The following is a 57,007-nucleotide window of genomic DNA, read 5'->3' as shown; positions in this document are numbered from 1 at the left end:
TCTCGCATATCGAGGCGGTGCACAACGCTGCCCACGATACCCGCCACAGCGCCGCGTTTCCGTGCCACTGAGACCTGCCTACATGATCAAGCGTATTGCGCAAACCGCAGGTTTCACCGGCCTGTTGGCCGCGCTGCTGCTGACCCTGCTGCAAAGCTTTTGGGTCGCCCCGCTGATTCTTCAGGCGGAAACCTTTGAAAAAGCCCCGGCGGCAACCGAAGTGGTGCATGAGCACGCTGCCGGCGCTGCTGCCCACACCCACGATGCCGAAGCCTGGGAGCCTGAAGATGGCTGGCAGCGCGTGCTGTCGACCACCGGTGGCAACTTGGTGGTGGCGGTTGGTTTTGCACTGATGCTGGCCGGCCTCTACACATTGCGCGCCCCCACCCGCACGGCGCAGGGCCTGCTGTGGGGCCTGGCCGGTTACGCAACCTTCGTGCTGGCGCCGACGATGGGCCTGCCACCCGAGTTGCCGGGCACCGCCGCCGCTGATCTGGCACTGCGCCAGACGTGGTGGATCGGCACTGCGGCCTCCACCGCTGCCGGGATTGCGCTGATCGTGTTCGGGCGCAACTGGCTGCTGAAAGTGCTGGGCGCTGCCATCCTCGCGGTACCGCACGTCATTGGCGCGCCGCAACCGGAAGTGCACGCAATGCTCGTGCCGCAAGCCCTGGAAACGCAGTTCAAAATCGCTTCGCAACTGACCAACGTGGCGTTCTGGCTGGCCCTGGGCCTGATCAGCACCTGGCTGTTCCGCCGCAAACGCGACGATCAATACTCGGCATGACCTACGTGGTCGGCCTGGGTTGCCAGCGGGGTTGTGAAGTTCACACCCTGCTGGCGCTGTTTGATACCGCCCTCGCTGAGGCAGGGATTGATCCCCAATGCATCACCGCGCTGGCCAGTATCGACCGCAAACACGACGAGCCAGGCTTACTGGCTCTGGCACGGCACTTGAACCTGCCGCTGGAGTGCTTCAACGCCGAGCAACTGGCGATTTATGAACACCGGCTAAGCCACAAGTCCGACGTCGCGTTCGCCCACACGGGGTGTTACGGCATCGCAGAAAGTGCCGCCCTGGCCCTTGTTGAACAGCTCGGCGGCGCGCCTGCCCAGTTGCTCATCACCCGCAAAAAAACCGCCCAAGCCACCTTTGCGTTGGCCTGCGCCGGTTAAAACCCCGATAATCGCCCTCCCCGATCATGAGCAATCTTCATGCTCGCCCGTTTTTTGACAGGAATTCTCCATGACCGTCTACTTCATCGGCGCCGGCCCCGGCGACCCGGAATTGATTACCGTCAAAGGCCAGCGGCTGATCCGTAGTTGCCCGGTGATCATTTATGCCGGTTCGCTGGTGCCTGCGGCGGTATTGGAAGGTCATCAGGCAGAACACGTGGTCAACAGCGCCGAACTGCACCTTGAACAGATCATCGACTTGATCAAGACCGCACACGCCAAAGGCCAGGACGTGGCGCGCGTGCACTCCGGGGATCCGAGCCTTTACGGAGCGATCGGCGAGCAGATCCGCCTTTTGCGGGAATTGGGCATTCCATTCCAGATCATTCCTGGCGTCACCGCCGTAGCGGCCTGCGCAGCGTTACTGGAGACGGAACTGACCCTGCCAGACATCGCCCAAAGCGTGATCCTGACCCGTTATGCCGATAAAACCAGCATGCCCGCCGGTGAGGGTTTCGACAGCCTGGCGCAGCACGGTACGACCATGGCCATTCATCTGGGGGTGAATCATCTGGAGAAAATCGTCGCCGAACTGCTGCCGCACTATGGCGCGGATTGCCCGATCGCCGTGGTGCATCGCGCGACTTGGCCGGATCAGGATTGGGTAGTGGGCACCCTTAGTGATATCGCCGAGAAAGTCGCGTCCAAAGGTTTTCGGCGTACGGCGTTGATTGTGGTGGGCCGGGTGCTGGCGAGTGACAGTTTCAGTGAGTCGTCGCTGTATCGGGCGGGGCATGCGCACCTTTATCGACCTTGATTTTTCACTTCACAAAAACCCTATAAGCCACTGATAAATATCAATAAATACAGATAAATTTGGGAGAGGCTTGCTCCCGATAGCGGTGGGTCAGCTTCTAATATGGCAACTGAGCTACCGCTATCGGGAGCAAGCCCCCTCCCACAGTTAATCTTAGTTGTTAGGTTTATTGCGTAAGATTCTGAATTTAAAGCAAAAAAACGGCGCTCACGGGGCGCCGTTTTTCTGTTCGCAGTGAACGCCTTACTCAGTAGTAGGCGTTTTCTTTCTGCGTGTGGTCCGTCACGTCACGGACGCCCTTGAGCTCCGGAACGCGCTCCAGCAGGGTGCGCTCGATGCCTTCACGCAGGGTCACGTCCGCCTGGCCGCAGCCCTGGCAGCCGCCGCCGAACTTCAGCACGGCGATACCGTCATCGACCACGTCGATTAGGCTGACCTGGCCGCCGTGGCTGGCCAGCCCTGGGTTGATCTCGGTTTGCAGGTAGTAGTTGATGCGCTCGTTGACCGGGCTGTCGGCGTTGACGCTCGGCACCTTGGCGTTCGGCGCCTTGATGGTCAACTGGCCGCCCATACGGTCGGTGGCATAGTCCACCACCGCGTCGTCCAGGAAGGCTTCGCTGAAGTGGTCGATGTACGCGGTGAAGCTTTTGAGCCCCAGGGCGGTGTCTTCAGGTTTCTCTTCACCGGGTTTGCAGTAAGCAATACAGGTCTCGGCGTACTGGGTGCCGGGCTGGGTGATAAAGACGCGGATGCCGATGCCTGGGGTGTTCTGCTTGGACAGCAGGTCAGCCAGATAATCGTGGGCGGCGTCGGTAATGGTTATGGCAGTCATGGAAACTCCTCACAGGCTTGCCCGGAGTTTACGCCAAATTATTACGGAGGTACAAAGTCCTAGTGTTTTTGTCGGGTTAGGCTTTGGTTTCGGGGTGGTGGTGTGGATGTGGGGTGTATATCCGTTATTTAGGTGGCGGCTACAATTGGTTCCGACCTGACGGCGGGTCACTTTTGAAAAGAGCCAGAATGCCGGCCCCGCCAAAAGTAACCAAAAGGCTCTTGCCCCACCACTCGGTGCCTCGCCTAGGCGCGGCATGGCCGTAATCCGAGATTGATTTTGGGGGGCGTTTTCAGATCAAAAGCTAGAGCGCGACGGCTTTAGAGCCGACTGGATTTTTGTCTGGTGTACTCGGGTAAAAATGTGGGAGGGGGCTTGCTCCCGATGGCAGTGGGTCAGTTACAGATCTTTTCGCTGACACACCGCCATCGGGAGCAAGCCCCCTCCCACATTTTGATCTCCATGTATCAGATAGGTATCAGCCTGCTTTTGCTCTGCTTTTGCCCTGCTTTTGCTCTGCTTTTGCCCTGCTTTTGCTCTGCTTTTGCCCTGCTTTTGCCCTGCTTTTGCTGTGCTTTTGATTTGGCCCTTACATCCTTTTCGCTGACGAAGTCAGCGGTCTTTTGATCTGCGCTTTTGATTGTGATCTTGGGCGCCCCGTCAAACACGCTGGCCGAACGCAGGCTTGAATCCGTGGGTAACCCGGCAGGACGCCGGGTTAGCCGCGCTGGGCCATGGATGGCCCATCGCGGCGGCCCACGGATTCAAGCCGGAGTGAGGGCACACCGAGCCTAGGCGAGGTGCCGAGTGTTGGGGCGAAGCGTTTTTGGTTACTTTTTGCGCTCTTCAAAAAGTGACCCGCTGTAAGAGCGGAACCCATAGCCGCCGTGACCTAAATAACGGATATGCCCGCCCCCCCCCCCAATCACTCACAAATTCTCATACCGATTCATATCCAGGACCCCCGCCTCAACCGGCGTAGTTTCCCGAACATACTCAGACAAGTCGTGGAAATACTGCCAAAACAGCGGATGACTACGCCTCACCCCCCAACGATCCACAATCTTCTCAAACTGCGCGACATCCTTGACCTGCTCCATCTGCGCCACAAAAACAGGCACTTCCTGCGCCGGAATATTGAACATGAAGTTCGGATAACTACTGAGCACCCCAGGGTAAACAGTCACCGTATCCAGCCCCGGCTGATAGCGGTACGCCTCACCCAGCAAAAACGCCACATTACTGTGAGCCCTATTACGCAGCAGGCTGTAAACCACACGCGTCCCACGGGCAGTCTCAACACGCAACATCGTCGCCTCAGGCAACTGATCTATCACCTTAAGACCAGCCGCCGGACGCAAGGTCAGCCGGCTAAGCGCCTGCTCAGCATCCTGCAAGGCAGGCTCAATACCGTCACGCGAACAATAAGCACCAGAACAGCGATTGATCGGGTCCGGGCTCGCATTCAGATCGCCGTAACGGGCAATCAACTGGTTGGCAAAGTCCCGCTTGGGATCCTGTTCATTGAGGTGCAAGCCTGTAGGCTTATCGTCATCAATGGCTTCGTAATCCAGCCACAGCTTGATCTTGCCGCTGTTCTGGTACCAGTCGTCCATAAAGTCTTCACGAGAGTCCGCCGGCATCAGGCGCAGGAAGTTCTGCTCGGCACCGTTACGGATCAAGTCGAAGTAAAGGCGAGTCTGGGCCTGGTGCGAGACATTGCCAAACACATCGAAATTCACCGCCAACTGGTAATAGGTCCGTTCCAGCAACGGATAGTCGAACAGCCACATCGTCTGAGGCACTTCGCCGATCAGGCCTTTGTTGACCGATGCACTGTCAAAGTGGCGGAAGATACTCAGCAAGGCGTTGTCATTGCCCGCCCACAGGCTCGACCAACTGGGTGGCGGCAAATCGGCATAACTGTCCCGGCGCAGCGCTTCGTACTGGTTGCGCTTGTCGCGATAGGCCAGCCACAGGCTCAACACGCTGCCTACATCATCGTTCTGCCCCGGCATGGCGAGCAACGGCGTGGCCTGTCCGCGATAACGTGCATCGGTGATGTACAGGTCGTGGTCCGGGTCCTGGAACAGGGCCCAGAAGTTGTCGCGGATCACATCCGTGGCGATCTGCCCACGGCACACCGGCCCACGAATAAAGGTGCGTACAAAGTACTCGGCGTTATCCAGCATGAACTGGTAGCGCGCCTTGGCGGGGATTGCCTCGAAGGTGTCGAACGGATTGGCGCGACGTCCAGGACCGTAACCCGGCAAGGCGCTGACCTGCCAATCGCCGGTGTAAAACAGCGCTTTGATCCGCGCCATTTTGGCAGCGCTGAACGGATAGGTAATGTGAGTCTTGTGCACGATCACGCCCTGCACCGGCCACAGGCGGTAGTACACCCGCGTGCCCGGATCGTCATTGGGGCGACGGGTGCTGATCAGGTCGATGGGCTGCCCACTCGGCGTGCGCGAGCGCACCCACTGGAAGAAATGCCCCGGCTCGCCGTTCTCGAAATAGATATGGGCTAGGAACAAGTGCTCGAACAACCAGCGGGCCACCAGGCTTTCTCGGGCGCCGGGCTGGTTGAGCAGGTTTTCCCACTGCTGCACCTGCAAGGCTTCCTTGGCACTCGGTGCCAGGCCCTGCTCATCGATCGGCGCGCCGGACGCCAGCCAGCGCTGCAGCGTCTGGTATTGCTGGTCGGTCAGGCCGGTGACCGCCAATGGCATGCCTTCCTTAGGATGACTGCCTGCGTAGGCATTGAATTCGCCGGGGGTGGCGCACATGTTTTCGCGGTTCAGGCCCAGCACAATGTCGTCCGGCAGCTTGGCGTTGGGCTGCAGCGGCGCGTTATGCCCCAGTTCCAGCATGCGTGCCATCAACGCGGCCTGGCTGCCCTGGGCGTCCAGCACCGAATAGAAGCCCTTCTGCTGCCAGGCTTGCTTGCCGAATGCGTCATAGAACAAACGCGTAGTCGGCGCAGCCTGGCTGCGCTCGCCGTCGTACACAGGCACTTTGCTCGCGCCTCGGGCGGCGCCCTCGGCACTGCCCAGGTTGAGCTGGCAGGCGGAGTCATAGCAGGCATGGCAGGCCACGCACTTCTCGGTGAAAATCGGTTGGATGTCGCGGGTGTAGGAGATCGCCGGGGCGGGACCTTCTGCCTGGGCAGTACTGGCAATCAATGCCAGGACGGCGCTGACGATAAGACGAAGTGACATGTATCCGGTCCCGATTCAATGCGTGCGCTGAAAAATTGCCGGTGATTCTACCGGGCCATCGCACCTCACAACGTGAGCGATATTCATGCAAAAGCCGGACATGCCGCAAATCCGCACAGGTTTGCTATGATCCACGCCCTCCGTAATGCCTGACCAGAGTAGTCCCATGTCCGATCGTAGCGCTCGTCTGCAAGCCCTCCACCACGCCCTCAAGGAACGCATCCTGATCCTCGACGGCGGCATGGGCACGATGATCCAGAGCTATAAACTGGAAGAGCACGACTACCGTGGCAAACGCTTTGCCGACTGGCCGAGCGACGTCAAGGGTAACAACGACCTGTTGGTGATTACCCGCCCGGACGTGATTGGCGGCATCGAGAAGGCCTACCTGGATGCCGGCGCCGACATCCTCGAAACCAACACATTCAACGCCACGCGCATTTCCATGGCCGATTACGGCATGGAAGAGCTGGCCTATGAACTGAACGTCGAAGGCGCACGCCTGGCGCGCAAGATCGCGGACGCCAAGACCGCCGAGAACCCGGACAAGCCACGCTTCGTTGCCGGCGTCCTGGGCCCGACCAGCCGTACCTGCTCGCTGTCGCCCGACGTGAACAACCCCGGCTACCGCAACGTGACCTTCGATGAACTGGTGGAAAACTACACCGAGGCCACCAAAGGCCTGATCGAAGGCGGTGCGGACCTGATCCTGATCGAAACCATCTTTGACACCCTCAACGCCAAGGCCGCGATCTTCGCCGTGCAGGGTGTGTTCGAAGAGCTCGGCATCGAATTGCCGATCATGATCTCCGGCACCATCACCGACGCCTCCGGCCGTACCCTCTCGGGCCAGACCACCGAAGCATTCTGGAACTCGGTCGCCCACGCCAAGCCGATTTCCGTGGGCCTGAACTGCGCCCTGGGTGCCAGCGAGCTGCGCCCGTACCTGGAAGAGTTGTCCAACAAGGCCAACACCCATGTGTCGGCACACCCGAACGCCGGCCTGCCCAACGAATTCGGCGAGTACGACGAGCTGCCTTCGGAAACCGCCAAAGTCATCGAAGAGTTTGCCCAGAGCGGCTTCCTCAATATCGTCGGCGGCTGCTGCGGCACTACGCCTGGTCATATTGAAGCCATCGCCAAGGCCGTGGCCGGTTATGCGCCGCGCCCGATCCCGGATATTCCCAAGGCCTGCCGCTTGTCGGGCCTGGAGCCATTCACCATTGATCGCAGCTCGCTGTTCGTCAACGTCGGCGAACGCACCAACATCACCGGCTCCGCACGCTTTGCCCGCTTGATCCGCGAAGACAACTACACCGAAGCCCTGGAAGTCGCCCTGCAGCAGGTGGAAGCCGGCGCCCAGGTGATCGACATCAACATGGACGAAGGCATGCTGGATTCGAAGAAGGCCATGGTGACCTTCCTCAACCTGATCGCCGGCGAGCCGGACATCTCCCGCGTACCGATCATGATCGACTCCTCCAAGTGGGAAGTGATCGAAGCCGGCCTCAAGTGCATCCAGGGCAAGGGCATCGTCAACTCCATCAGCATGAAGGAAGGCGTCGAGCAGTTCATTCACCACGCCAAGCTGTGCAAGCGCTACGGCGCCGCCGTGGTGGTGATGGCTTTCGACGAAGCGGGCCAGGCCGACACCGAAGCGCGCAAGAAAGAAATCTGCAAACGCTCCTACGACATCCTGGTGAATGAGGTCGGCTTCCCGCCGGAAGACATCATCTTCGACCCGAACATTTTTGCGGTCGCCACCGGTATCGAAGAGCACAACAACTATGCCGTCGATTTCATCAACGCCTGTGCCTACATCCGCGACGAGCTGCCGTATGCGCTGACCTCCGGCGGCGTGTCCAACGTGTCGTTCTCGTTCCGTGGCAACAACCCGGTGCGCGAAGCGATCCACTCGGTGTTCCTGCTGTATGCGATCCGCAACGGCCTGACCATGGGTATCGTCAACGCCGGCCAGTTGGAGATCTACGACCAGATCCCGGCCGAGCTGCGCGAAGCCGTTGAAGATGTAGTCCTCAACCGCACCCCGGAAGGCACCGACGCCCTCCTCGCCATCGCCGACAAATACAAGGGCGACGGCAGCGTAAAAGAGGCCGAGACCGAGGAATGGCGCGGTTGGCCGGTGAACAAGCGCCTGGAACACGCGCTGGTCAAGGGCATCACCACCCACATTGTTGAAGACACCGAGGAATCCCGGCAGTCGTTCGCGCGCCCGATCGAAGTGATCGAAGGCCCGCTGATGTCCGGCATGAACATCGTCGGCGACCTGTTCGGTGCGGGCAAAATGTTCCTACCCCAGGTGGTGAAATCCGCCCGTGTGATGAAGCAGGCCGTGGCTCACTTGATCCCGTTCATCGAGCTGGAAAAAGGTGACAAGCCGGAAGCCAAGGGCAAGATCCTGATGGCCACGGTGAAGGGCGACGTGCATGACATCGGCAAGAACATCGTCGGCGTAGTGCTCGGTTGCAACGGTTATGACATCGTCGACCTGGGTGTGATGGTGCCGGCGGAGAAGATCCTGCAGGTGGCCAAGGAGCAGAAGTGCGACATTATCGGGCTGTCCGGCCTGATCACGCCGTCCCTGGACGAGATGGTGCATGTGGCCCGCGAGATGCAGCGTCAGGACTTCCACCTGCCCCTGATGATCGGCGGCGCGACCACCTCCAAGGCGCACACGGCGGTGAAGATCGAGCCTAAGTACAGCAACGACGCGGTGATCTACGTCACCGACGCCTCACGCGCGGTGGGCGTGGCCACGCAGTTGCTGTCCAAGGAGTTGAAAGCCGGCTTCGTCGAGAAGACCCGCCTGGAATACATCGATGTGCGTGAGCGCACCTCCAACCGCAGTGCGCGCACCGAACGCCTGAGCTACCCGGCGGCCATCGCCAAGAAGCCGCAGTTCGACTGGAGCAACTACACACCGGTGGTGCCGACGTTTACCGGTGCCAAGGTGCTGGACAATATCGACCTCAACGTCCTGGCCGAGTACATCGACTGGACTCCGTTCTTTATCTCCTGGGACCTGGCCGGCAAATTCCCACGCATCCTCACCGATGAAGTGGTGGGCGAAGCCGCCACCGCGCTGTACGCGGATGCCCAGGAAATGCTCAAGAAGCTGATTGATGAAAAGCTGATCAGCGCACGTGCGGTGTTTGGTTTCTGGCCGACCAACCAGGTGCAGGACGATGACCTTGAAGTGTACGGCGACGACGGCCAGCCAATTGCCAAACTGCACCACCTGCGCCAACAGATCATCAAGACCGACGGCAAGCCGAACTTCTCCCTGGCCGACTTCGTCGCGCCTAAAGACAGCGGCGTGACCGACTACATCGGTGGCTTTATCACCACCGCCGGCATCGGCGCCGAAGAAGTGGCCAAGGCCTACCAGGATGCCGGCGACGATTACAACTCGATCATGGTCAAGGCCCTGGCCGACCGTCTGGCCGAAGCCTGCGCCGAGTGGCTGCACCAGCAAGTGCGTAAAGAGCACTGGGGCTACGCCAAGGACGAGCAACTGGACAACGAGGCGCTGATCAAAGAGCAATACAGCGGTATCCGCCCTGCTCCCGGCTACCCGGCGTGCCCGGATCACACCGAGAAAGCCCAGTTGTTCCAACTGCTCGACCCCGAGGCCCGCGAAATGCACGCCGGGCGCAGCGGTGTGTTCCTTACCGAACACTACGCGATGTTCCCGGCGGCGGCGGTCAGCGGCTGGTACTTCGCCCACCCGCAAGCGCAGTACTTTGCCGTGGGCAAGGTCGACAAGGATCAGGTCGCCAGTTACACCGCCCGCAAGGGCCAGGACCTGGCCGTGACCGAGCGCTGGCTGGCGCCGAACCTGGGTTACGACAACTAAGCCCTGACGGAGGAACGTGCCCACGCTCAACGCGGGCATGCAGCCCGTGACACTGCGCGTCGCCTCCCCGAACCCGCCTCGGGCAATCGTCTATGCTATCCCTCACACACCTTGTGTCGAGGGACCTATGGACGATCCAGCCAACTACAAGCCCCCTACCTTCTGGCAGATGCTCCACAGTGTGGTGGCCGCTGCGTTTGGCGTGCAGAGCGGCAAGAATCGAGCCCGCGACTTCACCCATGGCAAGCCCAGCCACTTTGTGATCCTGGGCATCCTGTTTACGGCGGTGTTTGCCTTGACCTTGTTTGGAATCGTCAAGCTGGTGCTGCACCTGGCCGGCGTCTAGCGCAGCAACAGACGTAGGCTGAATGGGTAGCGATAGGACTCGGGCTTGCCCTGGGCCGACAGCACGCGAAAATTCACCGACGGTGTCGGCCCCAACAAACGCCGCGCCTGGCCGGCATCGATCAATTGGAACAACGTCAACTGCCGGTCGCGCCCGCCGTATGCGCCAATGTCCAGGCCCTTGGCATCATCATGAACCAACACCATGGCCCAGCCGCCGACAGTGAAATGCCCGGCGACCAGGGACGACAAGCGTCCGTCCAGTCGAGCCTGCAAAATCTCCGGCGAGCTGTTGATCGCGCTGAACAGCACGTCCTTACCCGGTAACCGCCCGCTGGCCTGCAGCGCCTGCATGGCGCCCAGCGCCATCTGATCGTTGGCCGACCACACCAGCGCCGTCTGCGGGTAGCGCTTGAACAGTTGCGTCGCTTGCTCGAAGGCGCGCTCGCAGCTCCATTCACCGTAGACCAACTGACGCAGGCGCACCTCGGGATGTTCGGCCAGCGCCCGACGCATGCCCCGCTCACGCAATTGCGCGCCCGGCGTGGTCTTGACGCCGGAAAAGGCCAACAGGTCGAGGGATTGACCGGGCGCAACCGGTCCGTGCTGGCGCAGCAAGTCGCGGAGCATCAGGTAGCCAGCCTCTTCATCGTCAGCGACCAGGCTGCCGATCAAACGGATGCCACTGCGGGTTCCCAGCAAATGCATCTGGTCGGGGGTCAGCGCGCTGTTCACCAACAGCAGCTTGACGCCACTGCCCTCGGCCATGCGCAGGATCTGCGGTGCAACGTATTGCTCATTCACCAGCACCAGGTAATCAGGTCGCTGGTTACCTTGCAGCACCTCACGCGCCTGAAGCAGCGTATTGTCGGGATTACGCTCGCCATAACGCACACGCAATTCCAGGCCGAGGTCCTTGGCGGCGGCCTGCATGAATTGCGTGTAGCTGACCCAGAAGGTTTCCGTCGACACGCCCGGATTGAGAAAGACCACCGACGTTGCATGAGCCATCACTCCATACGTCGATCCCAGCAACCAGACACACGTAATCAACACCTTCAACATAGATGCCTGAGCCTCGAAAATAGGCCGCCATGATAGTAGCAATGCCCAACCCAATCGAGGTTCGATCAACCACCTTTATTGGTGGCTTACCCAAAACACGGCAGTTCCCACCACCAGAATGATCAAGAACAGAATGGCCCACGCATCCACGGTACTGTCGGGTTTACGGGCTTTTGTCGGATTGCTCATCGCATCGCCTCTTGTCGGTTTTATAGGTGATTGCACTAAGACTCGCTCACAGTAAAGTTGATGATTGCCCGCATGACAAATGTGGATATCGCGATAACTGTTCTCATTAGTCATTTTGGTTATTTGCATATACTCAAACATCACTTTTGCGCATAAACGCAAACTGGTATCGTGCGCCGGCTCCGTTGGGAGTGCGCGGCCGTGCGCGCAGATTTGCCGAGAACAGGACCTATATGTACGTATACGACGAATACGATCAGCGCATCATCGAGGACCGCGTTAAGCAGTTCCGTGATCAGACCCGACGCTACTTAGCAGGTGAACTGAGCGAAGAAGAGTTCCGCCCTCTGCGCCTGCAAAATGGCCTTTATGTTCAGCGCTTTGCGCCGATGCTGCGGGTGGCCGTGCCCTATGGCCAACTGACTTCGCGCCAGATGCGCATGATGGCCAAGATTGCCCGCGACTTCGACAAAGGCTATGCCCACATCAGTACCCGCCAGAACGTACAGTTCAACTGGCCGGCGCTGGAAGATGTGCCGGACATCCTCGCCGAGCTGGCCACCGTGCAGATGCACGCCATTCAGACCAGCGGTAACTGCCTGCGCAACGTGACCACCGACCAATTCGCCGGTGTTGCCGCCGATGAGTTGATTGACCCACGCCCATGGTGCGAAATCGTCCGTCAATGGACTACCTTCCACCCCGAGTTCGCCTACCTGCCGCGCAAGTTCAAGATCGCCGTCAACGGCTCGACCTCGGACCGCGCCGCCATCGAAGTCCACGACATCGGCCTGGAGCCGGTCTACAACGCCGCTGGCGAGCTGGGCTTCCGTGTGCTGGTGGGTGGCGGCCTGGGCCGTACCCCGGTAGTTGGCGCGTTTATCAACGAGTTCCTGCCGTGGCAAGACTTGTTGAGCTACCTCGACGCCATCCTGCGTGTCTACAACCGCTATGGCCGTCGTGACAACAAGTACAAGGCCCGGATCAAGATCCTGGTCAAGGCGCTGACCCCTGAGGTATTCGCCCAGAAAGTCGATGCCGAGATGGAACACCTGCGCGGCGGCCAGACCACCCTGACCGAAGCCGAAGTGCACCGCGTCGCCAAGCACTTCGTCGACCCCGAGTACAAGGCCCTGAGCAATCAGGACGCCGAACTCGCCGCACTCGACCAGCAGCACCCGGGCTTCGCCCGCTGGCGTACGCGCAACACCCTGGCGCACAAAAAGCCGGGCTATGTGGCCGTAACCCTGTCGCTCAAGCCTACCGGTGTTGCCCCAGGTGATATCACCGACAAGCAGCTGGACGCCGTTGCCGACCTGGCCGACCGTTACAGCTTCGGTCAACTGCGCACCTCCCACGAGCAGAACATCATTCTCGCGGATGTGGAGCAGAGCCAACTGTTCACCCTGTGGGGCGAACTGCGCGAAGGCGGTTTCGCCACGCCGAACATTGGCCTGCTGACCGACATCATCTGCTGCCCAGGCGGCGATTTCTGCTCCCTGGCCAACGCCAAGTCGATCCCGATTGCCGAATCGATCCAGCGCCGTTTCGACGACCTGGACTACCTGTTCGACATCGGCGAGCTGGACCTGAACATTTCCGGTTGCATGAACGCCTGTGGTCACCACCACGTCGGCCACATCGGTATCCTGGGCGTGGACAAGAAAGGCGAAGAATTCTACCAAGTGTCCCTGGGTGGCAGCGCCAGCCGCGATGCGAGCCTGGGCAAGATCCTCGGCCCGTCCTTCGCCCAGGAAGCCATGCCCGAGGTGATCGGCAAACTGATCGATGTGTACATCGAACAGCGCACCGAAGATGAGCGTTTCATCGACACCTACCAGCGCATCGGCATTGACCTGTTCAAGGAGCGCGTCTATGCAGCGAATCATTAAGAACAACGAAGTCCTCGACGAAACCTGGCACCTGCTGCCCAAGGACGCGAGCTTCGACGGCATTTCCAACTGCGACGACCTGATCGTGCCGCTGGCCCTGTGGCGCGAGCATGGCCACGCGCTCAAGGCCCGCGACGGCGGCCTCGGTGTGTGGCTGGACGCCGATGAAGAAGCCGAGGAGATCGGTCCTGACGTGGAACACTTCCAGGTCATCGCCCTGAATTTCCCGGCCTTCACCGACGGTCGCAACTACTCCAACGCACGCTTGCTGCGTGACCGTTATGGTTACAAAGGTGAGCTGCGGGCGATCGGCGATGTGCTGCGCGACCAGTTGTTCTATCTGCGTCGTTGCGGGTTCGATGCCTTCGCGCTGCGCGCAGACAAAGACCCGTACGAAGCATTGGAAAGCCTCAAGGACTTCTCGGTGACGTACCAGGCTGCAACCGATGAGCCGTTGCCGCTGTTTCGCCGGCGTTAAGTCTGCGGACATGAAAAAGCCCTGGCATGCCAGGGCTTTTTTTATGGTTGAAGTTTTATCGACGCCAGCACCTGCTTCTGCCCCATGGAGCATGGCACGCCTTCCGGCTGCGCCCGCACGGCCTCGATCACGCCCAGCAACTGCGCTTTGCTGTGGGCCAATTGCGCTTGCATCACTTCGATCTGTGCCACTTTGCGCTCCAGGGCCTCGATCAACTCGTCGCGCTTGTGCTCTCCAGGCGCAGGCATCAGCGCCTTGAGTTCCTGCAAGGTAAACCCGGCCTGCTGCGCACTCTGAATCAATTGCAGGGTCTGCAAGGCCTCAGGTGCATAACGCCGGTATCCGTTGGACTGGCGTCCGACCTGACTGATCAACCCTTCGCTCTCGTAAAAACGAATGCGTGAAGCGGCCAGACCGCTCTGTTTTGCCAGCTCACCAATATTCATCACAACGCCTGCTTGACATTAAAGTTAACTTTAAGCTTAGCCTGAGCCCTCCCCCGCTCAGGAGTCAACTCATGTCACCTTTTGAAGCCCTGCAACTGCCCAACGGCCAAATCATCGCCAATCGCATCGCCAAGGCTGCGATGGAAGAGAACATGGCCGATATCAACCAAGCGCCGTCCCGCGAATTGAAGCAGTTGTACAAGGCCTGGGCAGATGGCGAACCCGGCCTGCTGCTGACCGGCAATGTGATGATCGACCGCCACGCCATGACCGGCCCCGGCGGCGTGGCCCTGGAAAACGAGGAGCACCTGGACAGCTTTCGCGAATGGGCCGATGTAGCCCGTAACAAGGGCGTGCACTTCTGGATGCAGCTCAGCCATCCAGGGCGCCAGACCATGGCCAATCTCGGGCAACAAGCCTTTGCACCGTCGGCCATTGCGCTGGACCTGGGCAGCTTTTCCAAGATGTTCGCCACACCAAAAGCGATGACCGAAGACGATATTCAGGACGTGATCCGGCGCTTCGCAACCAGCGCACGCCTGGCCGAGAAAGCTGGCTTTACCGGGGTGCAGATCCACGGCGCCCACGGCTATTTGCTGAGTCAATTTCTCTCGCCCTTGAGCAACCACCGCAGCGACCGTTGGGGCGGCTCGCTGGAAAATCGCGCGCGCCTGCTGCTGGAAGTGATTCACGCCGTGCGCGCCAGTGTCAGCCCGTCGTTTTGCGTGGCGGTCAAACTCAACTCGGCGGATTTCCAGCGTGGCGGCTTCGATGAAACCGATGCGCGCGCGGTGGTCAAAATGCTCAACCCGTTGCCCATCGACTTGTTGGAATTGTCCGGTGGCAGCTACGAGTCGCCCGCCATGCAAGGCGAAGCGCGGGATGGTCGCACCCTGGCCCGTGAGGCGTATTTCCTAGAATTTGCCGCAGAAATGGCCAGCGTCGCCACCATGCCCGTGATGGTCACCGGTGGCATTCGCCGACTGCCTATCGTGAAGCAGGTACTGGACAGCGGCATCGCCATGGCCGGTATCGCCACCGCCCTGACCCTGGAACCACAATTGATCAAGCATTGGCGCGAAGGACGCGACCTCAACCCGCAACTCAAACCGATCGATTGGAAGCGCAAGCCTCTGGCCTCACTCGCTACTCTCGCCGTGGTGCGCGGCCAGATGCGCCGCCTCAGCCGTGGTCGTTTGCCCAACCCCAAGGTTATCCCCTGGCTGGCCCTGGCGTGTGACCAATGGTTTATCGCTCGGCGCACTCGGCAGTACCGTGCGGCCATGACGCAATCTTCACATTAAAGACGGAGCATTCGCCGTGATCGAGCTGTCCCCTATTGATCAGCAGTTTTTTAACCTCACTGACGATTGGAGTGCTTCATGGCGAAAATCAACCTGGCCCAGCAACTGGCGACCACCCTTGAACAGGCGGGCATCAAGCGCATTTGGGGCCTGACCGGCGACAGCCTCAACGGCCTCACCGACGCCTTACGCACCATGGACAGCATTGAGTGGATGCATGTGCGCCACGAAGAAGTCGCCGCGTTTGCCGCCGGTGCCGAAGCAGCAGCCACCGGCGAGTTGACGGTGTGCGCAGGCAGCTGCGGGCCGGGCAATCTGCACTTGATCAATGGTCTGTTCGACTGCCATCGCAACCATGTGCCAGTGCTGGCGATTGCCGCGCAGATTCCGTCTTCGGAAATTGGCTTGAACTACTTCCAGGAGACCCATCCCCAGGAACTGTTCAAGGAATGCAGCCACTTCATCGAGCTAGTCACCAACCCCGCGCAGATGCCCCAAGTGCTGCACCGCGCCATGCGCTCGGCGATCCTCAATCGCGGCGTAGCAGTGGTGGTGATTCCGGGGGATGTGTCGCTGCTGGAAGTCGAAGACACCCTCAAGCCGTGGCCGGCCCTGCACGCGCCACGCACACTGCCTGCGGAGGCCGATCTGCTGCACTTGAGCGAGATCCTCAAGGACAGTGAAAAAGTCACGCTGCTGTGTGGCAGCGGCTGTGCGGGCGCCCATGCGCAAGTGGTGGCCCTGGCCGATACGCTGGGTGCGCCGGTGGTGCACGCCCTGCGCGGCAAAGAACATGTGGAATGGGATAACCCGTTTGATGTGGGCATGACTGGCCTGATCGGCTTCAGCTCCGGTTACCACGCCATGCTCGACTGCGACACGCTGATCATGCTCGGCACGGACTTTCCATATCGCCAGTTCTACCCTGCGGACGCAAAAATCATCCAGGTCGACCGCAACCCACAGGCATTGGGTCGTCGCGCTACCTTGGACTTGGGCATCGCCGCAGATGTGGGCGAAACCATCGACGCCCTCCTGCCGCGCTTGACCCGCAAGACGGATCGCAGCTTCCTTGAGACTTCATTGAAGCATTACGTGAAAGCCCGCCAGGGGCTCGATGACCTTGCGCAACCTTCAAAAGCCAACCGGCCGATCCATCCGCAATACGTCGCGCGATTGCTCAGTGAGCTGGCCGACGATGATGCGATCTTTACCGCCGATGTCGGTTCGCCCACGGTCTGGGCGGCGCGCTACCTGAAGATGAACGGTAAACGCCGCCTGATCGGCTCGTTCAACCACGGCTCCATGGCCAACGCCATGCCCCAGGCCATTGGCGCGCAGGCAGCATTCCCGGGGCGGCAAGTGATTTCGATGTCCGGCGATGGCGGGTTCGCCATGTTGATGGGGGATTTCATCTCGCTGGCGCAGCTGAAGCTGCCGGTGAAAGTCATCGTGTTTGATAACTCGTCACTGGGGTTCGTCGCCATGGAGATGAAGGCGGCGGGTTATCTGGACGCGGGCACCGAACTGAAAAACCCGGATTTCGCGGCGATGTCCAATGCCATGGGTATCCTCGGCATTCGTGTGGAGCAGTCCGAAGACCTGGAGCCGGCCCTGCGCCGCGCCCTGGCCCACGATGGCCCGGTGCTGGTGGACGTGGTGACTGCCACCCAGGAACTGGTGATGCCGCCGAGCATCAAGCTGGAGCAGGCCAAGGGGTTTAGCTTGTACATGCTCAAGGCGGTGATGAGTGGGCGTGGCGATGAGGTAATCGAGCTGGCGCGAACCAACTGGCTGCGCTGATCTAAACATGTGGGAGGGGGCAACCCCCTTCCCACGCTTTACGCTATTGCCAACTCAAGCCGTTTGTTTTTCTACCCACTGGCCGTAGGCATCGATAAACGCCTGCAAAAACGGCTTGGTCTTTTCCGACACTTTGCCCGACTCATCAAACACACTGCCCGCCCCACCCAGGTAGGCTTCGGGCTGCTGCATGCACCACACATCCAGGAACACCAGGGACTGACGCAGATGGTGGTTGGCGCCAAAGCCTCCGATAGCGCCAGGCGACACACTGATGATCGCACCCGGCTTGCCGCTCCAGGCGCTTTGCCCATAAGGACGGGAACCCACATCAATCGCGTTCTTCAACGGGGCCGGCACCGAGCGGTTGTATTCCGGGGTCACGAACAGCACCGCGTCGGATGAACTCACCTGTTTGCGGAAAGTACTGTAGGCTGCCGGCGGTGAATCAGCGTCGATGTCTTCGTTGTAGAGCGGCAAATCGCCAATTTCGACGATGTTCAACTTCAGATTGGCTGGGGCCAGTTCGGCCAATGCCAACGCGACCTTGCGGTTGATCGACTGTTTTCTCAAGCTGCCAACCAGGACGGCAATCGTGTAGACCTTGCTCATTGAGGTTTTCCCGATGTCTGACTAAAGGAGCTTGTAGTTATAGAGGCTTCACGACAGGTTCACCAGAAGGTTTTGAGAATCCTCCAGACGTTTGCCTCGCACCTCTCTGCGTAGGAAGCGTCGTAAAATCCCAGCGAATAGTATTTTTTTTCCGTAGGCAAACTACCCCTCTTTATTACGGTCTACAGAACCGCAAATCGAGTGTTTATCTCCAGAGGTTCTAAACAGATGGCAGCAGTACTTGTCGGACAGTTCCATGCCAGAGACGCGGAAGGTCGCGTTTATTCCGTGCATGAGTTCCAGGAATCCAACCCGGCGCAAGGCGACCTGGCTGGCTCGGCGCCCACCACAACCTACAAGCTGGCCATTGGCGACCGTGTAGAAAAACTGGAAGGCGATGAGTTCAAACTGATCCAGTCGGGCATCATTATTGTCCGCGAATCGCAAACCACCCTCGCTTCATAAGATCTCGCCTTGATGACCTGCTCAGTCCTGGCCATTGCTGGCGTTGACTGGGCTGGGGTGATCAGGGGCTGCGGATTTCCGTCACTTCGATGCCCTGCTCGCCTTGCTTGAGCGTGACCAGCAAGTGCCCCCGCTCCCCTTCCACGGCGTACATCGAGCGCGTGTAGCCCGACGTGTTGTACGCGGGATACGCCTCCACCTGCCTGATCAAGGTCACCCCCAACACCGCCCCCACTTGTTCGCCGACCTGTTCCTGGGCACGGATAAACGCTTCGAGCGCCAGGCTTTCCGGTGTGTTGTTGTCGTGATTATTGAAGAGATAAGCCGCCGCGCACCCCACGGTCACCAGAACCAGGAGTTGCTTGGCCGTTACCCCGAAGAACATCGAGGGAATAGGCATTCGAGACCAGACCTGTTTTTGTTGTAGTGCCGGTACCCGGCTTTGGTCGCTGATGATCAGACGAGCCATTCTAGTAAGGTCGTGGCTGAACGCCAGTGGCATAGGCGACCTGCACCGTCTTTTTTGCGCACGACCGCTTGCACCATTGAAACCCCACCACACTGCACATAGACTCCGGCCATGCGTTTACGTCATATCGAAGTGATTCAGGCCATCTTGCAGACCGGACACCTCGGCACGGCCGCCGAATGGTTGCAACTCCCCGTGGGCGATGTGGACGCGGCGCTGAAGGAAGCCGAGCAGCAACTGGGCTTTATGCTGTTTGCCAGCGTGCGCGGGCGCTTGCAGGCAACACGGGAAACCCTCGAACTGCAGGCAGAAATCGCCCATATATACGAAGCGCTGGAACCGGTGCAACGCCTGGCCAGCCGTTTGAAACACCATCACGCCCCGCCCTTGCGTGCGCTCTGTACCCCGCCCCTGGCCAATCAACTGCTGCCGCAAAGTATCGCAGTGCTGCGTCGACGCTTTCAGGACACCCCGTGCAACCTATCAAGCCAGCCCACAAGGGAGATCGTCAGGAGCCTGTTGCTGCATGAGGCCGATGTCGGCTTGAGCCTGCATGACCCGGAACACCCGCAAATCGTCAGCACCGTGCTGGCTCAAGGCAAACTGCAGTTGCTGGCGCCCCACGGCTGGCTCAAGCCCAAGCAGAAGTACATTGCACTACAGGACCTGGCCGGCCAGTCGATGATCGGGTTGGAGGGGCAAGACCCGCTCAGCCGCCTGCTGGACGCCAAGCTGCAAGCCCTACGGCCGCTTCCGGTGGTGCAGACGCGGGTGCAGACCTACCAGATGATGCGCAGCATGGTAGAAGCGGGAGAAGGCTTGGCGATTGTCGACCCCTTCACTGCATTTGGCGCGCAAGAGGCCGGGCTGGATGCGTGCCCGGTGTCGCCGCCGATGATGGTCAGCCTGTACGCGCTGACCCTCAAGGATGGCGTGGCCTCTCCAGCGATGAATGCATTGCTGGAGATTGTCACGCAGAAGGCTGAAAGCCTGCTGCTGAGTTAAGCCTTGTCGACTTCGGCCTTGAACAGCCGATACCAGAAAATCGCCACTTCACGAGTTTGCGGGTCAATGCCGCGATAGCGCAGGTGGTCGATCCCGCCCATCACATAGCCGCATCGCTCATAGAGGCGGCAGGCGCCGAGGTTGTTGTTCTGGGTTTCGAGCATCATGCCCGGCAGGTTTTTCTTGCGGCTCCAGAACTGCGCTACATCCAGTAATGCCTTCGCTACACCGTGCCGCCGCGCCGGCAAGACCACCGCCAGTTCATCCACATGGGCGAAGCCATTCCAGTTGGTGCTGACCACGACATGCCCCACCGGTCGATCGTCCAGATAGGCCATGAAGATCGCACTGTCTGGGGCATCGCGGAAACTGGCGAACTCCTCAGGATCAATCCCATAACATTTGCGGTACGGCAGGATACGCTCCAGCGGCCATTGATCGACGCGCTTGCCCATCTCCGGCACGCTGTAGGCGCTGACCTCGAAACTGAAGTCATTGCCCCACACGTAGGCATCAAAACCTTCGTCGGCGACTCGCACACTGAGCCCTGGATACTTCGGGTTCATTACAGCTTGCATAAACATCCTTAACCCTTGATGCAGTCGACGGTGTAACAACGACCACTGCCGTCATCTTCGTGTTGTAACCCGTGAACATCGGCAAAAAAACCGGGAAAACTGCTATCGAACGTACGGGCAAATGCCAGGTAGTCGATGATCGAGCGGGTGCTCTCGGTAAAGCGCTCGCCGGGCATGATCAACGGAATGCCAGGCGGATACGGCACCAGCATCACGGCTGCGACGCGTCCTGGCAAGGCATCAATCGACACTGCTTCCACTTCACCCCTTACCAATTGGTCGTAGGCGTGCGCCGGTTTCATCGCAATCTCCGGTAGTACGGTGTACATGCGCTTGAGGTGTTTGGCGGTGGCGTTGCTGCGGTAACAGCTGTGCAATTGGTCGCACAGGTCGCGCAAACCCAGGCCCTGATAACGCGCCGGGCCTTGGGCAAACACCGAGGGCAAACAACTGGCCAGGCTGACATTCGCGTCGTAGCTGCGTTTGAATTCCAACAACTCGGTGAGCAACGTACTCCATTTGCCTTTGGTGATGCCCATGGAAAACAACACGAGGAAGGAATACAACCCGGTCTTCTCCACCACCAACCCGCGCTCCCAGAGGAACTTACTGACCACGGCGGCAGGGATCCCACAATCGCTCAAGGCGCCGCCGGCATTGAGACCGGGCATGACCAGCGTCACTTTGATCGGGTCCAACAACACATAATCTTCGGCCACATCCCCAAAGCCATGCCAGTCATCCTGCGGCTGCAACAGCCAGTCCTCCGTGGCGACGCGGTCGATGCCCGCCACCGACGGCGGCTGCCAGATCGAGAACCACCAATCTTCAGCGGCGATATGCTGGCGGAGGTTAGCCAGCGCGCGGCGAAAACTTAGGGCTTCGTCGAACATTTCCTGGAGCAACGAACGCCCGGCAGGGCCTTCCATCATCGCCGAAGCCACGTCCAGCGACGCGATGATGCTGTACTGAGGCGAGGTGGAGATGTGCATCATGAACGCTTCGTTGAAACGGTCACGGTCCAACTGACGGGCGCCGCCGTCCTGTACATGGATCATCGAGGCCTGGCTGAACGCGGCCAACAACTTGTGAGTGGAGTGAGTGGTGAACACCAGTGGGCTGTCCGGAGTGCGCGAGGTGCCCATGCCATAGCGCCCGGCAAAGAATTCGTGGAACGCCGCGTAGGCGTACCAGGCTTCGTCAAAGTGCAGCACCTCGACGCTGTTGCCCAATTGCTGCTTGATCAGCTCGGCGTTGTAGCACAGGCCGTCATAGGTGGAGTTGGTGACCACGGCCAACTTCACTTTCGCTGGCCGGCCACGGGTCAACGGGCTGGCGTCGATCTTGGCGCGGATCGACTCGGGGCTGAATTCACTCAGGGGGATCGGGCCGATAATGCCCAGTTCGTTGCGCTCCGGGCACAGGTACAGCGGGATCGCGCCGGTCATGATGATCGAGTGCAATACCGACTTGTGGCAGTTGCGGTCCACCAGCACCAAATCATCGCGGGCGACCATCGAGTGCCAAACAATCTTGTTGGCGGTGGAAGTGCCGTTGATCACAAAGAAGGTGTGGTCAGCTCCAAAATTACGGGCAGCACGAGCCTCTGCTTCGGCCAGGGGGCCAGTGTGGTCCAGCAGCGAGCCCAATTCGGGGACAGAGACCGACAAATCCGAACGCAGGGTGTTTTCCCCAAAGAACTGATGAAATGCCTGCCCCACCGGGCTTTTGCGGTAGGCCACGCCACCGCCATGGCCGGGGGTGTGCCAGGAATAATTTGAATCAGCGGTGTGCTGCACCAAGGCCTTGAAGAACGGCGGCAACAGGCCATCCAGGTAGGTGCGCGCAGCGCGGGCCACTTGCCGGGCCAGGAATGGCACGGTGTCTTCGAACAGATAAAGGATGCCACGCAGTTGATTGAGCTCGCTCATGGCATCGGCCGGGGCGTTTTCCAGGGTGACTTGCTCGCCCAAGGCAAAGATCGGCAGGTTCGGTGCCCGTACCCGCGCCAAGCGAATCAGCTCAACCATGTTTTGCAGCAGATGGGTATTTTCGCCAGCGCCTTCGGCGGCGATCAACATGCAGGCCAAGCCGTGATGGGTAGACGCCACTAGCCGACCTTCGGCGTAGTCCACGGCGGAAAAAACACTGAAGCCCTCTTGTTCCAACTCCCTGGCGATGCCGCGTACCCGGTCGCCGGCAACGGTGTCGGCCTTGATGTCGCGGTGCACGATAAGGATAGGGAACTTCAGGTCTTTGTACATGAGGGCGTGGGAGTCCTGAGGGCTATGCACTCAGGGTAGAAGCTGGGAAGCGATGACGCGAATGAAGATTTTGAAAGCTACGCAGATCAACTGTGGGAGGTGGCTTGCTCCCGATCACGGTGTGTCAGCTAATAGTTGATTGGCTGATCCACCGCTATCGGGGCGAGCCCCCTCGCACAGGTTGATCGGACCCACGCAGGGCTATTGTTGTGTCAACTGGGTCCACAGCGCCGGCGCGCCCGCCGACTTGGCAATCGCTTCCAGGCGTTGCGCATGCTCGACCATGTCCTGCTCGCTGGCGCGGAGAATGGTGGTCGGCTTGCGATCTGCCGGCAGGCGCCGGATTTCCGAAGGACGATTGCCCGAACCTTCCGCAGAGCCGCTGCCATCGGAAGCATTGCCGGCCAGGGACAGGCTGGTCTGCCCGCCGGTCATGGTCAGGTAGACGTCGGCGAGAATCTCGGAGTCGAGCAAGGCGCCGTGGAGTTCTCGGCCGGAGTTGTCGACGCCATACCGCTTGCACAACGCATCCAGGCTGTTGCGCTGGCCAGGGTGACGCTCCCTGGCCATCATCAAGGTGTCGAGGATCGAGCAGTGCTGGGAAATATCCGCGCGATCCGTCTGCCCCATGAGGGCAAATTCGTTGTTGATGAAGCCGACGTCGAACGCCGCGTTATGGATGATCAACTGGGCGCCGTTGATGAATTCGAAGAACTCATCGGCCACCTCGGCAAAACGCGGCTTGCCCTTGAGGAACTCGTCGGTGATGCCGTGGACGCCGATGGCGCCTTCGTCACTGTCGCGATCCGGTTGCAGGTAGACGTGGAAGTGACGCCCGGTGAGGCGCCGACCCATGAGTTCGACACAGCCGATTTCAATGATCCGGTGGCCGTCAGTCACCGGCATGCCGGTGGTTTCGGTATCGAGTACAACAGATCGGATGGCCATCAGGGTTCAGCTCTCAACGGGGTGGTGGTGTGCGTCAAAGGGCGGGATGTTAACACGTCAGACGGCATCAGCTTTGCTTGTAGCCCCGCACTTCATCCACGCCACGGTTGGCCAACTGGTCGGCACGCTCGTTGCCGGGGTGGCCGATGTGACCACGTACCCACTTCCAAGTGATGTCATGGCGATTGCATTGCTCATCGAGCAGTTGCCATAGGTCGGCATTCTTGACCGGTTCTTTGGCGGCGGTCTTCCAACCGCGCTTTTTCCAGTTGACCATCCACTCGTTGATGCCCTTCATCACGTACTGCGAGTCGGTCACCAGCAGTACGTTGCAACGGCGCTTGAGTTCTTCAAGGCCGCGAATCGCGCCCATCAATTCCATGCGGTTGTTGGTGGTGTTGGCTTCGCCGCCCCACAGTTCCTTCTCGACGCCCTTGCACACCAGCAACGCGCCCCAGCCGCCGGGGCCTGGGTTGCCCTTGCAGGCGCCATCGGTGAAGAGTTCTACGGTATCGGTCATCGGTTACATCCATCAAAACAGGCGGGATCTGAAATCAAAAAGGTTTTACGGTTCGCTTTGCTTGCGATTGACCTTGGCCATGGGCATCGGCACCAGCTTGCCCATGGGCTGGCGGGGCACCTGGCGCACTGGCCGCAGCCCGACCACAATCTTGCGCGCTACTAATAAATAGAAGCCGCCGCCCGACAGTTGCCAAGCACCCGCGCGGCGTTCCCAGCCGGCCAGGCGCGCCTGCCACTTGGTCGAGGCAAGCGGCGGACGATAGCACCCGAAGCGGCGTTTCTCCAGCGCGAAGCCCAGCAGGTTCAACCAGTCCGCCACCCGCGACGGCGAGATGCAGCGCGCCTGGCGAAGGCCATCATGAGCGAACACATGGCGCAGCCCCCAACTGCTCCAGGGGTTGATACCAACAATCAGCAAATGGCCACCAGGGCGCACGCTGCTCGCCGCCTCGCGCAGCAACCCGTGAGGCGACAGGCAGAAATCCAGACCATGCTGCAACACCACCACATCGGCAGCGTGCTCGCTCAACGGCCAGGCCTGTTCCTCACAAACGATCTCTACGCCCGGCAACGGAGCACCCAGGCGCACATTTCGCTGCACCTGCGGCGCAGAGGGCGGCGTCTGTGCCGAGGGACCGTAATGCACGAGGTAACCACCAAAGAAACGACCCAACTCGTCTTCGAGCATGCGCCGTTCTTCATCCAGCAAAAATTGCCCGATGGGCCCGGACAGCCATTCGCGGGCCGCGCCGATCAGGGCCAGCCACTCAGGATCGGCCTGGGCGAACGCTTTATCAGTCATTGCATTCTCCAACTCGCCTAGACGTTCTAAGATGCACCAATGTGTTCAGCTTGGCGAATCGAAGAATGATACAGATCAGTGCTCTGCCCGCCTTCACCGATAACTACATATGGTTGCTACAGGACCCGCATACCCAACGTTGCGCAGTGGTCGATCCAGGCGATGCCGCGCCGGTACTGGCCTGGCTTACGCAACATCCGGAGTGGACCCTGAGCGACATCCTGATCACCCACCATCACCATGATCACGTGGGTGGCGTCGAGCAACTCAAGCGCGTGACCGAAGCCAAGGTCTACGGACCGGCCAACGAGCAGATCCCGGCGCGGGACGTCGCCCTGCAGGATAACGATCGCATCAACGTGCTCGGCTGGGACTTTGACATCTATACCGTGCCAGGCCACACCCTCGGCCACATCGCCTTCTATCACCAGGGCGTACTGTTCTGTGGCGACACCCTGTTCGCCGCCGGCTGCGGCCGCCTGTTCGAAGGCACGCCGGAGCAGATGCACACTTCCCTTGAGCGCCTGGCCGCACTGCCCGCCGACACGCTGGTGTACTGCACCCACGAATACACACAAAGTAACCTCAAGTTCGCCCAGGCAGTGGAACCGGACAACGCCGACATCGCCGAACGTGTGGAAATCGTCCGCCAACTCCGGGCCCGTGGTGAGATAACACTGCCCTCCAACCTGGCATTGGAAAAACGCACCAACCCTTTTCTGCGTACTTCTGAAACATCCGTTAAACAAAAAGCGGACGAACGGAATGGCCGCGACAACCGCTCTGGGGCCGAGGTGTTTGCTAGCTTGAGGGCTTGGAAAGATAAGTTCTAAGACGATGCAATCTGATACGTAATTTCTGAATGGTTGACCGGAACCAAAGTGCTTTCTAGAATCGCCCGACATTTTTGCCCGGAACTTACTTCCAGCCAATGTCGTCATCTATTCGTAAATCCAACCATTCAGACGCATTGACCCGCCTGGCTCAAGCTGTGGCGGTGGCTGTGTCCGCAACGCTGGCGGGCTGCCAATCGACCAATTTCACTGCACAATCCACCGTGCAACCCAAGCCCAACCTTACGGCCAAAATCAAACAGAAACCCGTCATCTGGCTTTCAGAAAAGCCTGCTCCCGAAGTACCGCAGGATGTCTGGGAACGCATGCGACGGGGCTTTCAATTGCAGGACAACGTTGGCGTCAACCCGCGCATCGAGCAACAGCGCCTTTGGTTCGCCAGCAACCCGTCCTTCCTGGAGAACGCCGGCGAACGCGGCAGTCTCTACATTCATTACATCGTCGAACGCCTTGAAGAACGCAACATGCCCCTGGAGCTGGCGCTGCTGCCAGTGATCGAAAGTGCCTACAACCCAATGGCCTATTCGCGCAGCGATGCCGTCGGCTTGTGGCAGTTCATCCCCTCCACCGGGCGCTACTTCAACCTGCGCCAGACCCGCGCCTATGATGGCCGCCGCGACATTACCGCCTCCACCACCGCCGCCCTGGACTACCTGACCCGTCTGCACGACATGTTCAACGGCGACTGGCTGCTGGCGCTGGCAGCCTATAACGCCGGCGAAGGCACGGTGAGCCGGGCGATCGAGCGCAACGAGAAGCTCGGTCTGCCCACCGACTACTGGAACCTGCCCCTGCCCCAGGAAACCAAGGATTACGTGCCCAAGTTCCTGGCGCTGTCCCAGGTGGTGCTGGCCCCTGAGGCCTACGGCGTCAACCTGAACCCGATTGCCAACACGCCTTACTTCGAAGTGGTAGAAGTCAAACAGAGCATGGACCTGTCACGGGTCGCTGCGCTGGCTGAAATCGATGAAGACGAGCTGTTCCAGCTCAACCCGGCCCTCAAACAACGCACCACCCTGGATGGCCCGCAGCATCTGTTGGTACCGAGTTCCAAGGCGCAGTTGCTGACCAGCACCCTTTCGACGATGAAGCCTGAAGAATTACTGGCGATGCGCCCGAAGAAACAGGTCTTCGACGAAGTTGAGACCGCACGGGTTGCCGGCCGCAGCCGAAGCTACAAGGTGCGCAGCGGCGACAACCTCACGCTGATCGCCAAGGCCAACAAGGTCGATGTGCATGACCTGCAACGCTGGAACAAGCTTAACGGCCAGGCCCTCAAGGTTGGTCAGACCCTGGTGATGCAGGACACCCGCCGCGCAGTAGCCAGCAGCAAGAAGCCGGTGCAGTACAAGGTCAAGAAAGGCGACTCGCTGTACATCGTCGCCAAGCGTTTCAACGTCGAGATGCAACATCTCAAGCGTTGGAACCCGCGTACTGGCCAGGCGTTGAAGCCGGGGCAGATGCTGGTAGTTTCCGGGCCGCGCTAAGGCTTTAAGAACACTGTAGAACCAATGTGGGAGGGGGCTTGCCCCCGATATCGGTGGATCAGCCAATGAATCTGGTGGCTGACAAACTGCTATCGGGGGCAAGCCCCCTCCTACACTGAATCTCCAGTGTTCCCAACCGGCTTTTTCCAACCGGAACAAGCTGTTACTGTACCGACCATAAAGCCCAAGCCGCCTGGATCGGATCTCTGACTTGAAGCGTCCCCTCCTTCTACTAATAAGTCTGGCCTTGAGCTTTGGTGCGAACGCGACGATTACCGAGAGCCACGGGTATACGCAGTTCGGCAGGCTCAAATACCCAGCCAAATTCACCCACTTCGATTGGGTAAATCCTGCAGCGCCGAAAGGCGGGACCTTGCGGGTCATGGCATTTGGCACCTTCGATACGCTCAACCCCTACACGTTCAAAGGCTCAAGCCCGGTTTCAACCCCCAACTTCCTGCAATACGGCGTCAATGAGCTCAACGAACCATTGATGGTCGGCACCGGCCAGTACGCGCCATCCGGCGATGAGCCGACCTCAAGTTACGGATTGATTGCCCAATCGGTGGAGTACAGCGAGGACCGCAGTTGGGTAGTGTTCAACCTGCGCCCGGAAGCACGCTTTCACGATGGAAAGCCGATCACCGCGTATGACGTGGCGTTTTCCTATCGCACCCTGCTGACCGAAGGCCACCCGCAGTACCGCACCAACCTGCAGGAAGTGGCGCGGGTGGACATCCTCAACCGTCACCGCATCCGCTTTGTATTCAAGCGCGCCGGCAACCCGCTGCTGATCCTGCGCCTGGGCGAGTTACCGGTGCTGCCCCAACACTATTGGAAAAACCGCGATTTCAAGGCGACCACCTTCGAACCGCCGCTGGGCAGTGGGCCTTACCGTATCAGCAAGGTCACGCCTGGGCGCCAATTGGTGTTCGAACGGGTCAAGGATTACTGGGGCAAGGACCTGCCGGTCAACCAGGGTTTCTATAACTACGACAAGGTCGAGGTGGAGTTCTACCGCGACAGCGACGTGGCCTTCGAAGCCTTCAAGGCCGGCGAGTTCGACATCTATATCGAGCACCAGGCCAAGAATTGGGCGAATGGTTACAACTTCCCGGCGGTGAACCGGGGTGACGTGATCAAGGCGCAGATCGCTCACCAGATCCCCACTCAGAGCCAGGGCCTGTTCATGAACACCCGCCGGCCGACCTTCAGCCAGACCAAGGTGCGCGAAGCCCTGGGGCTGATGTTCGACTTCGAATGGACCAACCGCACGCTGTTCAGCAACGCCTACAAACGCACTTTGAGCTACTACCCCAACAGCGAGTTCGCGGCGACCGGCGTACCCGTGGGCCACGAATGGCTGATGCTCTCGCCGTACCGCGAGCAATTGCCGGCGAACCTGTTTACCCAAGCCTTCAGCCTGCCGCAGACCGACGGGCGCGGCATCCCCCGTGAAAACATGCGCCGCGCCCTGTCGCTGCTGGGCGAAGCCGGGTGGAAGTTGTCGGGCCAACGCCTGCTCAACAAGGACGGGCAACCGCTGCGCTTCGAGATTCTGCTGGTCAATCCGAACCTGGAGCGCATCCTGCAGCCCTATGTCGAGAACCTGATCAGCATCGGCATCGACGCGCGGCTGCGCACCGTTGACCGCGCGCAGTACAAGCAGCGCCTGGATCAGTTCGACTTCGACATGATCCTGATCACCCTCAATCAGACCCTGAGCCCCGGCCTTGAGCAGTGGCAGTACTTCCACTCCAGCCAGGCCGCAATCAAGGGCAGCAAGAACTACGCGGGCATCGCCAACCCCATTGTCGATCACCTGCTGGAACAACTGCTGGCCGCCCAGACCCGCGAAGAACAACTGGCCGCCGGCCGCGCCCTGGACCGAGTGCTCCTGTGGCAGCACTACAGCATTCCCAACTGGTACCTCAACTATCATCGCCTGGCGTACCGTAACCGGTTCGCCTTTGTCACCACGCCGCCCTACAGCCTGGGCCTGAGCGCGTGGTGGCTGAAAGCGTCGGAGAAAGCCCAATGATGTCTTTGCGTACTTCACTGTTTGCCGGCCTGTTGCTGTGCTCCGCAGCCCACGCGGCGCCGCAACATGCGCTGACGCTCTACAACGAGCCGCCGAAATACCCCGCCGACTTCAAGCACTTCGACTATGTGAACCCGGATGCCCCCAAGGGCGGCACCTTCCGCGAATCGAGCATGGGCGGCTTCGACAGCCTCAACCCGTTTATCAGCAAGGGCGTGCCGGCCGACAACATCAGTCTGATCTACGACACCCTGGCCATGCAGAGCCTGGACGAACCCATCACCGAATACGGCCTGGTCGCCGGCAAGATCGAAAAAGCCCCGGACAACAGCTGGGTGCGTTTCTACCTGCGCCCCGAAGCGCGGTTCCACGACGGCCACCCGATCCGCGCCGAAGACGTGGTGTTCACGTTCCAGGAACTGATGAAGGAAGGCTCGCCGATCTACCGCACCTACTACGCCGATGTCGATGAAGTGGTCGCCGAAGACCCGCTGCGGGTGTTGTTCAAATTCAAGCGCACCAACAACCGCGAGTTGCCACTGATCCTCGGACAACTGCCGGTACTGCCCAAGCATTGGTGGGTCACGCGGGACTTCGCCAAGGGCAACCTGGAGGTGCCGCTGGGCAGCGGGCCGTACAAGGTGGCCGAGGTCAAGGCCGGGCGCATGATCCGCTACGAGCGGGTCAAAGACTACTGGGCCAAGGACCTGCCGATCACCAAGGGTTTCTACAATTTCGATAACCGCATCACGGACTACTACCGCGACAGCACCGTGTCCCTGGAAGCGTTGAAGGCCGGGCAGTTCGACTACTGGCTGGAATTCAGCGCCAAGAACTGGGCCAACGCCTACAACATTCCGGCAGTGACCCAGGGCCGGTTGATCAAGGAAGAGATCCCCAACGGCAATCCCACGGGCATGCAAGGTTTTGTGTTCAATACACGTAAGGCGATGTTCCAGGACGTGCGCGTGCGCAAGGCTATCAGCCTGTTGCTGGACTTCGAGTGGAGCAACAAACAGCTGTTCAACGGCGCCTACACCCGCACCCGCAGTTACTTCGAAAACTCTGAAATGGCCGCCACCGGCCTCCCCGGCCCGGATGAGCTGAAAATCCTCGAGCCCCTGCGCGACAAAATCCCGGTCGAAGTCTTCACCCAGGCCTTCGAGCCGGCCAGAACCGACGGCAGCGGCATGATCCGCGCCCAGCAACGCGAGGCCTACCAACTGCTGCAGGAGGCCGGCTGGCGCATCGTTGATGACAAGATGGTCGACACCACGGGTAAACCTGTGACCATCGAGTTCCTGCTGGCACAGACCGAGTTCGAACGCATCCTGCTGCCTTTCAAGCGCAACCTGGCGGACCTGGGCATCGACCTGGTAATCCGTCGGGTGGACGTCTCGCAGTTCGTCAACCGTGTCCGCTCTCGGGACTTCGACATGATGGTGGGCAGCTTCCCGCAGTCCACTTCGCCAGGTAACGAACAACGGGAGTTCTGGAAGTCTTCCAGCGCCGACAAGCCTGGCAGCCGCAACTACATGGGCCTCAAGGACCCAGCGGTGGACCAGTTGGTGGAAGAACTGATCGACGCCGATTCGCGCAAAAGCCTGGTAGCCCATGCCAAAGCACTGGATCGCGTGCTGCAGTTTGGCTACTACGTGATCCCCAACTGGCACATCAAGACGTTCCGCGTGGCGTATTGGGACCACCTGGGGCACCCCAAAGTCCCGCCGCGCTACGACGTGGGCACAGCCACCTGGTGGAGCAAACCCAATGTCAAACCTGCCGTCACCTTGGACACAGACACGAACGCCGATTCGGCGAGCGGAGGCGATTAAATGCTGGCCTATATTGTTCGCCGCCTGTTACTGATCATCCCCACGCTGTTCGGGATCCTGCTGATCAACTTCATCATTATCCAGGCCGCCCCCGGTGGTCCGGTGGAACAGATGATCGCCAAGCTTGAGGGCTTTGAAGGCGCCACCAGCCGCATTGCCGGCGGCGGCGCCGAAGTCTCGGTGGCCGGTTCCAGCAGCTATCGCGGCGCCCAAGGTTTGGACCCGGCGCTGATCAAGGAAATCGAAAAGATGTACGGCTTCGACAAGTCGGCGCCGGAACGCTTGTGGATCATGGTCAAGAACTACGCCCAGCTGGATTTTGGCGACAGCTTCTTCCGTGACGCCAAGGTCATCGACCTGATCAAGGAAAAGATGCCGGTGTCCATCTCCCTTGGGTTATGGAGCACGCTGATCATGTACCTGGTGTCGATCCCCCTGGGGATCGCCAAGGCCACGCGGCATGGCAGCCATTTCGACGTCTGGACCAGTTCGGCGATCATCGTCGGCTACGCGATCCCGGCGTTTTTGTTCGCCATCCTGCTGATCGTGGTATTTGCCGGCGGCAGTTACTTCGACTGGTTCCCGTTGCGCGGGCTCACCTCCAACAACTTCGACGAGTTGAGCTGGGGCGGCAAGATCCTTGACTACTTCTGGCACCTGGCATTGCCCATCACTGCGCTGGTCATCGGCAACTTCGCAACCATGACGCTGCTCACCAAAAACAGCTTTCTCGACGAGATCAACAAGCAGTACGTGGTCACCGCCAAGGCCAAGGGCCTGACCAACCACCGCGTGCTCTACGGCCATGTGTTCCGTAACGCGATGCTGCTGGTGATCGCCGGGTTTCCGTCCGCGTTCATCGGGATTTTCTTCACCGGCTCGTTGCTGGTGGAAGTGATCTTCTCCCTCGACGGCCTGGGCCTGATGAGCTTTGAAGCGGCGATCAACCGCGACTACCCGGTGGTGTTTGGCACGCTGTTTATCTTCACCCTGCTGGGGCTGATCGTGAAACTGATCGGCGACCTCACCTACACCCTGGTCGATCCGCGTATCGACTTCGCCAGCCGGGAGCATTGAGATGAATCTATCCCCCCTCAATCGCCGCCGGTTCGAGCGTTTCAAGGCCAACAAACGTGGCTGGTGGTCGCTGTGGCTGTTCCTGATCCTGTTCGGGCTGAGTCTGGGCGCGGAGCTGATCGCCAACGACAAGCCGCTGGCCGTGCACTACGACGGCGACTGGTATTTCCCGGCGCTCAAGCGCTACCCGGAAACCACCTTCGGCGGCGAATTCCCACTGGAAGCCAACTACAAGAGCCCGTATATCCAAGAGCTGCTCAAGGCCAAGGACGCCTGGACTCTGTGGGCGCCGATCCCGTTCAGCTATCAGAGCATCAACTACGACCTGAAAGTGCCGGCCCCCGCGCCGCCCTCTTCCGTGAACTTGCTGGGCACCGATGACCAAGGCCGCGATGTACTGGCGCGGGTGATCTACGGGTTCCGGGTTTCGGTGCTGTTTGCCCTGACCCTGACCATCCTAAGCTCGATCATTGGCGTGATCGCCGGAGCCTTGCAGGGTTTCTATGGCGGCTGGGTCGACCTGGCCGGGCAGCGTTTCCTGGAAATCTGGTCCGGGCTGCCGGTGCTGTATTTGTTGATCATCCTCGCCAGCTTCGTGCAGCCCAATTTCTGGTGGCTGCTGGGCATCATGCTGCTGTTTTCCTGGATGAGCCTGGTGGATGTGGTGCGCGCCGAGTTCCTGCGTGGGCGCAACCTTGAATACGTGCGTGCAGCCCGGGCACTGGGGATGCAGAACGGCGCGATCATGTTCCGCCACATCCTGCCCAACGCCATGGTCTCAACCATGACCTTTATGCCGTTCATTCTCACCGGCGCTATCGGCACCCTGACCGCACTGGACTTCCTTGGCTTTGGTCTGCCAGCCGGCTCGCCGTCCCTGGGTGAACTGGTAGCCCAGGGCAAATCCAACCTGCAAGCACCGTGGCTGGGCATGAGCGCGTTTGCCGTGCTGGCGATCATGTTGAGCTTGCTGGTGTTTATCGGCGAGTCCGCTCGCGATGCCTTCGACCCGAGGAAATGAGATGAATCAGGACAATCTGATCGAAATCCGCGACCTCAGCGTCGAGTTTGTCACCGGCGAGCATCACCACAGGGTGGTCAACAACGTCAGCTTCGACATCAAACGCGGCGAAACCATCGCGCTGGTCGGCGAAAGCGGCTCTGGCAAGTCGGTGACCGCCCACTCGATCCTGCGCCTGCTGCCCTACCCCTTGGCACGGCACCCGAGCGGCATCATCCAGTACGCCGGACAAGACTTGCTGACCCTCAAGGAAAAGACCCTGCGGCACATTCGCGGTAACCGCATCGCGATGATCTTCCAGGAGCCGATGACCTCGTTGAACCCACTGCACTCCATCGAGAAGCAGATCAACGAAGTGCTCGGCCTGCACAAGGGGCTGACCGGCAAGGTTGCCACGCAGCGCACCCTGGAATTGCTCGAACTGGTGGGCATTCCCGAACCGCACAAGCGCCTAAAGGCCCTGCCTCACGAGTTGTCCGGCGGTCAGCGCCAGCGGGTAATGATTGCCATGGCATTGGCCAACGAGCCGGAACTGTTGATCGCCGACGAGCCGACCACGGCCCTCGACGTGACCGTGCAGTTGAAGATCCTGGAGCTGCTCAAGGAGTTGCAGGCACGCCTGGGCATGGCCTTGCTGCTGATCAGCCACGACCTGAACCTGGTGCGGCGCATTGCCCATCGCGTCTGTGTGATGCAGAAAGGTTGCATCGTAGAACAGGCCGAATGCGAGACGCTGTTCCAGTCGCCGCAACACCCTTACACCCAGGAATTGCTGGCGGCCGAACCCAGCGGTGGACCGGCCAATAATGTGGTCGGGCCGCCGCTGCTGGAGGTCGATGACCTGAAGGTGTGGTTCCCGATCAAGAAGGGCTTTTTGCGCAACACCGTCGATTACGTCAAGGCGGTCGATGGCATCAACTTTAGCCTGCCCCAAGGGCAAACCTTGGGCATCGTCGGCGAAAGTGGTTCGGGCAAATCCACCCTCGGCCTGGCGATTTTGCGCTTGATCGGAAGCAAAGGTGGGATTCGCTTCGAAGGCCAGCAGCTTGACCGCCTGACGCAACAGCAGGTGCGCCCGCTGCGCCGGGAAATGCAGGTGGTGTTCCAGGACCCGTTCGGCAGCCTGAGCCCGCGCATGAGCGTCAGTGAGATCGTTGGCGAAGGTCTGCGCATTCACAAAATGGGCACGCCGGCCGAGCAGGAAGCGGCGATTATCGCGGCGCTCAAGGAAGTGGGCCTGGACCCGGAGTCCCGCCACCGCTACCCCCACGAATTTTCCGGCGGGCAACGCCAACGCATCGCCATCGCCCGCGCGTTGGTGCTCAAGCCGCGCCTGATCCTGCTGGACGAACCTACCTCGGCGCTGGACCGCACGGTGCAACGCCAGGTCGTGGAATTGCTGCGCAGCCTGCAGGCCAAGTACAACCTGACCTACCTGTTCATCAGCCATGACCTGGCGGTCGTGAAGGCATTGAGTCACCAATTGATGGTGGTCAAGCATGGCCAGGTGGTGGAACAAGGCGATGCGCGGGCGATTTTTGCTGATCCGCAGCACGCGTATACCCGGCAGTTGCTGGAAGCGGCGTTCCTCGTTCCTGCCTGAATGCACGCAGACCAAATGTGGGAGGGGGCTTGCCCCCGATGAGGGATTGTCAGCTGATGCAGCTGTGGCTGACCCACAACAATCGAGAGCCCCCCCCTCCCACCTTCAGCCCTACTCCTTTAAGCCTGCCTAGTAGCGAACCAATATCATTTGCGCTCACCCCATCCTTTTGCTTTAATCGCGACCAATTCTTATTTACACCGTTTCTCTCGCGCTGGATGGCTAGTGTGTCGACCTCCTTCACCCACCTCTACGGCACCCACCACGGCTGGCTGCTCGGTCTGTTGCGCAGACGCCTGAACGACCGCTGGGATGCCGCCGACCTGGCCCACGACACCTTTATCCGCTTACTCAGCCGCCCACCGACCGAGACCGATCACGCGCGCCAGCGCTCCTACCTGGCCACCATCGCCCGTGGTTTGTGCATCGACCATTGGCGACGTCGCCAACTGGAAAAAGCCTGGCTCGACAGCCTCGCCCTGCGTCCCGAAAGTACCCAGCCGTCGCCGGAACAGCGGGCAATCATCGTCGAAACCCTCTACGAAGTGGACGCCATGCTCGCCCGCCTGCCGAGCAAGGTTCGCGAAGCATTCCTGCTGGCCCAACTGCATGGCCTGCCCTACAAAGCCATTGGCGAGCAACTGGGCGTGGGCGAACGCATGGTCAAGAAATACATGGCCCAGGCCTTGCTGCATTGCGCGATCCTCGAAGCCGAGCTGGATGGGATGCTGGTGCAATGAATACCCCCGGCAAGCTCAGCCATGCCAGCCTGGAACAGGCCGCGCACTGGTACGTGCGCCTGCAGGACCAAGGCAGCGCCCAGGAGCAGCAACGCTGGCAGGCCTGGATGGCGCAGAACCCGGAGCATCTGGCGGCCTGGCAGTATGTGGAGCGCGTCAGCCAGCGTTTCGCGCCGCTGATGGACCAAGCCCCGAGCGCCAGCCGCGCCTTGCGCAGTTCGCGGCGCCAGACACTCAAAACATTACTGGTGTTGTGTGCCGGTTCAACCCTGGCGTGGGGCACTTGGCGCAACACCGCCCTGCCCCGGCTGGTGGGCGGCTGGAGCGCCGACTACGCCACCGGCAGCGGCGAGACCCGCGATGCCGTGCTGGCCGATGGCAGTCATGTATGGCTCAACGCCCTGAGCGCGCTGGATATACGCTTCGATCCCCTGCAACGCCTGTTGCACCTACGCTTTGGCGAAGTGCTGATTGATACGGCCAAGGACGCCGGCCGGCCCTTCCTGGTAGACACCGAACACGGCCGCCTGCAGGCCCTGGGCACTCACTTCAGTGTGTTGCAAGGCGAAGACCACACTGAGCTCAACGTCTTTGAGGGCCGGGTGCAAGTGCGCACCGCCAGCCAGCAGGTGCGCATCATCGACGCCGGCCAGCAAATCGCGTTCAACCGCGATGGCTTCAACCCAACCACCGCGGTATCCCCCGCGCGTGAAGCCTGGAGCCGTGGCGTGTTGCTGGCCGACAATTTGCCCCTGGGCCAATTGGTGGCCGAGCTCAACCGCTATCGCCCCGGCCACCTGGGCTGTGATCCGGCGGTGGCGCACTTGCCGGTGATGGGTTCATTCCCGCTGATGGACAGTGACCACGCCCTGCATCTGCTGCAAGCCGCGCTGCCGGTTGGGGTCGATCGGCTGATGCCATGGTGGGTCACCGTCGGCCCACGGTAAGTTTTCCCCGCCGCCAGTTCCCTTTTTCAAAACTCGTTCGGTTAACCCTGTAGACGCTTTCAATTCGCCGATCGACTTGATCCAAAGGGAAACATTCATGTCGCAACCTGCTCGCTTCGCGCTGCGCCCATTGGCGCTGGCCACTTCGCTGTTTTGCCTCGGTGTGCCGGTGGTGCATGCCGCCGAATCGCCTTCGACCCAGGAGACCACGCGCAGCTACCGCATCGCTGCTGGTTCGCTGATCAGTGTGCTGAACCGCTTTGCCGAGCAGTCGGGCATTTTCATTGCCGGCCACAACAGCCTGGCCGCCGGCAAGACCAGCCCTGGCCTGTCGGGCAACTACACCGCCGCCAGTGGCTTGCAACACGTGCTGCAAGGCAGCGGCTTGCAGGCCCTGCCCCAGGGCAACAATGGCTACGTGCTGGAACTGATCCCGGCCAGCACCGGGGCCCTGGAGCTGGGCGCTACCACCATTTCTGGCCAGGACTTGGGCGCTACCACTGAAGACACCCACTCCTACACCACAGGCTCGATGGCCTCGGCCACCGGTCTACCGTTATCAATGCGTGAAACCCCGCAATCGGTCACCGTGATCACCCGCCAGCAGATGGACGATCAGGGTTCCAATAGCATTGCCGATACCCTGCGCCGCGCCCCTGGCGTGAGCGTGCAGAACTACGACAGCGAGCGCTGGGAGTTCTCCAGCCGTGGCCTGCCGATCACCAATTTCCAGTACGACGGCGTCAACTCCACCTACGACGGCGTGTACGACTACGGCACCACCAGCACCGACATGGCGGTGTACGACCACCTGGAAATCATCAAAGGTTCGGCTGGCCTGTTAAGCGGCTCCGGCGACCCGTCCGCCACCGTCAACCTGATCCGCAAAAAGCCCACCAAGGACTTCAAGGCCTCGGTCACCCAGACGTTCGGCTCTTGGGACAACTACCGCACCGAAGGCGATATCTCCGGCTCTTTGACCGAGTCTGGCAATGTACGCGGGCGCTTTGTCGGCGTGTATCAGGACCGCCAGTCCTACCTGGACCATTACCAGAACACCAAGGACATCGCCTACGGCATCCTGGAAGCGGACCTGACGCCCGACACCCTGCTGACCTTTGGCATCGACCAGCAGAACACTCGCTCGCGCGGCGCCAGTTGGACCGGTTTCCCTATGTACTTCAGCGACGGCTCGCGCACGAATTTCTCGCGCTCGTTCAACCCGGCCGCCGACTGGAGCCGCCGTGACTTCCAAAACCAGACGCTCTTCGCCTCGGTACAGCACAAACTGGCCAATGACTGGTCGCTCAAAGTCAGTCTCGACCGCAAACGCAGCCAGCACGACACCCTGCTGGCCTCCGCCAGCGGCGGCAACCCGGACCCGGTCACCGGCGACGGCATGTACATGTTCATGGGCAAGTACAAGGGCGACCAGGTGCAGAACACCCTGGACGTCAATCTCAGTGGACCGTTCAGCCTGTTCGGCCGCGAGCATGAGTTGATCATGGGCTTCATGGCCACCCGCTCGAAACAGGACGTGCCGGTGTACGGCTCGATCTACCCCGGCGTGGGCGGCAGCATCTTCGACTGGCAAGGTGAATACGCCAAACCGAACATCTCACGCAGCGGCCAGAACGATATCGTGCAACGCCAGACGGGTGCCTACCTGGCCACTCGTCTGAAGCCCACCGATGACCTATCGGTGATTCTCGGCACCCGCGTGAGCAATTTCAGCGGCACCGACAGCACCGACTTCTACGACCCGACCCAGACCGACAACCGCACCACCTACCACCAGAGTGGCGTGGTCACGCCGTACGCCGGGATCGTCTATGACCTCAACGACACCTGGTCGGTGTACACCAGCTACACCCAAATCTACCGACCACAAACCAGCAAAGACGCTGACCGCAAATTGCTCGACCCAGTGGAAGGCCAAACCTATGAAGCCGGGCTCAAGGCCGCGTTCTACGACGGTCGCTTGAACGCCAGCTTCGCCGCGTTCCGCATCGAACAGGACAACGTGGCCGAGTATGTCTCAGGCTTCGATACCGACTCGATTTACCGCCCCATCGCCGGCGCGACCACCAAGGGCTTTGAAGCCGAACTGTCGGGCGAGGTGCTGGACGGCTGGAATATCGCCGCCGGCTACACCTACCAGCACACCCGCGATGCCGATGACGGCTACGTGTACAGCTCGGTGCTGCAGACCACCACGCCACAGCAAGTGGTGCGCCTGTTCAGTTCCTATCGCCTGCCCGGCGCACTGGAAAATGTCACCGTGGGCGGTGGCGTGAACTGGCAGAGCGCGTTCTTCGGCAACGTGTTCCAGCCCGATCCGAGCGATACCGTCAACTTCGGCCACGACTCGCGCATCACCCAGGACAGCTACTACCTGGTAGACCTGATGGCGCGCTACCGCTTCAACGAGCACCTGAGCACCACGTTGAACGTGAAGAACCTGTTCGACAAAAAGTACTACACGGGCCTCGGCAACTTCGGCACTGGTTTCTACGGCGAACCGCGCAGCCTGCAGCTGGCGACCAAGTGGGACTTCTAAGCTGACGCCATTGGCGGCGTGTGTAATGATCATCCCTCGTTCTTCCAAGGGATGGAGCCACCGCTATGTCACCGGACACTTGCGCGACACACTCGCCCCGCTTCTGGCGTGACGAGCGCTTGCCGTTCATAGAAGCGCGGACCATCGCCGACGGGCGCAAGGTCACTTACACCCGTCACGCCCATGAGCATTTTTCTATCGGCGCGATCACCACCGGACGCAGCTATTACCACTACGGCGCCGAGACCTTCCAGATCAGCGTCGGCACGGTGGTATTGATGAACCCTGGCGACGTGCATGCCTGCAACCCTATTGAGAACGAGCATTGGTCCTACCATATGCTCTACCTCGATACCCCGTGGCTCACGAACCTGCAATACCAACTGGGCTTCAGTACCGAACAGGGTTACCGGCCATTCAATACGCCCCATACCCGCGACCCGGTGTTGTTCAGCGGCCTGTTGGCGCTGTACAGCACATTGGTGGACGAACAGGCCGAACTGCTGCAAAAGCAAAGTGCACTGATCAGTTATTTCAGTGAAGTTCAGCAGCGCCTGAACCCATCGCTTACGCCAGTGCGGGAGGTGAACCACAAGCTGGAACGCGCCGCCGAATTCATCCGCGCGCACTGCACCCTTGCGTTGAAACTGGAAGATATTTGCCAGGCGGCCGAGCTGTCGCCGTCGTACCTGATCCGCGCGTTCAAGCAGTATTACGGGCTGACGCCCCATGCGTTTGTGGTCAATGAGCGTATCCAGTTTGCCCGCAGCCAACTACGCCAGGGCGAACTGATCGCCGATGTGGCCCTGGCCGCAGGCTTTGCCGACCAAGCGCATTTCCAGCGTGCATTCAAACAGCACTTCGCCGCCACGCCCGGCCAGTACCGCGACCGGCTCAAGCCATCAGCAAATAACCCACACTGGCCACCAGCAACGCGGCCATTGAGCGGTTGAACACGCGCACGCCCTGGGGGTTACTCAAGTAGCGGCGCAGGAAGGTGCCCGCATAGGCCCAGCACGCCACCGACAGGTAACAGATCACCAGATAGAGGCTTGCAAACAGCCACACCTGACCGGCGTCGCCATCGGCCACGAACAGACCCATTCCCGCCACGCAAGCCAACCAAGCCTTGGGGTTGAGCCATTGCATAATCGCGCCGTAAAGCATTGATGGCGCAGTGGCGGTGCCCTCGGCGTCCAGGCGGCCATCATCGACGGCCAGTTTCCAGGCCATGTACAGCAAAAAGGCCACGCCGCCCCATTGAATCAATTGGGTCAGGATTGGCCAGCGCACCAACACTTCATGCAGGCCCAGGCCGATCAGCACCAACAGCAGGGTGAAACCGACGGCAGCGCCGAACACGTGTTTCTGGCTGGCGGCAAAACCGAAGCGCGCGCCGGAACTCAGGGCCACGACATTGACCGGTCCCGGTGTGATAGAGGTGGCCAGGGCGAAGGCGGCCATGGAAATAATCAAGCTCATTGCGGATCCCTATTTATGGTGATGCATGAAGAGGGATCCACGGTATAAGGCCGAGCCGAAACGGTATTGAACAAAATCACCCTGGCCCCCAGTCTCGTGGCGAGGCTGCCTCAGCGCTGCGCAGGAATGCGGATATCGCCCTCCCGGCATTGGGTTTTCACACTGCGCGGGCAGCCGGCGAACGCCAGCTCCTTGGTCAGGCAGACGCGCACTTCCGACAGCACCTTGCCTCTGCAGATCACGGCCAACCCATGATTGCCGATGCGCGGGTTGCTCTCGCGAAACAACGCCTCGATCTCACGGGCAGGCAACGAAGGCGGTGTATTGAACGGTTGCAGTTGCGGCGGAATGGCGACAACGCCCAGTGCCACATCGGTCTTTTCCAGATATGCCATTGGATCCAGCCCACTGCAAGTACCGTGCTTGGCCCATTCGTGCTTGAGCAGGGAACGCGTGGGAAACAGCGCCGCGCCCTTGTCCATCTCTTCGCGAGACAAGCGTGACTGGGAATCACAGGACGCCGGCCACCCGCCCTTCGCGTATTGCGGCCACAGACCGTGAAGCACAAAACCGTAGCCTTTACCTGAACACTGTTCGTTATCCGGGTGCGTCAGGCAAAACGTCGGCGACCATGACAGCGACAACACGTAGAAATCAAACTCTCCAGGCGTGCCCTGACTTCTTGGGGCCGCCATTGCGCCTGTAGCGAGCACAAGGCACAACACCATCCAGTATCTCATCCGTCTATTCCTTGAGAAAAAACACGTATATCGCATCTAGCCGGGATGATGGGGGTTGCGCTGTAGCACCTTGTCCAGAATCCGGTCGGTTTTCAATGCCTCGATGGCCAGCGAAGGATGCTCGGCTTCACCACGGATATGCGCGTTCATGGCCAACACGTGGTGCCACTGGATATGCGCGTGGCATGGCACGTCCAGCACTTCGTTGGTCTCGCCTTCAAGGCGCAGCGGTTGGTCTTCGAAAACGGCAAACGTAATGCGACCCTTACTGCCGATCAGCTCGACGTTGTCTTCCCGTCGGTCGGCAACAAAGTTCCAGCAACCCATGCCCAGCGCGCCCGAGCTGAAGGTCCAGCAAGCTGTAACCGCGTCCTCGGCCACATAGCGACCTGCCTGGCGTGCTGTAAAACCGGACACCTCGACGATATCCCCGGCCAGGTACTGGAACAGGTCAAAGCCGTGGCTGGCCAGGTCGGCAAAATAGCCGCCACCCGCGATCAGCGGGTCGGTGCGCCAGTTGGCGGCGCTGGCGTCCTCGGCAGCCGGTGGTTTGCACAGGGTCCAGGTAAGCTGACGCAGCTCGCCGATGCGCCCATCCCGCAGCCAATCGCGAACTTGCTGAAAGCGCGGCAGCGAACGGCGGTAGTAGGAGACAAACAAATGCAGCCCGGCACGCTCGAAGGTACGTTGCATCAATGCGCTTTGCTCGGCATTCAGCGCCATGGGTTTCTCGACGCAGCAATGCTTGCCGGCCGCGGCCACCATCAGGCTGTATTCCAAGTGGCTGTCGGGCGGTGTGGCGATGTAGACCGCGTCCACCTCAGGGTCGTTGATCAGCGCCTGGGCGTCGGTATAGGAACGGGCAATGCCATGGCGTGTTGCATAATCGCGCACGGCGGCCTCGCGACGCCCCATCACGGCCACCAGGGCCGAACCTGGCGCTTTGTAGAAAGCGGGCCCACTCTTCAATTCAGTGACACTGCCACAGCCGATCATGCCCCAACGTACGGTGCTCATCTGTTTTCCTCGTGCGTTTTGTTCAGTCGGGCAGTATCCACATACCCATCCCTGCGCGCCATAACCACTTAGCATGACAATTGCATTACACTTTTATGACATTCATGCCGCTGCGGGACACAGACGATGAAAATCAGGGCAACGGTCATATGCGAACACGAGGGGCATATCCTCTTCGTGCGCAAGGCCAGATCAAAATGGGCGTTGCCGGGTGGCAAGGTCGAGCGCGACGAACGCCCGGTGGGCGCCGCCGAACGCGAGCTGGAAGAAGAAACCGGATTGAACGTGGACGGCCTGCTCTATCTGCAGGAACTCAAAGCCCGCGACACGCTGCATCATGTGTTCGAAGCGTCAGTGGTGAACATCGCGGACGCGCGACCCTGTAACGAGATTGTCGACTGCCAGTGGCACGCTTATGGCGCGCTCGACCAGTTGGACACCACCGACGCCACCAAACACATCGTCAAATCCTTTCTACGCCGCCTGTAAATCGGCGCTCTGGTCGCTGACCAACAACTCTCGTATTACCAAGCCATTTGCTCTCTGCCGTTCGACAAAGGATTTGACGAACGCGGCAGCGGCTGCCTGCACCAACGGTACTGTCAGTGTTCAAAAATCCAGCGTCTATTTGTAGCGAAAACGCCGAAACACCCGCGCCAAAAAGCCTCCTTCACGACCTCTCGTCTGCTGCCTCGGCTTACGCTTGACTCCAAGCGACGATCAAAAGAGGCTCTTGGCTATTCGCCATCATCCCCGAGCACTCCCATGAGCATCGATCACCCAAGCCAGCCCGACAGTGACGTGTACCGAACGCTGTTGGAGTCGACCAAAGCCATCCCCTGGCGTATCGATTGGCAAACCATGACGTTCAGCTACATCGGCCCGCAGATCGAAACATTGCTGGGCTGGACCCCGCAGAGCTGGGTCAGCGTGGACGACTGGGTCGAGCGCATGCACCCGGATGACCGTGAATACGTGGTGAATTTCTGTGTGTCGCAGTCCCGCGCCGGCGTGGACCATGAGGCGGATTACCGGGCACTGACGGTCAACGGCGACTACGTGTGGATTCGTGACGTGGTGCACGTGGTGCGCAAGGACGGCGAGGTCGAAGCCCTGATCGGCTTTATGTTCGATATCAGCGAACGCAAGAAAACCGAAGAGCACTTGGTACGCCTGCAAAAGCAACTTGAGGAATATTCCTACCAGGACGGCCTGACCGGCATCGCCAACCGACGCATGTTCGACACCGTGCTTGAGCGCGAATGGGCCAGCGCCCAGCGCAGCCAGTTGCCGCTGTCGTTGATCATCCTGGATATCGATTTTTTCAAGCAGTACAACGATCACTACGGCCATATCAAGGGCGACGAATGCTTGCGCCAGGTCGCACGTACCCTGTCGCTGGCAGCCAACCGGCCACGGGATTTCATCGCGCGGATCGGCGGTGAAGAGTTTGTATGGCTACTACCGGAAACCGACGCGGCGTCGGCCAAACAGGTAGCACGACGTTGCCTGCACCTGATCTGCCAGCAGCAGATCGAGCATGGTTTTTCGGCGGTGTCGAACCTGCTGACCATGAGCCTGGGCGTCGGTACACGTATCGTCACACCAGATAGTCCGATGCTGGAATTTGTCGAGGGTGTCGACAAATTGCTCTACCAGGCCAAACGCAATGGACGGATGCGCGCGGAGTTTGCCGAGGGTGAAGTTTGACGCGGAGGTCAAATCGCGGGCAAAAAAAATCCCAAGTAGCTGATGGAAACTTGGGATTTAAAAATGCATAAACCGTGGGAGGTGAACGCCCGGCTATAGTAACGACTGTAAAAACGTGTAACAAGACTATTTCAATCCTTTCGTCGGATTGGAAGTGTTGTAAGTCCTTCAATAACCACATGTTTTTTAGGGTAGTGACGGATACAAGTGCCACTTTTTGGTGCAACTACCGGGTATATTTCCACTTATAAAAAAGGGTTATTAATAAAAATAACGACGCATCCTTCGATGGGTCCACGCGTGATTACACCCTGTTTTTTTCGTAGCGCACGTCGTCACACTCAACCTGCCCTACTTTCGACCAGCCCAGGCGTTGGTAAAAACCGTTTGCACGAATGTGGTCACGCCCGTCGGTGATCAGAAACAGTGTGGTGTGGTGTTCAAACAACACGGCTTCGGCAACAGCCATCAGTTTCCGACCGAGGCCGAGACGCTCGTGAGTCGGCAGTACGAACATCGCAAACACTTCGCCTTCGGCTAGGTCGACCATCGCAAAGGCTGCAGGTTGACCGTCTACCTCAGCGATCCATGCACAGGGCGCGTCACGAATGCTCTCGGCCAGAACTTGGGGCGTAATGCCCAGGTCGGCCATCTGCGCAACGCTCAAATGGTTTTGCACCACAGACGTACGGATGGCGAAGAGCGTGGCGACATCGTCCTGCGTCGCTACCCGGATAGTGGTTTGCATACTGGCGCCCTGTCCTTGGATAAAGGCGCAATTGTAGACAAATGAGAGGCCAGGGGTTGGGATGGTTTTGTAAGCCGAGTGCTGGTAGCCGAGGCCTATTTACGCGCCACTTTGTAGCGTACGCAATCCTGGTAGAAGCTTTGGCGGATCGCCTCCGGCTTGAGGCGTGAACGGCTGTCGTAGGTCTGTTCGGTGATGCCCATGGCCATCATGCGCATCCAGGATTTGTTGAACTTGAGGGTCTGGATCTTCTGCCGAGCGGCGTACAACGACACCCCCGACAGCTTGAGTTCCTGTGCCCTGGCAGCGGTGCCAGCGCCCCAACTGCACATGTACTTGTCACCCGCGCGCAGCTCCCGTGCCTGCACGACAGCCGCGCCCCCTGCCAGGGAGCAGGCGATCAGCATGATTCCAACATTGCGCATTTGCATCCCCGCCTAACCACCTGAAAATAAAAGCGATTCTGGCGAGAATTTTGTTACAAAGGGGCCATTAAATTGCCTTATCGAGTGAACGGGTTGTTGGCGAGCACGCTCGCCTCACAGCGTTCACCCATTACAACGTTGCAGGCAGTCACCACTGATAAGTCGCACTCGCCTGCACCGTGCGCTGCGAGCCATACCAGCACCACGAGTAGGAATAGCACGACGCGACATACTCTTTATTCGCCAGGTTGGTAGCGTTCAGCGCCAGGCGCAGGTTGTCCTTGAGGTTGACGATGTTCTTGATGTCGTAGTGCACCGCCGCATCGAACAAGGTGTAGCCCGGTACTTTCAGGGTGTTAGCCGTATCGCCCCACGAAGAGCCGACATAACGCGCACCGGCACCGGCACCAAAACCCTTGAGGTTGCCGTCATGGAAGGTGTAGTCCGCCCACGCCGAGGCGGTGTGACGCGGAACCGCGTAAGTGGTGGTGCCCTCTGCGTTGATGGCCGGGCCTACGCCGATGTCGCTGATGGGTGAATAGCGCACGGTATTGTTGGACTTGCTGATGCGGTTATCCAGGTACGCGTACGCCGCAGTGATGTCCAAGTTGTCATTGAGGCTGGCCTTGCCTTCCAACTCAAAACCACGGGATTGCACTTCGCCGTCCTGGCTCTGGCAACGACCGGTACCGCACAGGTGCGTAGGGTCCGGATCGGTCGTCAGTACGTTGCTCTGGCGCAGGTCAAAGATCGCCGCCGTGATAAAGCTGTTACTGCCCGGCGGCTGGTATTTGATGCCGATTTCATACTGTTTACCTTCGGTCGGCTTGAACACCGAGCCGCCATACCCGGTGCCCGACTGCGGGTTGAAGGATTCCGAATAGCTGGCATACGGCGCCAAGCCATTATCGAAGAGATAGACCAGGCCGACACGACCGGTGAAGGCCTTGCTGTCCAGCGAGGATTGACTCTTGACGCCCGTGCGAAGGGTTTTGGTGCTGCTCTCGGTGCTGGCCCAGTCATAACGACCACCCAGCAGCAACACCCACTTATCCCACTTCATCTGCTCTTGCAGGTAGACGCCGGTCTGTTCGCTGCGCGACGTGCCGTCGGTGGTATACGCCGGTACCGCAACGGCTGCGCCGTAGACCGGGTTGAAAATATCCAGGGTTGGCCCGGCAGTGTAGGTGCCTGAGCCGGACAGGGTGTCGGTGCTGGTGTTCTGATAATCGAGCCCCATCAGCAAGGTGTGCTGCAACGGGCCCGTGTCGAATTTGGCCTGGACCTGGTTGTCGAGGGTATAAGCGTCCATGTCCACATCAGTGGCGATAGTCGAACGGCGGATAGTCCGATAATCCGTCAGCAGGTAGTTGCTGTAGAGGCTACGGTATTGGCCTTCACTGCGCAGGTAACGCGCGTTTTGGCGTACGGTCCACACGTCATCGAAGTGATGTTCGAAGGCGTAGCCGATGGAGTAATACTCGCGGTCGCTCTTCTCAAAGTTCTTTTCACCGTCGTAGAAATCCACATCAATGCTGCGCCCGGTTGGACTGTGCAATACCGAGCCCCAGGCGGGCACTGATCCGTAGGACGCGCCCTTGGGGTCCTTTTGAAAATGCCCGAGCAGCGTCAGCGACGTGGCATCGTCCGGGCGCCAGGTGAACGCGGTCGACAGCGACTGGCGGCGGGTCTCGGTGTGTTCGACCTGACCATCGGCATCGTCGAAAAGTCCGGCAACACGGTACGAGTACACGCCCTGATCGTCTATCGGCCCGCTCAAATCGAAGGTGGTGCGCTTCTTGTTGAAGGTGCCGTATTCGACGCCCACTTCATGAAACGGCGTGTCCAGCGGGCGCTTGGTGACCATGTTGATCACCCCGCTCGGTGTGCCTTGACCGTAGAGCACCGACGCCGGACCACGCAGCACTTCAACACGTTCCAGGTCGAAGGCGTCTTTTTGCGGCAAGGCATCACGACTCGATGGCATCCGCAGGCCATCAAGGTAGGTGGCCGGAGCGAACCCGCGGATGGTCAATTGGTCCAGACGCGAGGCGGTAGCGCCACGGGTTTCCGGGACCACGGCGGCGCTGTAGCGCAGGATCTGGTTGAGGCTCTCGGCGTTCTGCGCACGCATCTGGTCTCTGGTCACGATGGAGATCGACTGCGGGGTTTCAATCAGCGCGGTGTCGGTCTTGGTTCCCGACAGGCTGCGCGTGGCCACATAGCCGGACACCGGCCCAGTGGGGCTTTCAGCCTGGTAGGCAGCGCTGATGGTGGTGGGCTGCAACTCCATGGCGCCGCCGTTATCCGGGATAGCTTCCAGGCGGTAGCGGTCGGCGGAAATCTTCAAGGCTTGCAGGCCGTTGCCGGCCAGCAGTTGGTTCAGGGCCACATCGGTGTCGTATTGCCCGCTCAAGCCATTGCTACGTTTGCCCCGAGTCAAGCTTGCATCAAAGGCCAACACCAGCCCCGCCTGCTCGGCCAGGCTATTGAGGGCCTGGCTCAAGTCACCGGCCGGGATCTGGAAGCTACGCACAGCGCGGCTGCTTTCTTCGGCAAAGGCGGATTGGACATTCAGCAACGGCACTGCGGCAAAAGCCATCGCCACTGACAGAGCCAGTGGATGCACGGGACGAGCGAGGCGCGACATGGGAAATCCTGCGTAATAGAGGTTCTATTAACCATGACGGCCATGTCCGCAAATCGGGCAGGAATGAGATCGTTTTTTATTTGAGAAAGTTTTCCCCGTGTACTGATGCAATCAGTTGGACCGCTTTTTTGTGTAGCCCTCTGCCAGGACATGGGTGGGCTCCCACGAATTCCTCTGGTTCAAAACTGGTACTTCATCCAGTCATGATCCAGGGATCTGAAAAAAGCGATCCGTCCATCACCCCCACGCCACCACCAACAACCCTACCCCCAACGCCAGGCACAAAGGCGAATAAAACCACGTGTCCATACTCGCAAACCGCGACCCACTGACTTTCTTGAAAAACCCGACCAACTCCGAGTCCCCAATCGCCCTGGCAAACATCACCAAGGCAATCGCGCTGATCCCCCACTGCAATGCCCCATGGGACACTGGCGAGAAATAAAGCCCAGCCCGAAGACACACGAGCAGCGCAATCGCCACCAGCCCCATCGCCACCAGAAAAGTGCCCAATGCCGACGGTTTAAACGCCGGGCGTGGCCCGCTGGCGAATTCGCCGGGGAGTTGGGGGATGGCGGCGAGGCTGCCGAGTTTGCCTCCCGCCGCCCAGTACAGGTGGACCATGCTGATGCAGGTAAAAATGCCGACAATCCACCGCGCGATGACAAAGCTCATGGCTGGCTCTCCTTAAAGGTGCGAAACAGGATAGTCGCCCAGAGATTTTTTGCAGGCATTTCGTCGGCAGCTGATGCTAAAGTGCCGCCCCATGAAATTCGCCCGTGCCGACCGCTCGCTCATTGCCTGGATGCTGTATTGCTGCGTCCTGTTCAATGTGTTCGTCTGCAGTATTGGTCATGGGCAGATGGTGGGGATGCAGCTCAATGGCATCGGCGGTCAGTTCTGTACCGTGGACCCGCGTACCCAGGCGCCCCAGCCGTCCAACTCCACCGATGAGAACCTGCCCACGCTGTCCAAGGCGTTTGGTTGTCCGCTGTGCTCCTCCGGCGGGATGGGACCGGCGCTCAGTTCCAGCCTGAATGTGGCGGTGTTGCCGCAACCCCATGCGCCACCGCCGGCCATTGTGCTGGCCGCCGACATCCCTGCTCGCTTCACCTGGCCCGCGGCTAACCCGCGCGCGCCCCCTGCCTTCGCCTGATCCCTTCGCTTTCCGATCTGCACCGGCCACCGTTTTTCCAAGGAGATACGGACGGCTGTGCATTGCTTTCAAGCCAAGTTTTTCAGGATTCAACCATGAAACATTTACCCCTGTTGGCGGGCCTGTTCGGCTGCCTGCCTGTCTGCGCCTGGGCCATTGAGCTGGCCCCGACCACCATTGATGGAGAATCAACTGCCGAGCCTGGCCTGTCCCTGGATCAGTCCAGCGGCGTGGCTTCGCGCTTGGGATTGAGCGTGCGGGAAACCCCGGCGTCGGTGGCCATAGCCAATCGCAACGATATCGAGCGTCATGGCGCCAAGACCTTCCGCGATGCAGCCAACACCCTGCCCGGCGTCAACGCCAGCGCACCGCCGGGTTTCGGTGGGTTTGTGTCTTATCGTGGATTTACCAGCAGCCAGATCACCCAAATGTTCAATGGGATCAACGTCGCCACCGGCCTGGCGCGTCCCGTGGATGCGTGGATCTATGACCGGGTGGAACTGGTCGGCGGCCCCTCCTCCTTGATCAACGGCGCTGGCTCCGTGGGCGGCTCACTGAACTACGTCACCAAGTTGGCGACCCGTGAGGACCAAGCCGCCGAAGGCCAACTGACCTATGGCAGCTACGACACGGCGGGCATGGCTTTTGGCGTGAACCAAGCGTTGACCGAACCGGGTGCCGAGGTGCAGCACTATGCGCGCCTGGATGTCAGCCGCAATACCAATCACAGCTACATCGACCGCGCTCAGCGCGATGCCTGGAGCCTGGCGTTTTCCCTGCTCAGTGACCTCACTCCCGACCTGTCACACACCCTGGCCCTGGAGTATCAGGATGAACACGAAGACAGCCCGTATTGGGGTACACCGGTGCTCAACCCCAAGGCCGGCGAGCTGAAGATCGACACACACAACCGCTTCAACAACTACAACGTGGCAGACGGTCGTTATGAACAGCGCACGCTGTGGGCACGCTCGATTATCGACTACCGGATCAACGACAGCACCACGCTGAAAAACACCCTCTACCACCTCGACAGCCAGCGCGACTACCGCAACCTGGAGACCTACCAGTACACCACCAACAACAGCGCGGTGAACCGGTCCACAGCCTACCAAGTGCGCCATCAAGGCGAACAGAACGGCAACCAGTTCGAGCTGCGCCATGACGACAGCCTGTTCGGCCTGTCGACCACTTGGTCCGGCGGCTTTGAGTACAAGGTCAACAGCACCACCAGCACGCCCTGGAATATGCCGGGTAACAGCACGGTGGATCCAAACGACTTCAATCCCGGGCACTTCTACGACATCCCGCGAACCCAGGAAAAGTTCGGTAAGGACAAGACTAATGAAGTCACCACCAAAGCACTGTTCGTGGAAAACCGACTGGGCCTAACCGATAAACTCTCGCTGCTCAGCGGCCTGCGTTACGACGCCATCGACCTGGATGTGACCAACCACCGCGTTGTCACGGCTACTAACCCACGGCACTTCAAGCGCCGTTGGGAGCCGGTGACAGGCCGCGTGGGCCTGACGTACCAGTTCATCCCCTCAGCCAATGTCTACGTGCAATACAGCACCGCCGCCGAGCAGCCCACTACCACCACTCAGGTGTTCGACGTCTCGACCGGCAAGCAGTGGGAAGTGGGCAGCAAGTTTGACTACTTGGACGGGCGTGGCTCGGCGACCGTGGCCGCCTACAGGATTGAGCGCAAGGATTTTGCCGTCACCGACCCACAGGACCCGACCACCAGCATCCCGGTCGGCGCGCAGTCGTCCAAGGGCATCGAGCTGGCGACTTCGCTGCGCATCACACCAAAGCTTCTGGCAGAGGGCAACTTCGCCTGGGTGGATGCGGAGTACGACGAGTTCAACGAGAAAATCGCCAGCGGCGCAGTGGTTTCGCGTAAAGGCAGTACGCCGACCAACGTGCCCAAGCGCGTGGGGAATGTGTGGATGACTTATGATTTCGCCGAGGACTGGCAAGGCGGCGTGGATGCGCGGTATGTCGCCGAGGTGTACGCAGATAATGCCAACACGATGACCGTCCCTGCCTACACCCTGTTCGGGACGTTCCTGCGCTACAACGTAGATGCGCACACGTCGGTGACTGGGCGGGTGCGCAACTTGACCAATGAGGTGTATGCCGAGTTTGCGCATGTATCGCCGGCTTACTACCTCGGTTCGCCGAGGACCTTTGAAGTGGCGGTGCAAACCAAGTTCTAAACAGCAACGTGTTCACAATGTGGGAGGTGCGGTGCGACGATTCGGCTTGCTCCCTCCCACATTACGGATCATTTCAGGCTGGCTTCAACTTTCCCCGCTACATCCTCCGTCAACCAAGCCTTCCACACTTCAGGGTGTTCTTTCATAAACGCCTGAGCCACGTCACGTGGCGGTGTGTGGTTCTCGCTCATGGTAGCCAAGGCTTTGTTCAGCGGCTGAATCGGAAACTCGACCTTCTCGAAAAACGCCGCAATCTGCGGGTGTTCCTTCTGAAACGGGGTAGACACACCGATGCTCAACTTGGACGCCAAAGACCGCGTAGGCTTCGGATCAGGATTATCCGCATCCGTCAGCGTTTTCCAGGCCTCGGCATCGAACGGTGGTTCTTCCAGCTGGATCAACTTATAGCGGCCCATCAAGGGCGTCGGCGACCAGTAGTAGAACAGCACCGGCTTGCCACGGCGGATCGACGAGGCAATTTCGGCATCCAGTGCCGCCCCCGAACCACTGCGAAAGTTCACATAACTGTCGTCAAGGCCATAGGCCTTGAGCTTCTGCTTGTTGACCACTTCCGAGGTCCAGCCGATGGGGCTGTTAAGGAAGCGTCCTTTGCCTGGGGATTCCGGGTCTTTGAACACGTCCTTATAACGAGCCAGGTCTTTTACGCTTTTAAGGTCCGGTGCCAGAGGCTTGATGCCTTTGGCGGGATCGCCCTTGACCACGTATTCCGGCACCCACCAACCCTCGGTGGCACCTTTGACCGTATCGCCCAGGCCGACAACCTTGCCTTCGGCCTCGGCCTTGACCCACACCGGGCTGCGCCCTGCCCACTCTTCGCCGATGACCTGAATGTCGTTCTTGGCCAGGGCGGTTTCCAGCGTAATAGTGGTACCGGGCAAGGTGTCGGTGGGCAGGTCGTAACCCTTCTCGACAATCACCCGCAGTATTTCGGTGATCAGGCTGCCGCTTTCCCAGTTCAGGTCGGCAAAGTGTACCGGCGCCTGCGCGGCCGAGACAGACAGACTCAGAGCCGTAAACGACGCAGCCAACAGCGTTCTCAATCCTTTCATGCCCTTGCACCTCGCGATATCGCAGCAAACAGCGGACGGCTTTGCTGCTATGCGCGAAGCCTCTGAATAGTTAAGTCAACTCAACTGTAGTAGAGGTTCCGGGAGATAGGAGATGTTCGCAGTATTTGTTGGCTATTCGCTGGCCTTGAACGTTACCAGCTCACCCTTGCGCCATTTGGCGGCCTTGCCGGTCACGGCTTTGAGGGTTTTGGTCAGGCCTTCCTGCAGTTGTTCATTGGCCGCAAACACCAGCATCACGCTATGGCCTTCCTTGAAGACGATGCCGTGACCTTCGGCCGTCGACACAAAGGCATAGTCGCCCAGGCCATACACCGTCAACTTGATGTCGCGGAACTTGAGTTCGAACTTGCCACCTTCGCGACTGGGCAATACCGCGGCACGAAAATGGTCGCCCACCTTGAGTTCCAAGCGCGGCTTGTCATCTACGACCATCGCCGCTTCCGTGTCTATTTCGGCGATGTAGATGCCTTCCGGCGTCTGCTCAGTGATGTAAACGAAACGGGATTGAAACTGTTTGACCAACTTTGCGCGCAAATCACCCAGCACGAACAACGCGTGCATATCCAGATTACTGACTGCCAAGGAAACGCCCCCACATCGAAAAGAGCGCTGTCCGCCAGAGCGGGCAGCACAAAAAAACGGCCATCTCGGCTCGATCACACAACACAATCATAGAAAAAACTGAAGAAGATCTCGCGGCTGCGCTCCAGGAGACTAGTGCAGACGCACACGATGGGCCTCATGCAAGGTCATCGCGAATCGCAGGAGATCACAGGTTCAATAACCAGAGAATACTGGTCGACCCGCTTCAGAAAATAACACTATTAAAAACGCAGTTTCCGACAGCGTATACAAACAAAAAACGCCTCGGCGTGGAACCAGACGCCAACTGCCGACGACAATACTAAAACAGCAACACAGGTTAAAACCACCTGTAACGCTGCTGCTGGGTCAACAAAGATCGATCGACAGGAGCTGACCATGCAACGACGCCAATACAACGCTATGCCTTCCAGCACTCGTTCATCATGGCAGGACGAACATCCATACTACTGCTTGCACAGTCCCAACGGGTACCCTCAATCAGTTCTTTACCAAGTAGTACCCGCCGGAAGAAACTTCTTTCATATCCGCGAAGTGACCAGCGGCAGGATCAAAGGCTTTCGCAGCGACCACATCGAGGCCTGTGAACTGGCCAAGCGGCTGGAGGCCTCCCTGCTCGGGGGGATCGTTTCGTCACCCGGATGACTTTACTGCGCCGCCACCCCTCAACAACTGCCATACTGGCCTGTCCATTGAAATTGGCCCCGTTCGGGTCAGGTTTCATCAGTGCAGTTGGTTACCTCGAAGGGAAGGCTATACGTGACGGAATTTGATATTGGCGAATTTTTCATCCACGGCGACGCAAGGGAAGTAGACGGTGAGTTTCAAGCAGTGATCGTGATGCGCGCCAAGCCACCGTTGACCACTGTCACCACGCATCAGGTGGAAAAGGACCGTTGGTACAAGACGCTGGATTCCGCCGCCATCGCTGGAAAAGAATCCGCCCAGGCGCTTAAGACTGCGGTGGATTCAGGCGCGCTGACCTCCTGACAATCCGATCGAACTCTACCGCGCCACAAGCCTCCCATGCATAACCATCTAGAAACCTGCAGGGAGACCGATATGGACGCGCCAATACCTACACTCGAAACGTTATTCGAACAACTGGGCCTGGACTCGTCGCCGCAAGCCATCGACGCCTTCATTGTCGCGCACCCGCTGAGTGACGACGTGAAGTTGATCGACGCACCGTTCTGGACGCCGCAACAGGCTCAGTTTCTGAAGGAAGAACTGCGTGAAGACGCTGACTGGGCCATCCCCGTAGATGAGCTCAACCAGCGCCTGCATCAACCGCAGTAACCCACTCGACGCAGGCGGCCTGCGGCTCGCAGGCGCTTGCCCTACCTGTAACTGTGCCTAACGCACAGCCTTCGCCGCCTCCGGCTTATAGCCCAGACGCAAGCCACCCCAATGCCGCCCACGGACCATGATAGGTACCGACAAATCGTGCATCAACTCGCCGGTATCGCGGGTGTAGGTCTGCAACAACACCGCTTGTTGATGGCTGCCGCAACGAATCCCGGTGCGGTCGTCGAACTTGCGCTTGGTGCGATTCTGCACCGCGTCTACTTGGGTATCACCGGTCAGCGCCTGGGAAAACGCGTTGTTGTGGGTCGGCACATAGCCTTGGGGCGTGCAGGCAATCGCAAACACTAACCCTTCGTGACGTGGCAGCAGCGCTTCCTGAATCGCCGGCAACACCTGGTCGGTATAACCGTCGAACCGCGTGTGGTACTTGCTCGGGCTGGTTTTGGGGATCAGCGTGTAGCTGCGGTCGAACAGGTAGTCCAGGCTGATGCGGTTTTGCTGCACATCCGCCTCGAACTGCTCGGCAATGCGGCCAGCCCCCTCCCGCGCCAGGTCGTAGACACGCTGGTGATAGTCATCGAGCCCGACCTCGGCGAGGCGCTCGCTGATGGTTTCCGCCTGCCCTTCCATTTGCACAGCGGCGTCGGCCAATTGGCGGGTTTGCTGGTCGCTTATATCCAGGTCGCTGCGCATCTGTTCAACGGCGTGGAACAAACTGTCGAGCTGGGCGCGGTTGGTGTCGGCGCCCTGGGCGATCTCATTGACCTGCCCTTCCACATCCGCCGCCAGGCTGGCGATGCTGTGCAGTTGTTCGCCAGCCTGCTCCACCTGCTCGACACCGGTGTGCAAGTCCGCCGACAACTGGCGAATCTGCTCCACCACCTGAGCCGTGCGCTGCTGGATATCCGCCACCATCAACCCAACTTCATCGGTGGCGGTGGCCGTGCGACCGGCCAGGCCACGCACTTCGTCCGCCACCACGGCAAACCCGCGCCCATGCTCGCCCGCCCGCGCCGCTTCAATGGCGGCGTTAAGCGCCAGCAGGTTGGTCTGGCTGGCGATGGACTGGATCACCAGGGTGACGCGCTGGATTTCTTCGCTGCGCTGGCTCAAGGCCTCGATCAACTCGCGGCTGGCATTGGCACGTTGGCTGAGCTGGTGCATGCGGATGATCGACTGGGCCAGAACTTCACGACCTTCGGTGCTGCGCTGATGGGCTTGGCTGGCAGCATCCAAAGCCTCACGGCTCAGTTGGGAAGTGACTTTTTCGGTGCCGATCATCACTTCGGCACTGCTGACAATCTGCTTGGCGGCGCTCAATTGCGATTGCACGCGCGCAGCCAGCTGCTTGACCGAATAGGCCACTCCGGCGGCGGACAGTGCGTTATGGCTGGTGGTATAGGACAGGTCGCGGGTCAGCTCGCCTATCGCATCGATGGCGGCAGACTGCTCGATCACAGGCTTGGGACTTTTCAGGCGGGGCAACCAGATGACCAGCAAGGCCAGTGGCAGGCAGAGGTACAGCGGCAGGCTGGCATAAGCAAGGCCCAGCAGTACCAGCACCAGGGCAGTGCTCTGCAAGAGCGGCATCAACCAGCCGGGCAACCCGCGCACCACCGCTTGGGGTGGCACTGCTGCGCCCATCAGAGTTCCGTCTCCAGCCATCTTCATTACCCCACTGCTTGTCGTTATTGTGTCTGCATTTAACGCCACTATCGGGCCATTATCCATGGGCCTTTAGTGGGGTGGGCTGCAGCAGATCAATAGACGGGCGTAACGGGGGTCTTTCTCTGGGGAACCGCGCGGGCGGCCCCCAGCTTCACCGCATCAGGCTTGGCGCTGATGCTTGTCGATCTGCTCGTGGCGCTCTTGCGCTTCGATGCAGTACTTGGTGGTCGGGCTGATCAACAGGCGCTTGAGGCCGATAGGCTCACCGCTGTCATCGCACCAGCCAAAGGAATCTTCCTTGATGCGTTCCAGTGCACGCTCAAGCTGCGGCAGCATGCGCTGGTCGCGGTCGATGGCGTTTACCAGCCAGGTGCGCTCTTCTTCAACGGAAGCGGCGTCGGCCGGGTCAGCCGGAGTGTCCAGGCTTTCAATGGCGATACGGTTCTGTTCAATGCGCTCGTGGTGCTCCACTTTCATGTCTTGCAGCAATTGCTCAAAAAAAGCGTGCTGTTCGGCATTCATGTAGTCATCCGCCGGCATGGCCAGCAACTTTTCCTTTGTCATTGATTTCTCTATAAAAAATACGTGCATTAAGGCGAATAAGGGAGCGTTCCGGCCGACCTCTGCAGGTCTCGGAAGGGCGCCATCCATTCCAAGCGCCACCCGGCACTCAATTTACGAGGGGCGGCAGTCTAAGGCCGACTTGAGGGCGCAGCAACTGAAAAGACAGGCATTTTTACCGATACAACCCCAAAAGGCACCAGGACGGGCTTGGCGAATGGTTATCGGAGTGCGTTTATAGCAAGAAATTCAGTGTTGTGGAGCTATATAGAAGACAAACGGTTGAAACAGACTGTTGATGATTAAATGTGGGAGGTGCGGTGCGACGATTCGACTTGCCCTCAGTCGAAT

The 57,007-nt window shown here is 59.7% G+C and carries 52 protein-coding genes (1 of these 52 cut by a window edge); 30 read left to right on the top strand and 22 right to left on the bottom strand.

Annotated elements, in window-relative coordinates; all coding sequences use genetic code 11:
- The 4 genes from ACEN2T_RS15710 to cobM form a co-directional block, all read left to right on the top strand.
- Positions 1–71, top strand: the 3' portion of a protein-coding gene (locus ACEN2T_RS15710) for a CbtB domain-containing protein (RefSeq protein WP_012723860.1). The gene continues 118 nt to the left of window position 1, outside the view; the window shows 71 of its 189 coding nt (coding positions 119–189); the start codon falls outside the window, past its left edge; the stop codon is at positions 69–71.
- Positions 72–82: 11 nt separating this feature from the next.
- Positions 83–787, top strand: a complete 705-nt coding sequence (locus ACEN2T_RS15705; protein ID WP_442116964.1) for a CbtA family protein — start codon at positions 83–85, stop codon at positions 785–787.
- Complete coding sequence (locus ACEN2T_RS15700; RefSeq protein ID WP_032887089.1) at positions 784–1,176, top strand: cobalamin biosynthesis protein; 393 nt, start codon at positions 784–786, stop codon at positions 1,174–1,176. The genes ACEN2T_RS15705 and ACEN2T_RS15700 overlap by 4 nt, the downstream gene beginning before the upstream one ends.
- Before the next feature lie 70 nt (positions 1,177–1,246).
- Positions 1,247–1,993 (top strand): precorrin-4 C(11)-methyltransferase, encoded by a 747-nt coding sequence (gene cobM, locus ACEN2T_RS15695; RefSeq protein WP_095185923.1) that lies wholly within the window; start codon positions 1,247–1,249, stop codon positions 1,991–1,993.
- A gap of 247 nt (positions 1,994–2,240) precedes the next feature.
- On the opposite strand, the gene nfuA is transcribed toward cobM, so the two are convergent.
- Complete coding sequence (gene nfuA / locus ACEN2T_RS15690; protein WP_032887092.1) at positions 2,241–2,825, bottom strand: Fe-S biogenesis protein NfuA; 585 nt, start codon at positions 2,823–2,825, stop codon at positions 2,241–2,243.
- 929 nt (positions 2,826–3,754) lie between these two features.
- The gene (locus tag ACEN2T_RS15685) at positions 3,755–6,046 is read right to left on the bottom strand and encodes a fatty acid cis/trans isomerase (protein WP_442116963.1); all 2,292 of its coding nucleotides are present in this window, start codon (positions 6,044–6,046) and stop codon (positions 3,755–3,757) included.
- Positions 6,047–6,212: 166 nt separating this feature from the next.
- On the opposite strand from ACEN2T_RS15685, the gene metH reads away from it, so the two are divergent.
- Together metH and ACEN2T_RS15675 are read left to right on the top strand one after the other, a co-directional pair.
- Entirely contained in the window at positions 6,213–9,923 is a 3,711-nt protein-coding gene (metH, locus tag ACEN2T_RS15680) for a methionine synthase (protein ID WP_095185926.1), read from the top strand.
- A 127-nt stretch (positions 9,924–10,050) separates the two neighbouring features.
- On the top strand, positions 10,051–10,269 hold the full coding sequence (locus ACEN2T_RS15675; RefSeq protein ID WP_032885836.1) for a DUF2970 domain-containing protein: 219 nt from the start codon (positions 10,051–10,053) through the stop codon (positions 10,267–10,269).
- Here the strand turns inward: ACEN2T_RS15675 and ACEN2T_RS15670 are convergent.
- Positions 10,266–11,333 carry an ABC transporter substrate-binding protein gene (locus ACEN2T_RS15670; RefSeq protein ID WP_442116962.1) on the bottom strand — a complete coding sequence of 356 codons (1,068 nt, stop codon included), beginning with the start codon at positions 11,331–11,333 and terminating at the stop codon, positions 10,266–10,268. The two genes, ACEN2T_RS15675 and ACEN2T_RS15670, sit on opposite strands and share 4 nt — an antisense overlap.
- A gap of 422 nt (positions 11,334–11,755) precedes the next feature.
- Here ACEN2T_RS15670 and ACEN2T_RS15665 point away from each other — a divergent pair, with 422 nt between their 5' ends.
- Together ACEN2T_RS15665 and ACEN2T_RS15660 are read left to right on the top strand one after the other, a co-directional pair.
- Entirely contained in the window at positions 11,756–13,414 is a 1,659-nt protein-coding gene (locus tag ACEN2T_RS15665; RefSeq protein WP_032885834.1) for a nitrite/sulfite reductase, read from the top strand.
- A complete protein-coding gene (locus ACEN2T_RS15660; protein ID WP_032885833.1) occupies positions 13,398–13,892 on the top strand; it encodes a DUF934 domain-containing protein in 495 nt (164 codons plus the stop codon). The genes ACEN2T_RS15665 and ACEN2T_RS15660 overlap by 17 nt, the downstream gene beginning before the upstream one ends.
- A gap of 41 nt (positions 13,893–13,933) precedes the next feature.
- On the opposite strand, the gene ACEN2T_RS15655 is transcribed toward ACEN2T_RS15660, so the two are convergent.
- Positions 13,934–14,338 carry a MerR family transcriptional regulator gene (locus ACEN2T_RS15655; RefSeq protein WP_032885832.1) on the bottom strand — a complete coding sequence of 135 codons (405 nt, stop codon included), beginning with the start codon at positions 14,336–14,338 and terminating at the stop codon, positions 13,934–13,936.
- Positions 14,339–14,409: 71 nt separating this feature from the next.
- Here ACEN2T_RS15655 and ACEN2T_RS15650 point away from each other — a divergent pair, with 71 nt between their 5' ends.
- Positions 14,410–15,642 carry an NADH:flavin oxidoreductase/NADH oxidase family protein gene (locus ACEN2T_RS15650; RefSeq protein WP_442116961.1) on the top strand — a complete coding sequence of 411 codons (1,233 nt, stop codon included), beginning with the start codon at positions 14,410–14,412 and terminating at the stop codon, positions 15,640–15,642.
- 78 nt (positions 15,643–15,720) lie between these two features.
- A complete protein-coding gene (gene poxB, locus ACEN2T_RS15645) occupies positions 15,721–17,445 on the top strand; it encodes a ubiquinone-dependent pyruvate dehydrogenase (protein WP_442116960.1) in 1,725 nt (574 codons plus the stop codon).
- Positions 17,446–17,499: 54 nt separating this feature from the next.
- Here the strand turns inward: poxB and ACEN2T_RS15640 are convergent, their stop codons facing one another.
- Positions 17,500–18,057, bottom strand: coding sequence for an NADPH-dependent FMN reductase (locus tag ACEN2T_RS15640; protein ID WP_032885829.1), 558 nt, complete (start codon positions 18,055–18,057; stop codon positions 17,500–17,502).
- A 228-nt stretch (positions 18,058–18,285) separates the two neighbouring features.
- On the opposite strand from ACEN2T_RS15640, the gene ACEN2T_RS15635 reads away from it, so the two are divergent.
- A complete protein-coding gene (locus tag ACEN2T_RS15635) occupies positions 18,286–18,522 on the top strand; it encodes a hypothetical protein (protein ID WP_032885828.1) in 237 nt (78 codons plus the stop codon).
- A 61-nt stretch (positions 18,523–18,583) separates the two neighbouring features.
- Here the strand turns inward: ACEN2T_RS15635 and ACEN2T_RS15630 are convergent, their stop codons facing one another.
- Positions 18,584–18,922, bottom strand: a complete 339-nt coding sequence (locus tag ACEN2T_RS15630) for a hypothetical protein (protein WP_401380098.1) — start codon at positions 18,920–18,922, stop codon at positions 18,584–18,586.
- A 180-nt stretch (positions 18,923–19,102) separates the two neighbouring features.
- Between ACEN2T_RS15630 and ACEN2T_RS15625 the strand changes: the two genes are divergently transcribed.
- A complete protein-coding gene (locus tag ACEN2T_RS15625; protein ID WP_122681398.1) occupies positions 19,103–19,996 on the top strand; it encodes a LysR substrate-binding domain-containing protein in 894 nt (297 codons plus the stop codon).
- On the opposite strand, the gene ACEN2T_RS15620 is transcribed toward ACEN2T_RS15625, so the two are convergent.
- The 5 genes from ACEN2T_RS15620 to ACEN2T_RS15600 all read right to left on the bottom strand — a co-directional run bounded on the left by ACEN2T_RS15620 (position 19,993) and on the right by ACEN2T_RS15600 (position 25,110).
- Entirely contained in the window at positions 19,993–20,562 is a 570-nt protein-coding gene (locus ACEN2T_RS15620; RefSeq protein ID WP_032885825.1) for a GNAT family N-acetyltransferase, read from the bottom strand. The two genes, ACEN2T_RS15625 and ACEN2T_RS15620, sit on opposite strands and share 4 nt — an antisense overlap.
- Positions 20,563–20,582: 20 nt before the next feature.
- The gene (locus ACEN2T_RS15615; RefSeq protein WP_032885824.1) at positions 20,583–22,838 is read right to left on the bottom strand and encodes an Orn/Lys/Arg decarboxylase N-terminal domain-containing protein; all 2,256 of its coding nucleotides are present in this window, start codon (positions 22,836–22,838) and stop codon (positions 20,583–20,585) included.
- 201 nt (positions 22,839–23,039) lie between these two features.
- A complete protein-coding gene (gene dnaQ, locus ACEN2T_RS15610) occupies positions 23,040–23,780 on the bottom strand; it encodes a DNA polymerase III subunit epsilon (protein ID WP_163033241.1) in 741 nt (246 codons plus the stop codon).
- Between the two features lie 73 nt (positions 23,781–23,853).
- A complete protein-coding gene (rnhA, locus tag ACEN2T_RS15605; protein ID WP_017738572.1) occupies positions 23,854–24,306 on the bottom strand; it encodes a ribonuclease HI in 453 nt (150 codons plus the stop codon).
- 45 nt (positions 24,307–24,351) lie between these two features.
- Complete coding sequence (locus tag ACEN2T_RS15600; RefSeq protein ID WP_032885822.1) at positions 24,352–25,110, bottom strand: class I SAM-dependent methyltransferase; 759 nt, start codon at positions 25,108–25,110, stop codon at positions 24,352–24,354.
- A 65-nt stretch (positions 25,111–25,175) separates the two neighbouring features.
- On the opposite strand from ACEN2T_RS15600, the gene gloB reads away from it, so the two are divergent.
- The 11 genes from gloB to ACEN2T_RS15545 all read left to right on the top strand — a co-directional run bounded on the left by gloB (position 25,176) and on the right by ACEN2T_RS15545 (position 40,228).
- Positions 25,176–25,943, top strand: a complete 768-nt coding sequence (gene gloB / locus ACEN2T_RS15595; RefSeq protein ID WP_442116959.1) for a hydroxyacylglutathione hydrolase — start codon at positions 25,176–25,178, stop codon at positions 25,941–25,943.
- 98 nt (positions 25,944–26,041) lie between these two features.
- Positions 26,042–27,451 carry a lytic transglycosylase domain-containing protein gene (locus tag ACEN2T_RS15590; RefSeq protein ID WP_032885820.1) on the top strand — a complete coding sequence of 470 codons (1,410 nt, stop codon included), beginning with the start codon at positions 26,042–26,044 and terminating at the stop codon, positions 27,449–27,451.
- A 211-nt stretch (positions 27,452–27,662) separates the two neighbouring features.
- Positions 27,663–29,492, top strand: a complete 1,830-nt coding sequence (locus tag ACEN2T_RS15585; RefSeq protein WP_032885819.1) for an extracellular solute-binding protein — start codon at positions 27,663–27,665, stop codon at positions 29,490–29,492.
- On the top strand, positions 29,489–31,327 hold the full coding sequence (locus ACEN2T_RS15580) for an extracellular solute-binding protein (RefSeq protein WP_442116958.1): 1,839 nt from the start codon (positions 29,489–29,491) through the stop codon (positions 31,325–31,327). The genes ACEN2T_RS15585 and ACEN2T_RS15580 overlap by 4 nt, the downstream gene beginning before the upstream one ends.
- Positions 31,328–32,404 (top strand): microcin C ABC transporter permease YejB, encoded by a 1,077-nt coding sequence (locus tag ACEN2T_RS15575; protein ID WP_032885816.1) that lies wholly within the window; start codon positions 31,328–31,330, stop codon positions 32,402–32,404. It abuts the gene before it with no gap.
- 1 nt (position 32,405) lies between these two features.
- Positions 32,406–33,425: an ABC transporter permease gene (locus ACEN2T_RS15570; protein ID WP_032885814.1), complete on the top strand. Its 1,020-nt coding sequence runs from the start codon at positions 32,406–32,408 to the stop codon at positions 33,423–33,425.
- A 1-nt stretch (position 33,426) separates the two neighbouring features.
- A complete protein-coding gene (locus ACEN2T_RS15565) occupies positions 33,427–35,028 on the top strand; it encodes an ABC transporter ATP-binding protein (protein ID WP_032885813.1) in 1,602 nt (533 codons plus the stop codon).
- A gap of 218 nt (positions 35,029–35,246) precedes the next feature.
- Positions 35,247–35,768: a sigma-70 family RNA polymerase sigma factor gene (locus ACEN2T_RS15560; RefSeq protein WP_122754354.1), complete on the top strand. Its 522-nt coding sequence runs from the start codon at positions 35,247–35,249 to the stop codon at positions 35,766–35,768.
- Entirely contained in the window at positions 35,765–36,715 is a 951-nt protein-coding gene (locus ACEN2T_RS15555; protein ID WP_442116957.1) for a FecR domain-containing protein, read from the top strand. The genes ACEN2T_RS15560 and ACEN2T_RS15555 overlap by 4 nt, the downstream gene beginning before the upstream one ends.
- A 97-nt stretch (positions 36,716–36,812) precedes the next feature.
- On the top strand, positions 36,813–39,275 hold the full coding sequence (locus ACEN2T_RS15550; protein WP_442116956.1) for a TonB-dependent siderophore receptor: 2,463 nt from the start codon (positions 36,813–36,815) through the stop codon (positions 39,273–39,275).
- 65 nt (positions 39,276–39,340) lie between these two features.
- Positions 39,341–40,228, top strand: coding sequence for an AraC family transcriptional regulator (locus ACEN2T_RS15545; protein WP_095185938.1), 888 nt, complete (start codon positions 39,341–39,343; stop codon positions 40,226–40,228).
- Here the strand turns inward: ACEN2T_RS15545 and ACEN2T_RS15540 are convergent.
- The 3 genes from ACEN2T_RS15540 to ACEN2T_RS15530 all read right to left on the bottom strand — a co-directional run bounded on the left by ACEN2T_RS15540 (position 40,170) and on the right by ACEN2T_RS15530 (position 42,514).
- Entirely contained in the window at positions 40,170–40,757 is a 588-nt protein-coding gene (locus ACEN2T_RS15540) for a LysE family translocator (protein WP_032885806.1), read from the bottom strand. The genes ACEN2T_RS15545 and ACEN2T_RS15540 overlap by 59 nt on opposite strands.
- A 110-nt stretch (positions 40,758–40,867) precedes the next feature.
- A complete protein-coding gene (locus ACEN2T_RS15535; protein WP_442116955.1) occupies positions 40,868–41,497 on the bottom strand; it encodes a ribonuclease T2 family protein in 630 nt (209 codons plus the stop codon).
- Positions 41,498–41,533: 36 nt separating this feature from the next.
- Complete coding sequence (locus tag ACEN2T_RS15530) at positions 41,534–42,514, bottom strand: Gfo/Idh/MocA family protein (protein ID WP_122755931.1); 981 nt, start codon at positions 42,512–42,514, stop codon at positions 41,534–41,536.
- A 126-nt stretch (positions 42,515–42,640) separates the two neighbouring features.
- Here ACEN2T_RS15530 and ACEN2T_RS15525 point away from each other — a divergent pair, with 126 nt between their 5' ends.
- Positions 42,641–43,003 carry an NUDIX hydrolase gene (locus ACEN2T_RS15525; RefSeq protein WP_032885802.1) on the top strand — a complete coding sequence of 121 codons (363 nt, stop codon included), beginning with the start codon at positions 42,641–42,643 and terminating at the stop codon, positions 43,001–43,003.
- Positions 43,004–43,279: 276 nt separating this feature from the next.
- Positions 43,280–44,224 (top strand): sensor domain-containing diguanylate cyclase, encoded by a 945-nt coding sequence (locus ACEN2T_RS15520; RefSeq protein ID WP_095185941.1) that lies wholly within the window; start codon positions 43,280–43,282, stop codon positions 44,222–44,224.
- 304 nt (positions 44,225–44,528) lie between these two features.
- Here the strand turns inward: ACEN2T_RS15520 and ACEN2T_RS15515 are convergent, their stop codons facing one another.
- From ACEN2T_RS15515 to ACEN2T_RS15500, 4 genes are all read right to left on the bottom strand, one after another.
- Entirely contained in the window at positions 44,529–44,972 is a 444-nt protein-coding gene (locus tag ACEN2T_RS15515) for a GNAT family N-acetyltransferase (RefSeq protein WP_032885800.1), read from the bottom strand.
- Positions 44,973–45,067: 95 nt separating this feature from the next.
- On the bottom strand, positions 45,068–45,397 hold the full coding sequence (locus ACEN2T_RS15510; protein WP_442116954.1) for a hypothetical protein: 330 nt from the start codon (positions 45,395–45,397) through the stop codon (positions 45,068–45,070).
- 148 nt (positions 45,398–45,545) lie between these two features.
- Entirely contained in the window at positions 45,546–48,047 is a 2,502-nt protein-coding gene (locus ACEN2T_RS15505; RefSeq protein ID WP_442116953.1) for a TonB-dependent siderophore receptor, read from the bottom strand.
- Positions 48,048–48,284: 237 nt separating this feature from the next.
- A complete protein-coding gene (locus ACEN2T_RS15500) occupies positions 48,285–48,722 on the bottom strand; it encodes a DUF3995 domain-containing protein (protein WP_032885797.1) in 438 nt (145 codons plus the stop codon).
- A gap of 91 nt (positions 48,723–48,813) precedes the next feature.
- Between ACEN2T_RS15500 and ACEN2T_RS15495 the strand changes: the two genes are divergently transcribed.
- Both ACEN2T_RS15495 and ACEN2T_RS15490 read left to right on the top strand, forming a co-directional pair.
- Entirely contained in the window at positions 48,814–49,203 is a 390-nt protein-coding gene (locus ACEN2T_RS15495; RefSeq protein WP_095185943.1) for a DUF2946 domain-containing protein, read from the top strand.
- A gap of 95 nt (positions 49,204–49,298) precedes the next feature.
- Positions 49,299–51,425 (top strand): TonB-dependent receptor, encoded by a 2,127-nt coding sequence (locus tag ACEN2T_RS15490; protein WP_442116952.1) that lies wholly within the window; start codon positions 49,299–49,301, stop codon positions 51,423–51,425.
- Between the two features lie 68 nt (positions 51,426–51,493).
- Here the strand turns inward: ACEN2T_RS15490 and ACEN2T_RS15485 are convergent, their stop codons facing one another.
- Together ACEN2T_RS15485 and ACEN2T_RS15480 are read right to left on the bottom strand one after the other, a co-directional pair.
- Positions 51,494–52,495, bottom strand: coding sequence for an ABC transporter substrate-binding protein (locus tag ACEN2T_RS15485; protein WP_032885793.1), 1,002 nt, complete (start codon positions 52,493–52,495; stop codon positions 51,494–51,496).
- A 132-nt stretch (positions 52,496–52,627) separates the two neighbouring features.
- A complete protein-coding gene (locus ACEN2T_RS15480; protein WP_032885792.1) occupies positions 52,628–53,077 on the bottom strand; it encodes a hypothetical protein in 450 nt (149 codons plus the stop codon).
- Positions 53,078–53,497: 420 nt separating this feature from the next.
- On the opposite strand from ACEN2T_RS15480, the gene ACEN2T_RS15475 reads away from it, so the two are divergent.
- The 3 genes from ACEN2T_RS15475 (at position 53,498) to ACEN2T_RS15465 (ending at position 54,418) form a co-directional block, all read left to right on the top strand.
- Positions 53,498–53,764 carry a hypothetical protein gene (locus ACEN2T_RS15475; protein WP_163033237.1) on the top strand — a complete coding sequence of 89 codons (267 nt, stop codon included), beginning with the start codon at positions 53,498–53,500 and terminating at the stop codon, positions 53,762–53,764.
- Positions 53,765–53,878: 114 nt separating this feature from the next.
- On the top strand, positions 53,879–54,109 hold the full coding sequence (locus tag ACEN2T_RS15470) for a hypothetical protein (RefSeq protein ID WP_442116951.1): 231 nt from the start codon (positions 53,879–53,881) through the stop codon (positions 54,107–54,109).
- A gap of 72 nt (positions 54,110–54,181) precedes the next feature.
- The gene (locus ACEN2T_RS15465) at positions 54,182–54,418 is read left to right on the top strand and encodes a DUF2789 domain-containing protein (protein WP_032885790.1); all 237 of its coding nucleotides are present in this window, start codon (positions 54,182–54,184) and stop codon (positions 54,416–54,418) included.
- 57 nt (positions 54,419–54,475) lie between these two features.
- Here the strand turns inward: ACEN2T_RS15465 and ACEN2T_RS15460 are convergent, their stop codons facing one another.
- Together ACEN2T_RS15460 and ACEN2T_RS15455 are read right to left on the bottom strand one after the other, a co-directional pair.
- Positions 54,476–55,708 (bottom strand): methyl-accepting chemotaxis protein, encoded by a 1,233-nt coding sequence (locus ACEN2T_RS15460; RefSeq protein WP_442117001.1) that lies wholly within the window; start codon positions 55,706–55,708, stop codon positions 54,476–54,478.
- Positions 55,709–56,254: 546 nt separating this feature from the next.
- Entirely contained in the window at positions 56,255–56,659 is a 405-nt protein-coding gene (locus ACEN2T_RS15455) for a TraR/DksA family transcriptional regulator (protein WP_010564800.1), read from the bottom strand.
- Positions 56,660–57,007 lie beyond the last annotated feature (348 nt).

It is taken from the genome of Pseudomonas sp. W22_MBD1_FP4, assembly GCF_052113765.1.
Taxonomy (GTDB): domain Bacteria; phylum Pseudomonadota; class Gammaproteobacteria; order Pseudomonadales; family Pseudomonadaceae; genus Aquipseudomonas; species Aquipseudomonas sivasensis.
Note: the sequence above shows the minus strand (reverse complement) of the source record. Positions and strands in the feature narration are given on the sequence as shown.

Coding starts and splice junctions, on each gene's coding strand:
- ACEN2T_RS15685 (WP_442116963.1), bottom strand. CDS start 6,046: ATGTCACTTCGTCTTATCGTCAGCGCCGTCCTGGCATTGATTGCCAGT.
- ACEN2T_RS15635 (WP_032885828.1), top strand. CDS start 18,286: ATGGCAGCAGTACTTGTCGGACAGTTCCATGCCAGAGACGCGGAAGGT.
- ACEN2T_RS15665 (WP_032885834.1), top strand. CDS start 11,756: ATGTACGTATACGACGAATACGATCAGCGCATCATCGAGGACCGCGTT.
- ACEN2T_RS15520 (WP_095185941.1), top strand. CDS start 43,280: ATGAGCATCGATCACCCAAGCCAGCCCGACAGTGACGTGTACCGAACG.
- ACEN2T_RS15540 (WP_032885806.1), bottom strand. CDS start 40,757: ATGAGCTTGATTATTTCCATGGCCGCCTTCGCCCTGGCCACCTCTATC.
- ACEN2T_RS15525 (WP_032885802.1), top strand. CDS start 42,641: ATGAAAATCAGGGCAACGGTCATATGCGAACACGAGGGGCATATCCTC.
- nfuA (WP_032887092.1), bottom strand. CDS start 2,825: ATGACTGCCATAACCATTACCGACGCCGCCCACGATTATCTGGCTGAC.
- ACEN2T_RS15700 (WP_032887089.1), top strand. CDS start 784: ATGACCTACGTGGTCGGCCTGGGTTGCCAGCGGGGTTGTGAAGTTCAC.
- ACEN2T_RS15480 (WP_032885792.1), bottom strand. CDS start 53,077: ATGCACGCGTTGTTCGTGCTGGGTGATTTGCGCGCAAAGTTGGTCAAA.
- ACEN2T_RS15550 (WP_442116956.1), top strand. CDS start 36,813: ATGTCGCAACCTGCTCGCTTCGCGCTGCGCCCATTGGCGCTGGCCACT.
- ACEN2T_RS15575 (WP_032885816.1), top strand. CDS start 31,328: ATGCTGGCCTATATTGTTCGCCGCCTGTTACTGATCATCCCCACGCTG.
- ACEN2T_RS15570 (WP_032885814.1), top strand. CDS start 32,406: ATGAATCTATCCCCCCTCAATCGCCGCCGGTTCGAGCGTTTCAAGGCC.
- ACEN2T_RS15555 (WP_442116957.1), top strand. CDS start 35,765: ATGAATACCCCCGGCAAGCTCAGCCATGCCAGCCTGGAACAGGCCGCG.
- ACEN2T_RS15655 (WP_032885832.1), bottom strand. CDS start 14,338: ATGAATATTGGTGAGCTGGCAAAACAGAGCGGTCTGGCCGCTTCACGC.
- ACEN2T_RS15670 (WP_442116962.1), bottom strand. CDS start 11,333: ATGTTGAAGGTGTTGATTACGTGTGTCTGGTTGCTGGGATCGACGTAT.
- ACEN2T_RS15510 (WP_442116954.1), bottom strand. CDS start 45,397: ATGCGCAATGTTGGAATCATGCTGATCGCCTGCTCCCTGGCAGGGGGC.
- ACEN2T_RS15535 (WP_442116955.1), bottom strand. CDS start 41,497: ATGAGATACTGGATGGTGTTGTGCCTTGTGCTCGCTACAGGCGCAATG.
- ACEN2T_RS15640 (WP_032885829.1), bottom strand. CDS start 18,057: ATGAGCAAGGTCTACACGATTGCCGTCCTGGTTGGCAGCTTGAGAAAA.
- ACEN2T_RS15565 (WP_032885813.1), top strand. CDS start 33,427: ATGAATCAGGACAATCTGATCGAAATCCGCGACCTCAGCGTCGAGTTT.
- ACEN2T_RS15485 (WP_032885793.1), bottom strand. CDS start 52,495: ATGAAAGGATTGAGAACGCTGTTGGCTGCGTCGTTTACGGCTCTGAGT.
- rnhA (WP_017738572.1), bottom strand. CDS start 24,306: ATGACCGATACCGTAGAACTCTTCACCGATGGCGCCTGCAAGGGCAAC.
- metH (WP_095185926.1), top strand. CDS start 6,213: ATGTCCGATCGTAGCGCTCGTCTGCAAGCCCTCCACCACGCCCTCAAG.
- ACEN2T_RS15590 (WP_032885820.1), top strand. CDS start 26,042: ATGTCGTCATCTATTCGTAAATCCAACCATTCAGACGCATTGACCCGC.
- gloB (WP_442116959.1), top strand. CDS start 25,176: ATGATACAGATCAGTGCTCTGCCCGCCTTCACCGATAACTACATATGG.
- ACEN2T_RS15495 (WP_095185943.1), top strand. CDS start 48,814: ATGAAATTCGCCCGTGCCGACCGCTCGCTCATTGCCTGGATGCTGTAT.
- cobM (WP_095185923.1), top strand. CDS start 1,247: ATGACCGTCTACTTCATCGGCGCCGGCCCCGGCGACCCGGAATTGATT.
- ACEN2T_RS15455 (WP_010564800.1), bottom strand. CDS start 56,659: ATGACAAAGGAAAAGTTGCTGGCCATGCCGGCGGATGACTACATGAAT.
- ACEN2T_RS15465 (WP_032885790.1), top strand. CDS start 54,182: ATGGACGCGCCAATACCTACACTCGAAACGTTATTCGAACAACTGGGC.
- ACEN2T_RS15460 (WP_442117001.1), bottom strand. CDS start 55,708: ATGATCGGCACCGAAAAAGTCACTTCCCAACTGAGCCGTGAGGCTTTG.
- ACEN2T_RS15600 (WP_032885822.1), bottom strand. CDS start 25,110: ATGACTGATAAAGCGTTCGCCCAGGCCGATCCTGAGTGGCTGGCCCTG.
- ACEN2T_RS15560 (WP_122754354.1), top strand. CDS start 35,247: ATGGCTAGTGTGTCGACCTCCTTCACCCACCTCTACGGCACCCACCAC.
- poxB (WP_442116960.1), top strand. CDS start 15,721: ATGGCGAAAATCAACCTGGCCCAGCAACTGGCGACCACCCTTGAACAG.
- ACEN2T_RS15625 (WP_122681398.1), top strand. CDS start 19,103: ATGCGTTTACGTCATATCGAAGTGATTCAGGCCATCTTGCAGACCGGA.
- ACEN2T_RS15475 (WP_163033237.1), top strand. CDS start 53,498: ATGCAACGACGCCAATACAACGCTATGCCTTCCAGCACTCGTTCATCA.
- ACEN2T_RS15515 (WP_032885800.1), bottom strand. CDS start 44,972: ATGCAAACCACTATCCGGGTAGCGACGCAGGACGATGTCGCCACGCTC.
- ACEN2T_RS15620 (WP_032885825.1), bottom strand. CDS start 20,562: ATGAACCCGAAGTATCCAGGGCTCAGTGTGCGAGTCGCCGACGAAGGT.
- ACEN2T_RS15705 (WP_442116964.1), top strand. CDS start 83: ATGATCAAGCGTATTGCGCAAACCGCAGGTTTCACCGGCCTGTTGGCC.
- ACEN2T_RS15650 (WP_442116961.1), top strand. CDS start 14,410: ATGTCACCTTTTGAAGCCCTGCAACTGCCCAACGGCCAAATCATCGCC.
- ACEN2T_RS15505 (WP_442116953.1), bottom strand. CDS start 48,047: ATGTCGCGCCTCGCTCGTCCCGTGCATCCACTGGCTCTGTCAGTGGCG.
- ACEN2T_RS15490 (WP_442116952.1), top strand. CDS start 49,299: ATGAAACATTTACCCCTGTTGGCGGGCCTGTTCGGCTGCCTGCCTGTC.
- ACEN2T_RS15580 (WP_442116958.1), top strand. CDS start 29,489: ATGATGTCTTTGCGTACTTCACTGTTTGCCGGCCTGTTGCTGTGCTCC.
- ACEN2T_RS15675 (WP_032885836.1), top strand. CDS start 10,051: ATGGACGATCCAGCCAACTACAAGCCCCCTACCTTCTGGCAGATGCTC.
- ACEN2T_RS15545 (WP_095185938.1), top strand. CDS start 39,341: ATGTCACCGGACACTTGCGCGACACACTCGCCCCGCTTCTGGCGTGAC.
- ACEN2T_RS15530 (WP_122755931.1), bottom strand. CDS start 42,514: ATGAGCACCGTACGTTGGGGCATGATCGGCTGTGGCAGTGTCACTGAA.
- ACEN2T_RS15500 (WP_032885797.1), bottom strand. CDS start 48,722: ATGAGCTTTGTCATCGCGCGGTGGATTGTCGGCATTTTTACCTGCATC.
- ACEN2T_RS15615 (WP_032885824.1), bottom strand. CDS start 22,838: ATGTACAAAGACCTGAAGTTCCCTATCCTTATCGTGCACCGCGACATC.
- ACEN2T_RS15630 (WP_401380098.1), bottom strand. CDS start 18,922: ATGCCTATTCCCTCGATGTTCTTCGGGGTAACGGCCAAGCAACTCCTG.
- ACEN2T_RS15660 (WP_032885833.1), top strand. CDS start 13,398: ATGCAGCGAATCATTAAGAACAACGAAGTCCTCGACGAAACCTGGCAC.